Below are 57,671 nucleotides of genomic sequence, written 5' to 3'. Positions count from 1 at the left end.
ATGCCCGCAATTATCAAACTCGATGAGCTTGCAGCCGGGGATTTTTCGGGCCGTTTCGGGCCCTAATATTTTATACTGCCCATGTTTGGCTTTTTCTTCGTCGCTAAGCAAGGCCTTGCCTACTATGGTTTTATCCTCTTTGCCTGTAAACAACACGGTAGGCACTTTAATGAGCCCAAACTCGTAACAAACCGGTTGCTCGTAAATCATTTCAAAAGTGAGCGCGGCTACTTTGGCATAGCGGGGAAAATCGGAACTTTTGCTTACGCCGGCGCCAATCGCAACCAAATAATCGTATTCGGGTTTCCAGGTGGTGAAGTAAGATGTTTGATAATACTTCTTAACACTCTCGTAGCTGGTTTTCAATTCGGTTTTGTAATCGTCCTCGGCACTTGCATAGGGAACAAATGTGCGGTAATCTTCCAGGCCGATCGGATCTTCAAGCAGCAATTTTTCAACCCTGCCGGGATACATGAGCGTAAACCGGGTGGCCAGCATCCCGCCCATGGAGTGGCCCATTAAAGTAACCTTTTGAGCCCCTAAACTATCCAGCAGGTTTTTGTTAAACCTTGCCAGCTGATGAAAGCTATAATGAATAAACGCTTTTGATGATTTGCCAAAGCCAATCTGGTCTGGTACAATCACCCGGTAGCCTTTATCGGTTAACACCCGGATCACATCTGCCCAATAATAGCCGCCAAAATTTTTACCGTGAAAAAGCATTACCGTTTTGCCGTTAGGAGCAGCCGGTTTTATATCCATATAGGCCATGCGCAGATCCTGCCCTTCAACTTTTATGGGCATAAAATTTACCGGATACGGGTATTTTACATTTTCGAGCGTAATAGAAAGCGTATCGGTTTGGGCATTTGCCGCGATGATCGTGGATATCAGGAGTAAAAGCATTAGTATTTTACGCATACAGAAAAATACAGAAGACAGAACTAAATGTTTGCCCCCCGGCCTGCCAAAGGGCGAGTTTGACCTGGTGATGACCAGGAAGGCGCAAGCAATCCCAACATAGGCAGCCGCACAATACATGCACCAGTCAGGCGAGGGGCAGGAAAATAAAAAAGTCCCGCCGGATGGCAGGACTTTTTATCTGAGGCATCATTAATGATTAATTGATGGACAATGGCAAATAAATACCGAAGGTAATATTGCGCCCCATGTTATAAATACCAAATTCCGGATCTTCCGAGCTTATCCGGCCGGGCTTGAGGCGGCTAAGCGCATCGTAGTACTTGATGTTGGCCAGGTTATTCCCCGACACATATAGTTTAACAGGCTGTTTGCCAAAGTTAACCGTTGTGCCCAGGCCTGCATTTAACAGCGTGTAGCCTTTGGTGCCGGTTTCAAAGGCGGAATCATAACGATACTGGTTAAAGAAGTTATCAATCCCTACCGAAATGTATGATTGTTTCAACCCTTTAATAGTTGGCTCAAAACGCAGCGTGTTTTTCAGCGTACCGGCGGGGATGAACGCCAGCGGCCTGTCGAGCGTGTTGTTACGGGCATAAGTGTAGCCAAAGGTATTTTCAAAATGGATGAAGCTTAACGGGTGCAGGGTAAAGTTACCTTCAACACCATACAGGTTAGCATTAACCTGGTTGTAACGGTACACATCAAACTGGCTCAGGCTGCCGCTTTCGTTTTCGGCCTGTGCTACATCCCCCTGTTTGTGCGATGCATAAATATAGTTGTGGATGTAGTTTTCATAGATCCCTAAACTGGCACTTACAATTTTGTCGTCGTATTGCAGGGTAGCGTCAACCTGGTAACTTCTTTCGGGCGCCAGGTTAGGATTGCCTATTTCATAGCGGAAAGTACCTTCATGTACACCGTTGGAGCCAAGTTCGGCCGGGTTTGGCGCACGGAAAGCCGAGCCGGCGTTGGCCTTGAAATTCAAATTGTCATTAAACTCATGCGTATAACCCAACGCTCCGCTTATGTTCGAAAATTTGTTGGTAAAAGGGGTAAATTTGGTTTCGCCATCCTCAACCAGGCCTTTGCCCTTGTTTTTACGATAATCATACCTGATACCGGCATTAAAGGTGTTTTTATCCCAGGTTTTTTTGATGTATGCGAAAGCGCCCACGCCATAAGTATCATAAGCAGGGATCAAAAACTCCGAGCCTTTGTTTAAACTATGGCCGATGTCCGAACTCGCGCCAAAAACAGGCTGCCATCCATTTGTTTCGGTAACATAATATTTTACATCGCCCGAGTACGTATTCAGATCAAAGAACAGGGAAGGATCCGGTCCGTCGAGCTCGCGGCGCTGGTTTTTCTGGTAGCCGAGGTTCACTTTCAGGTTGCCCCCTTCGGTAATGAAGTTGTTATCCCAGTTTATTTTATAATGGCGGATATCCTGTTTAGGGTATTCAAGCGTACGGCTTTTATATTCATCCTGCGTAAATGGTGTGCCATCGTCATGCAAAAAGTTGAGGCCATTAGCAGGCTCCGGATCGTAAAAACCGATATTGTTTTTAAAGTAGCTAAGGTTGATGTGCGAGTAACCCCATGATTTGTTAAGACCGATCATACCGCTCAGATCGGTTTCATTAAAACCGGAGTTAGGGAAATAGTAGTCTGGCGTTTTAAAGGAGTATGCATTTTTGTAGCTGCCGCGGGCACGCCATACCAGTCCGTTTTCGTTACCGGTAAGCATCAGTGAAGTTCCGGTTAAGCCGTTGTTGGTGGAGTAGTTGGTTAAAAACTCACCTTTGATCTGCCCGTCGGGCGGGGTAAGTGGCTCAAGCAGGTTAATAACACCGCCCAACGCGTCCGATCCGTATAGCAGTGAAGCTGCCCCGCGAAGCACCTCTACTCTGTCCGAGCTGTATTGATCAATCTCGATACCATGCTCATCGCCCCATTGCTGCCCTTGTTGTTTAACCCCATCGCTCAAAGTAACTACACGATTATAGCTTAAGCCACGGATAACCGGTTTGGAAATAGAGGGGCCGGTAGTGATCTGCGACATGCCCGGCACCTGGTGTGCAAGCGCATCGATAAGGTTGGTTGACTGTCTTAACAAGCCATCGCGCCCCACAGCTGATACTGATGTGCTGTTCTGTTTATTATTAGCGCTGATAGCCGTACCGGTAATAACCACTTCGTGGGTTTCGATAATGCTCGACTGCAATTCAAAAATCAGCGGGGTGCCGGCCGAAAGATCTACTATTTTGGTAAGGGATTTATACCCCACATATTCTATCGAGAACAGGAACCTGCCCCTATTGGGTAATGATTTAAAAGAAAACTCGCCATTAGGATCGGTTATGGCAGATATTTTCAATTCGGGGATAGTGATCACAGCACCCGGTAACGTTTGTTTTGATTGCGCGTCGACCACACGGCCTTTAACAATAATAACATCTGCAAATGCAGAAACCTGCACCAACAGCAATATAATGAAGCTTATAAGCTTTAATTTCATGATAAAAGATTAAGAAAATCAATAAATACCGTTATAATCAACGGCTATGTTTTGAAGAAAGCGTAAGGTAACCTTAAGCAATAACCGGAGGGGCGCGGCCGGCGGCAAGGATAAGCGCAAGGCTTACAAAATTGTAATCGCCGGGTTTAAAAAAATGATCAGAAGTTACAAGAGGGATAAAAAATGAACTGTTGCTAACGGCCACAGCATCGGTATGGTGCATGGCATCGCACAGCAAACATTTTTCTTTAACAGTTTGCTGACCAACGGCCATATGGCTGTGTTTGGTAATTCCCTTGATCAGGGCGTGCTGGTGCGAATAAACCATATATTGCCCGGCCGCAAAGCAAACAAGCAGCAGCCACGCAAATACAATATGTAAGCGTTTTTTTTTCACAGTCAACATCCCTTTAACGGAATACGGCAAAAATAAGTATTAAAACGAGAATATTAATGCAACATTGTAACAATAATGATAGCCTGGTCATTGTTTCATTTGGTCATTAAGTCATTTTTTGCTCATCTGTTGTCAACCAGTGTGTATGTTATGCGATTAACCAATGACCTAATGACGCAATGACCCAATGAATAATCTATCTTTGCCAAATATGACACCTGCCGAGATCAATAAAAAATGGGATGCGCTTCAGCAGCGGATAGCTGAGGATTTTGATAACGAAAAGCCCGATATAAAGGTGATGCTTTTTTTGATCGGGGTACAGGAGCTGGGCCAGGGGCCGCGTAAGTTCAGCAAGCGCCAAAAGGAAGAGCTGATGCATATTGCCACCTGTCGCTTAATGAGCATGATGGGCTTTTACGAGCTGGAAGGCCTTGACCAGGATGGCTGGCCGCATTGGAAACGCGTAAAAGTAATCCCGAACTATACCCTGCTTGAACAGGAAATGATGATGAAATCGCTCATTGTAAATTACTTTGAGGAGATGGAGGGGGCTGAGTAGTGAGTGGTTTATTGGGTTGATAACAGGGCTTTATAATTCCCCTCTTGAGAGGGGGCGCGGAGGGAAGAGCGATAGCAGGGGTGTGTTTCTGCGATTGGCTTATCAAAGCATAAACACACCCCTCCGCCCCTCTCAAGAGGGGAATCGCACATTTCCCAGCTTTTTACCCCTTAAATTGATCCCGGGAAGGGAATTAGAACATTCGGAACAATTAATCTATCTTCATCAATAAAAACAATCAACGGTCTATGAAGAAACTTTTTACCTTAAGCATTCTTTTATTAACCCTTACAGCCGCGTTTGCCGGGCCGCCTAAAAATCAGTACGTGCGGATCCATACGGTTTATGGCGATTGTATCCTTCGCCTGTATAATGAAACGCCTTTGCACCGCGATAACTTTATCAAACTAACCAAAAAGGGATTCTTTAATGGCACGCTGTTTCATCGCGTGATCCAGAATTTCATGATCCAGGGTGGCGACCCGGATTCAAAAGATCCGGTAAAAGCAAAACCCGGCGCCGAGCTGGGCAATGGCGATGTGGGTTATACCCTCCCCGCCGAATTTCGCGACAGCTTGTTTCATAAACGCGGCGTACTTGCTGCCGCCCGTGATGATAATCCCCAAAAAGAGTCGAGCGGCTGCCAGTTTTATATCGTGGAAGGCAAACGCTTTACCGACGGCAAACTGGATACATTGGAAAACACCCGGCTTAAAGGCCGCAAAATCCCGGCATGGCAGCGCGAATGGTATAAATCTGTCGGCGGCTCGCCTCACCTTGATCAAAACTATACCGTTTTTGGCGAGGTTGTTTCGGGGATTGATATGGTCGACAGGATTGCTGCTGTAAAAAAAGATGGTAATGATCGCCCCAATGTCGATGTGCCTATGACCGTTGAGTTGCTAAGCAAAAAAGAATGTAAGCAGCTGGATGCCATTCTTTTTCCGGAGAAGAAATAAACCAAACTGCCGCGGGTTTAGCGATAGCATAACCTGTGGTTGGCACAATGTAAGCTTTCAGCTTACACAAATTCAGCTGAAAGCTGAAACCATGGTACACCACGGGTTAAAAACCCGCGGCAGAAGGAATGACAATTTTGTTGTAGTTTAGTAATTAAATCCGAAATCGAACATCCGAAATCCCAAATGAAAATACTTACATATAATGTTAACGGTATCCGTTCGGCAATAAACAAGGGTTGGCTTGCCTGGCTGCAGGCTACCGATGCAGATGTAGTTTGTTTGCAGGAAATTAAAGCAACGCCCGATGTGCTCACCGACCTTGGTTTGGTTGACCAGATGGGTTATCAGCATTACTGGTTCCCGGCAGAAAAGAAGGGCTATAGCGGCACAGCCATTTTTACTAAAATTTTGCCCAACCATATTGAATACGGCTGCGGCATTCCTGATTTTGACCGTGAGGGGCGCTGCATCCGGGTTGACTTTGATGAGGTTTCGGTGATGAGCGTTTATTTCCCATCGGGCTCAAGCGGTGATGACCGGCAGGTTTTTAAATACCGTTTTTTAGATGAGTTTGGCAAGTACCTTACCCTGCTTAAAGTGGAGCACCCTAACCTGGTGGTTTGCGGCGACTATAACATTTGTCACCGCCCTATTGATATTCACAACCCAAAATCAAACGCCAACTCATCGGGCTTTTTACCGGAGGAGCGTGAATGGATGGAGAACTTTATTGAAGGCGGATTTATAGATACCCTCCGCCACCTGAACAAAGAACCGCATAACTACACCTGGTGGAGTTTCCGTGCCGGATCACGCGGTAAAAACTTAGGCTGGCGTATCGATTACGCCATGGCCAGTACCCCGCTTGAAGATAAGATCCGCCGTGCGGCGATATTGCCGGAGGCTAAACACTCCGATCATTGCCCGGTGCTGCTGGAATTGGAGTTTTAACCCCTCTAAATCTCCCCTGAAGGGGAGATTTTAATAAAGTTTTTTAGCCCTCTCCTTTGGAGAGGGGGTGGGTGAGGTCTCTACTTAGGCCCGTAGGTAACCACCGGCACTATCATTTCTTCTAACGAGATCCCTCCATGCTGGAAAGTTTCATTATAGAAATTCACAAAGTGGTTGTAGTTGTTCGGGTACACGAAATAGCTGTCTTCCTTGGCAAAAACAAAGCTTGAGCTGATGTGCAGTCTCGGCAGCATGGCATCATGCGGATTACGGATATGAAAAACCTCCTTAGCATTATAGTTCAGGTTTTTGCCTTGTTTATAACGCAGGTTAGTGTTAGTGTTCCTGTCACCCACAATTTTGCTTGGATTTTTTACCCGGATGGTACCATGATCGGTAGTAATGATAACGCGTACCTGTTTTTGAGCCAGGTATTTCAACAGGTCATACAAGGGCGAGTGTTCAAACCACGACAGGGTTAATGAGCGGTAAGCGGCATCGTCACTTGCCAGCTCGCGGATCATCTGCATATCTGTACGGGCGTGCGAAAGCATATCCACAAAGTTGTATACCACTACATTAAGCTCGTTATTCATGAGGTTATTCACCGACTCGTTCAGCGCCCGGCCTTCGTCAATATTCAGGATCTTGTGGTAAGAGTGTTTGCAGTCTTTTCGCAACACGCGCTTCAGGTGATCGGCTAAAAAGTCTGCTTCGTACAAGTTCTTGCCGCCTTCGTCCTCGTCGTTTTGCCACATAGATGGATAGCGGCGTTCCATATCCAAAGGCATCAGGCCCGAAAAAATGGAGTTACGGGCATATTGCGTAGCTGTTGGCAGGATACTATAATAAGTGTCCTCTTCCTCCAGCCTGAAATATTCGGAAATAATAGGGTTAATGATCTTAAACTGATCATAACGCAGGTTATCTATCAAAATAAAAAACAGCGGGCCTTTACCATCCAGCTTTGGGAATACCTTCTTTTTAAATAACTGGGGCGATGAAGTTGGCGCCAAATCCGGGTTTTTGATCCAGTTAAGGTAGTTGCGCTCCACAAACTTGCAAAACTGCATGTTTGCTTCGGCTTTTTGCAGTGTCAGGATCTCGTGCATGCCTGCGTCTTCCAGCTTTTCCAGCTCAAGCTCCCAGTAGATCAGTTTTTTGTAAACATCAACCCATTCCTGGTGGCTCAGGTTTTCGTTAAGCGTCATGCCCAGTGTACGGAAATCCATCTGGTAGGCCATGGTCGTTTTCTCGGTAACAAGGCGTTTGTTTTCGGTCAGTTTTTTTATAGTAAGCAGGATTTGCTTAGGGTGTACCGGCTTAATCAGGTAGTCGTCTATTTTTGAACCGATGGCATCTTCCATCAGGTACTCTTCCTCATTTTTGGTGATCAGCACAATGGGCACATCATTGTTGATGTTCTTGATCTGCTGCAGGGTTTCCAGGCCGGTAAGGCCGGGCATGTTCTCATCCAGGAAAACCAGGTCGAAATAATTGTTTTTAAAAGAGTCGACGGCGTCGTAGCCATTGGTAACAGTGGTTACTTTATAGCCCTTTTCGCCCAGGAAAAGTATATGTGGTCTTAGCAGGTCAATTTCGTCATCGGCCCATAAAATGGTGGTGTCTTGCATAGTATGTATATTAAATTTCTGAATCAGAATTTTCAGAATTTAAAAATTTTCAGAATAATCCGGTATAAGGTTAAATGCTTTTCAAATATCAATTTTTTACCATTAAATTCTGTGAATCCTAAAATTCTATGAATTCTGATTCAGACAGTAAACCCCAAATAGATGCTTTTGTTGTTATTCAGTAAAGGTATTAACAAAATTTAACAAACCTGTCGCGCTTATTTTACCTTTGTTTTACATTTTTGCACTTACATAAGCAGCATTGAATAAAAAGAAAATAATTAACGACCCGGTTTACGGTTTTATCAGTATCCCAACCGAACTGATCTTTGACCTCATATCCCATCCGTACTTTCAGCGGTTACGCTATATCAAGCAACTGGGCATGACGCACCTGGTTTATCCCGGCGCACTGCACACCCGTTTTCATCATGCTTTGGGCTCCATGTACCTGATGGATACCGCGCTTGAAACATTGCGAAGCAAAGGCCACCAGATCTCTGCCGAAGAGGAAGAAGCGGTTACCATTGCCATATTATTGCATGATATTGGCCACGGCCCATTTTCTCACGCTTTGGAAAATACCATTATTGATGGCATTGCCCATGAAGATATTTCATCAATGCTGATGAATAAGCTTAATGCCCGGTTTGAGGGTAAGCTTACCATGGCCATTGATATTTTTAATGATACCTATCCGCGTAAGTTTTTACATCAACTGGTATCCAGTCAGCTGGATATGGACAGGCTGGATTATCTTAACCGCGACAGTTTCTTCACCGGTGTATCCGAAGGGGTGATCAGTTCCGAGCGCATCATTAAGATGCTCAATGTTAAAGACGATCATGTGGTTGTTGACGAAAAAGGCATTTACTCGATAGAGAAATTTTTGATTGCCCGCCGTCTGATGTACTGGCAGGTTTACCTGCATAAAACAGTGATAGCGGGCGAGGAGGTGCTAACCAAGATTTTCAGGCGCGGCCGCGAACTGATTTCGCAGGGTAAGGAATTGTTTGCTACCCCGGCCCTGCTGCATTTTTTAAAGAACCGCATCAGCAGGGATGCTTTCATGAACGAGGACCATCACCTGGAAACTTTTGCATGTTTGGATGATACCGATATTATGGCATCGGTAAAAGTGTGGGCCTATCACCCCGACCTGGTACTTTCTCATCTTTGCAAAAACCTGGTACAACGCAGCCTTTTCAGGGTTGATATTACCAATGAATGCCCCGATGAAGCTTTTGTTGAAAGCCTTCGTCAAAAGGCGATGGAAAAGTATGGCATTAGTTATGAAGAAGCTGCGGCTTACTTTGTATTTACTACATCTATCCGTAATAACGCTTACAACCAAAACGATGGCAACATTGGTATATTGATGAAGAACGGCGAGGTGAAAGATATTGCTGCCGCCAGCGACAATTCAAACCTTGTGGCTTTGGCCAAGACGGTGAAAAAATATATCCTTTGTTATAACAAGGAGTTGTTGAATTAACAGGCGGTTTTCACTGTAGAGACGCATAATTGCGTCTCCCGCATGCAGGTTACTGCAGTTTGGGATTGGCAAAGCGATCTGTCCTAAAGGAGACGCAATTATGCGTCTCTACATAAAAAGGCATTATGGATAAATGCCGGAAATGTGCACTGGCCGCGTTAGGGATTGTAGTGGAAAGCCCACAGCGCGGGTTGGAATTAGGGGTTGGGCAAGCGAGGACTTGGAACGGAAAGCCCGGCCGCAGGCAACGCCCCTATTTAAAAAGAACGATAAAACAATAGCGTTGTACTTTGGATTTTAACAAATAGCAAAACGAAACCGATTATCCATCTGCGACAAATGAAGAAATGGTGAAAAATAAAACGCGTTGACAGTCAAAACTTTTTAACGCGTGTTCATAACTCATTAATAATTTGTTGCTTCAATTTTAACATTTAAATTTGCCCGATGCAATTTACCGCTCATGATATAAGTGTACTGCTCAATGGAACTGTAGAAGGCGATCCTTCAGCAACTGTTAGCCAGCTTGCGAAGATAGAGGAAGCCGGGGCCGGCAGCCTTTCTTTTTTGGCCAACCCCAAGTATGAGCAGTTTCTGTATACTACCAACGCCTCCATTGTTATTGTTAATAATGATCAGCAGTTAACGGAGCCCGTAAAAGCTACATTGATCAGGGTTGAGAACGCTTACAGCGCGTTCACTGTCCTGCTTGATAAGTACAACACCTTCAGGCTGGATAAAAAAGGAATTGAACAGCCTAGCTTTATCCATCCCACAGCACAGGTGGGAGCGGGCGTTTATATCGGCGCGTTTGCCTATATCGGCCAAAATGTAAGCATCGGCGATAATTGTAAGATCTATCCAAACGTTAATATTGGCGATAATGTAACCCTTGGCAATAATGTAACGCTGTTTGCAGGGGCTACGGTTTACTTTGATTGCGTTATCGGCAACAATGTGATAGTGCATTCAGGAGCGGTTATCGGCAGCGATGGTTTCGGCTTTGCCCCTAACCCCGACGGCACTTACACTAAAATTGCGCAGATTGGTAACGTGATATTGGAGGATGATGTTGAAGTGGGGTCAAATACTACTATCGACAGGGCAACCATGGGTTCGACCATAGTGCGTAAAGGGGCTAAAATTGATAACCTGATCCAGATTGCCCACAATGTTGAAATTGGGGCACACACTGTAATTGCAGCGCAATCGGGTATCTCGGGCAGTACCAAAATTGGCGAAAAGGTTGTTATTGGCGGCCAGGTAGGTTTTGCCGGTCATCTTAATATAGCTAACGGATCGCAGTTTTCGGCCCAGACCGGTATAAACCGCTCTATTACAGAAGAAGGTAAGGTATGGGGTGGCTCTCCAAATATGCCATATAAAGATTACCTTCGTGCCCACGCGAAGCTGCGAATGCTACCCGAGCTTGACCGCAAGGTGTACGAGCTTGAAAAATTAATTGAAGAACTACGTAAAGGCAAGGTAAGCGAATAGCCTTAGCCTGTAAATTTAAATATGAACGTTAAACAAAGAACTATTAAAGCGCCGGTTTCGGTATCAGGAACAGGCTTACACACCGGACAAAGCGTTACAATGACCTTTAATCCCGCCCCTGAAAACCACGGTTATAAATTCAGGAGGATTGATATTCCCGGTGCGCCAATTATTGATGCCGATGTTGATAACGTGAGTGATACCTCGCGCGGAACATCTATAAGCCAGAACGGCGCTACAGTAAATACTGTTGAGCACGTGCTGGCCGCTTTGGTTGGGCTTGAAGTTGATAATCTGCTGATTGATCTTGATGGCCCCGAAACTCCCATTATGGATGGCAGCTCGATCCAGTTTGTTGACGTAATAACCGAAATCGGGCTGGTTGAACAGGATGCCGACCGCGAATATTACCATATTCCATACAATATTCATTACTCTGAACCTGAGCGAAAGGTTGAAATGGTTGCCATGCCTTTGGATGATTACCGTTTTACCTGTATGGTTGACTATAACTCGCAGGTGCTGGGCAGCCAGCATGCCAGTATCTCAACCATTGGCGAGTTTAAAAAAGAAATTGCTTCATGCCGTACCTTTTGCTTTTTGCATGAGTTGGAAATGCTTTTAAAGCATGACCTCATCAAAGGTGGCGATTTGAACAACGCTATTGTTGTTGTTGATAAAGATGTTGACCAGGAAGAACTTAACCACCTTGCCAAGCTGTTTAACCGCAAGGATATCAGCGTTGCGCCACAGGGTATTTTAAATAATATTGAGCTAAGGCACCAGAACGAACCTGCCCGTCACAAATTGCTGGATATGATTGGCGATTTGGCATTGGTAGGCGTGCCGTTGAAAGGCCATATCATGGCTGCAAGGCCTGGCCACGCAGCTAACGTTGCCTTCGCTAAAAAGATCAAAGCTTTAATCAAAAAGGAAAAAAGCCGCAAACAGGTAAAAACTTACGATCTGAATGCCAAGCCGCTTTTTGACACCGTTGATATCATGGGCATGCTGCCTCACCGTCAGCCATTCCTGATGATTGACAAGATCCTGGAGCTTACTAAAAGCCACGTTGTAGGGTGCAAAAACGTAACCATTAACGAGGAGTTTTTTAAAGGCCATTTCCCCGGCGCGCCAATCTTCCCCGGTGTATTACAAATTGAGGGTATGGTGCAAACAGGAGGGATCCTGGTTTTAAACACGGTTCCCGATCCGCAAAACTACCTTACCCTGTTCCTGAAAATCGAGAACGCCCGCTTTAAAAGTAAGGTAGTTCCCGGCGATACCATTATTTATATTTGCGACCTGATTGCCCCCATCCGCCGCGGCATAGCTACCATGAAAGGTATAGGCATGGTGGGCGACCGTGTTGTTGTTGAGGCCGAACTGATGGCTCAAATTGTAAAAGTAAAAGAATCTGAAGCATGATCCAGCCATTAGCATACATCCATCCACAGGCCAAAATTGCCGATAACGTGGTAATTGAACCATTCGTTACCATCCATAAGGATGTTGAAATTGGCGAAGGTACCTGGATCGGCTCCAACTCCGTAATTATGGATGGCGCCCGCATAGGTAAAAATTGCCGGATCTTTCCCGGCGCGGTTGTATCCGCCCCGCCGCAGGATTTAAAATATAAAGGCGAGCAAAGCACCGTAACCATTGGCGACAACACCACTATACGTGAGTGTGTTACCCTTAACCGTGGTACAGCCCTTGATAAAAATACCACCACCATTGGCAGCAACTGCCTGCTGATGGCTTATGTACACGTAGCGCATGATTGTGTTATCGGCGATAACGTAATTGTTGCCAACGCGGTGCAGCTGGCCGGTCACATTACAGTTTATGATTACGCTTTCATCGGCGGCTCATCTGCCGTGCACCAGTTTGTTGAAATCGGCGCGCATAGCATGATCTCGGGCGGTTCATTGGTACGTAAAGACGTTCCCCCGTTTACCAAGGCCGGTCGCGAACCGCTATCATATGTAGGTATCAACTCTGTAGGCTTGCGCCGCAGGGGATTTTCGGCTGCTACAATAGCCGAAATCCAGGAGATCTACCGGATCATATTCCTCAAAAAATATAACGTAACCAAAGCACTTGATATCATCGAGGCCGAGTTTACCCCAAGCGTGGAACGCGATGAGATCATCAACTTCCTCCAAAACTCACAACGCGGTATCATGAAAGGGTTTGGGAATACCTAAATGGTTGATGGGTTATAGTTCATGGTTCATAGCCGGACATCCGGCCGTTTTGCAAATCACTATGAACTATAACCCATAAGACCAGTATCAGCCATTAGCCAAAACAGGTTCTTTGGCTATGAACTATGAACCATCAACCATAAGCTCCCTATGATCATCACCCTCCAAAACATCGGCCGCCGCTTTAACCGCGACTGGATTTTCAGGGGAGTGGATTATACCTTTACTTCTGGCGAGTCATATGCTATCCTTGGCCCCAACGGTTCCGGGAAATCAACCTTACTGCAGGTTTTAAACGGGAGCCTTTCGCCTTCTACAGGTAAAATTGAATTTGCTAACGAAGGTAAGCCGGTTGAAATAGGCACCGTTTTTACTCATTTAAGCCTGGCTGCTCCCTATCTTGAGCTGATAGAAGAGTTTACCATGAGCGAGATGATCGATTTTCATTTCAAATTCAAAAGCTTTAAACCGGGTATAGATAAAGAAACGGTTATCGCGCTGCTCAACCTGCCTAAAAGTGCCAACAAGCTTATTAAATACTTTTCGTCGGGGATGAAACAGCGCCTTAAGCTTGCCCTTGCTTTTTGTGCCGATACCCACATGCTTATGCTGGATGAGCCAACTTCCAACCTGGATACCCAGGGCGTTGACTGGTACTTAAACCTCGTTCAGCAATTCGCCGCAGGCCGCCTTACCATCGTATGCTCCAACCAGGAACATGAGTACGGCTTCTGTAATCACAGGTTGAGTATTGTGGATTATAAGGTGTAGTGAGTGGTTGATTGCGTGAGTGGAGAATGGTTGAATAGTTAAATATTCAATGCTCATCGAAAATTTAATACCCTTTTACCAAGAGTAAACGATTCACCTAATCAACTCTATCAACCACTCACCAGCAAAGAAACCACTCACCTAATCAGCCCAATCAACCATTCACCAACATAACTACTTGTTTCTTTGCGCTTAAGTAACTAAGTTTGCGCCTCAATATTATTTTATGGCTAAGGCATCAGATGTTAAAAATGGAAATGTACTTCGCTTCAACGGCGAATTAGTTCAGGTTGAGGAGTTTTTACACCGTACCCCGGGCAACTTACGCGCGTTTTACCAGGCCCGTATGCGCAACGTTAAATCAGGTAAACTGGTTGAATACCGTTTCCGTACCGATGAAGAGGTTGACATAGCCCGCGTTGAAACCAATGATTATCAATACCTGTATGACGAAGGTGATTCATTAGTAGTAATGGACAACACCACATACGATCAGCATAACGTACCAAAGGCATTATTTGGCCCGGCAGTTAAATTTTTGAAAGAAGGCATGAACGTAATTGTTGCCTTCGAAAGCGATGAGCCCATCATGGGTTCTATCCCGGGTTCGGCCGAGTTGGAAATCACTTACACCGAGCCGGCCGTTAAAGGTGATACCTCAAGCGGTGCTTTGAAAAATGCCACCGTTGAAACCGGCGCGGAGATCCGTGTACCGTTGTTCATCAACATTGGCGATAAAGTTAAAGTTGATACCGCTACCGGCGCTTACGTTGAGCGTGTAAAAGGTTAATCCACCGGCCCTCAAAGGGCAGGAAACAGATATAAACCAGGAAGAGGTTTCGTTTTCACGAAACCTCTTCCTGGTTTTAGCCCCGCTCATTTCGTACTTGTTTCGGGATCCCAACAGAGAGATTAAAACTTATCATGTATGTACGTCATGATCCTGACCATCTCATCTCTTATTTCACGGGTTGGCCGGGTAAAATTATTGTTCATGAATGCAAAAGCCAGGCGTTTGCCTTTGCGGGTAACTATGTAGCCGCTTTGGTTATGATTGTTGCTTAACGATCCGGTTTTTGCCCAAACAAAAGGATGCCCGTTATCGGTTTTATAGGCGCTTTTAATTGTACCTGCTACGCCGCCTACCGGCATCATGCTATGTAACAGGTTTTCATCTTTCACCTCATCCTGAATTTTGAGTAGCAGGGCTACAAGGTCTCTGGGGGTAAACAAATTATACCGCGACAATCCCGAGCCATCAACCCATTGCGGCACATCGGGCAAGTCATTCAAAAAATGTGTTTTTGAGTAATTGATCACCGAATCGGTACTGAGGGTATTAAACTTTGCCGACGAGCACACCAGCAGCAATTGTTCGGCAATAAAATTATCGCTCGGCTGCAGCATCCGCCGGTAAACGGAATCGGCATTGGTGTTATAAATAACCCGCGCATCGGCAGCCATTGGTTCCTGCAATAAGGATACCTGCTTTTTAAGCGTATCCTGCAGCAGGGCCATGGTAAGCTGCAGGCTTGTTTTCCATGGGATTTCCTGTTTGTAGTTTTTGGGGATCTCCCCGGCAGGGTACACAAAATTATTGCTGATAAAATCGCGCTTAACTTTAAACTGAGCCGGGCGATAATTAATATCCGCGTTTAAAAACCGTTTTAGATATTGGGGCATTACCTGCATGTTACCGTCATTATCGGCATACAGCTGAGCAACATTATCCTCAATTGGCAGGGCGGTTATTTCGGCCTGGTAATAATCATTGTAATCGTCCCAGCCCCATCCTGCACCAAAAGGCTCACCGGTATAGTTGCCGGGCGAATAAAAAAGGTGTTTACTGCTGCTCTTCAAAAAGTTAAGCCCGTTTACCCCCTTCAAATCGCTGTGCAAAAAAGAAGGGTCGCCCGTACCCCAAAATATCAGCGAATCACCGCGGGTTTGATAACGCAATGCGGGGATAGAATCGCCAAGCATTTTCAAACAGGTATAAAAAGTAAAAAGCTTGGTATTGGATGCCGGTGTAAAGTATTTATCGGCATTTAATTCATATATCATTTTATGCTCGTCCAAATCATAAAGGGCGAACCCGGTAAAATGATCATTAACAATCTGCGAATGCTTAAACAGCTTTTTAACCTTTCGTTTTTTTATGGAACGGGCATAAACAATATCACAACAAAGGGATAAAACACAAACAATTAACAAAAATGAAATTGTTGACTTTCGCATAATAAAATAATTTTTTAACAAATAAATCTCGTAAATTTAATATACCAACTATAACCACTTTGTTACACAAGCTATATTATAAAATACGCCATCCGGGAGCATTGTGGCTGGCATTTGTGTTAACATTTTGCCTTATAACCACAGCCCGGGCCCAGTACTTTGATCTTGATGTACATAAAAAAAAGGTGAATATCCCGTTTAAGCTGGAACGAAACCTGATGATCATTCAACTTAAGATCAACCACAAAGGGCCCTTTAACTTTATATTGGATACCGGCGTAGGCCTCATGATCATAACCGATCCTAAATTAGTCGATTCTATCAGTATTCCTAATAAACGTACATTAAAAATCCCGGGGCTTGGCGAAGGGGAGGATTCTGAAGCTTATGTAACCTCAACCTTAGATGTTGCCATACCGGGGCTGGTTAGTTATGATGTTGCGGCTGCCATATTAAAAAAAGATCTTTTTAACCTTTCGGGTTACGCGGGCATGCCCATTCATGGCTTGCTGGGTTACGAGTTTTTTAACAACCTTGCCGTAAAGATCAGTTTCCAGGACAGCGTAGTTACCGTTTGCCGGCCTAAAGACCTTAAACCTTTCAGAAAAGCGAATAAGATCCCCATGTCTGTCGAAGACAGGAAAGCCTATGTGGATGCGCGGGTTATAATGCCAGGCATAGCACCTATTAAAACCAAGCTGGTTGTTGACCTTGGCGCAGGACACCCGGTATCAATTGAACGTTATATCAAAACCTATGGCCTCCCGCAAAAATTTATTGCTTCGGCCAACCTTGGCATCGGCCTAAACGGACCCATAAACGGCTTTATAAGCCGGATGGACGAATTTAGTTTAGGAAAATTCAGGATGAAAAGGGTAATAGCTTCATTTCCTGATGACAGCAATAACCAAACCAATCTGTCGGTGAAGCGCGATGGAAACCTCGGCGTCGGGATCTTAAAGCGATTTACCGTTATTCTTGATTATCCGGATAGTGCCATGTATTTAAAACCCGGTCCAACCTATAACGATCCGTTTGAGCATGACATGAGCGGCCTTGAGTATTATGCCGCGGGCGACCACCTCGACAGGATCGTTATCAGCCGCGTAGAACCGGGTTCGGCAGCCGATGAAATTGGCCTTGAACGCGACGACGAGATCGTATCGGTAAATTTTAAACCTGTTTCAAGAATGAACCTCCAGGATATTGATGAAATATTCAAATCAAAGGATGATAGAAGCCTGCTGCTTGAGGTGTACCATGACAAACGGGTTGATAAAGTTGTACTGACATTAAAACGCAGGATATAATTAATAATACCTGTAAAATTATTATTGATAAAACAATTTGTGGCTAAAAAAGCCCTGTTTTTTATATAAGTTTACGGTTTAAACTATTTTTAATAAATGAAAAAACATCCGTTGCCGGGTATTTATTTACGCGGCTCAGTATTGGCACTTGCGGTTTTGGCGGGCTCTTGCGCTGCCAGGAAGCAAGCTGCAAACCAAAGCCTTACCCTAAAAACCACTACCACACCCGGCGGAACCGTTGCGACAGCAACAACCGGAACCCCCAAAAAAGAAGGTATTAAAAAGTTTAGCGACCTTATCCCCGCTAAAACAAAGGCTGATAGCGGCCTTTTTAATACTTACAAAGTTGATGGCAAATATTACTACGAAATACCCGATTCATTAATTAACCGCGAGATGCTTGTGGTTACCCGTTTTGTAAAAACACCGGGCGGCCTCAAAACATTTGGCCAGCAATATGGCGGCGAAGAAATTAACAACCAGGTTTGGAAATGGGAAAAGCACGATAAGCAGGTATTTATTAGGGTGCCCAGCTATTCGTTGCGTGCCGATAGCACCAGCGATATGTACCAATCGGTTAAAAACTCAAACCTTGATGCTATACTGGCCTCCTTTGAGGTAAAAGCCTTTAATAAAGATACTACCGGGATTTTAATTGATGTTACCGATTTTTACAATGGCGATATTGCCGCTATTGGTTTGTCTGATGATATCAAAAAGGCTTATAAAACCATGGGGGTTGATAACTCACGTTCCTATATCGACACTATTAAAAGCTTCCCGATAAATATTGAGGCGCGCACACTAAAAACCTACCGGGCCGGCGAGTCGCCAACTGATAACAGTAATGCAGCCATTACATTTGAGTTGAACACCTCCATGCTTTTACTGCCCAAAGTCCCGATGAAAGCCCGGATCATGGACCCGCGCGTGGGCTTTTTTGGCCAGCGCCAAACAGATTATGGCACCAATGCGCAAAAAGCCCTGGTTACCGCCTATATTCACCGCTGGAAATTAGAGCCTAAAGACCCAATTGCTTATGCAAAAGGCGAACTGGTTGAACCTAAAAAGCAAATTGTGTTTTATATTGACCCGGCTACACCTAAAAAGTGGGTGCCATATTTAATTCAGGGCGTAAACGACTGGCAAAAAGCGTTTGAAGCTGCCGGTTTTAAAAATGCCATAACCGCTAAAGAAGCTCCAACAGCAAAACAGGACCCACAGTTTAGCACCGAAGATGCCCGCTACAGCGTGATCAGGTATTTTGCATCGGATGTAGAAAACGCCTATGGCCCCCACGTGGCCGATCCGCGCAGCGGCGAGATCCTGGAAAGCCATGTTGGCTGGTACCATAATGTGATGCAGCTATTGCGCGATTGGTACCTGATCCAAACAGCAGCGGTAAACCCCAAAGCCCGCCACGCACAGTTTGCTGACGATCAAATGGGCGAACTGATCCGTTTTGTATCATCGCATGAAGTTGGGCATACTTTAGGATTGCCACACAACTTTGGCTCAAGCTACGCTTACCCTGTTGATTCACTACGCTCAAAAACCTTCACCGATAAACATGGTACAGCACCTTCCATTATGGATTATGCCCGCTTTAACTACATAGCCCAACCCGGCGATGGCGTTACGCACCTGTACCCGCAAATTGGCGAGTACGATAACTGGGCAATAAAATGGGGTTATACCTGGTTCCCCGGCAATAAAACGCCGGAGCAGGAAAAGGAAACATTAGCCGTGTGGACCAACAAGAATGCCGGTAACCCGATTTATTATTTCGGTCGCCAGGGCACCACTATCGATCCGCGCCTGCAAAATGAAGATTTGGGTGATAATGCCATGAAGGCCAGCGCCTATGGTATTGCCAACCTGAAACGGATTTTGCCAAACCTCGAAAAATGGTCGTACAAAAAAGATGAGGACTATGCCGACCTTAATGAATTATATAATGAAGTTTTAGGTCAGTATTACCGTTACATGGGGCATGTTACCACCAACATTGGCGGCATGAACGAAAACTTTAAAACATATGATCAAAAAGGTGCGGTTTATGATTTTGTGAACAAAGAACGCCAGCGCGAAGCCGCTTTGTTTTTAAACCAGCAATTATACACAACCCCGTTATGGCTGATTAACAAAGCCGAATTGGCCAAGTTTGATAACGGTGTTATGATAAACCGTATTAAAGCCATGCAGGTTTCATTGCTGGGCAATGAGCTAAACCCTTCAAGGCTGGCGCGGATGTATGACAATGAGGCCAAAAACGGCGCTAATGCCTATACCGTTGCGCAGTTATTAACCGATTTACATACAGGCATATTCGGCACAACCAAACCCGACGGCTACCAGCGCAACCTGCAAAGGGGGTATATCGAAAACCTGAAAAACCTGTTAAATACAGATGCAAGCTTTGCATTCCCGGGTATATCAAGCGCGCAGCTGGCAAGCTGGGGCTTTACACCGATCAACATCGCTTTGTCTGATATCAGGCCTATGGTACGCGCCGAATTAAAGAAAATTGATACCGGCCTGCCAAAAGGCGGCGATGCAATAACAGCAGCTCATTATGCCGACCTTCACCTCAGGATAAAGGAAGCCCTTAATCCGACAAGGCCGGTTGTAAATATTGCAGGGGGAATGGTTAGGGGTATAAACACCACCAACCAGAATATACTGAATGAAAAAACAGGAAGTATGAACTGCTGGCCACGTACCAATGTTGAAAACTAATCTGGCACACCCCTTAAAAATCCTTCTTAAAATCCTGCCCTATTTGTAGGGTTGGGATTTTTATTTGATGGATTTGTTTTAACAAAATGCTGATGACTTAAAACAATTATGCGGCGGTGTAAAAAGCCCTTTGCCTATTTAAGCTGGCTTATATTTTCAAAAAAAGCAATCTGCAAATCAAGCAGCGACTTAACGTTTATTTTTTCGCCGTAAGCATCAAAGCATAAAAATTTTGTTAACTCGGGCCTGTTTTTCTTCGATTTTTCGAAAAAATTAAAGGTTTCAAAAAAATAATGATTGGTTGTAACCTGACTTTTGCTGTTTGTTTGTGATGTATTCAGCCTAAAACCGATCGTATCAATCCATTTGTGCACTTTTGAATGCAGCGAGTTTCTAATATTGTTCATAGGTTAATGTTTGGTTTAAGTATAACGAAATTTCATGCCACAATGTTACTATCATATAAATTCATTTTAAACAATAGTTTATTTCTTGTGTGGATTATTAACGCATCAATAGCATTATTTGGTATTTGCTGCAACAAATATTGAAACTAATTATTCACATATTCGTAATAAACCTTAAGACCTCCAAACGGAACTCACTTAGCACAACCCGCCGCTTATAATTGATTGACTGATCTTTATAACAACCACAAGGCCGGAGACCCCGGCCTTTTTTGCGTAATAATTTGTAACAATAATATGATTGATAAGCAATTACAGGCCTAATGTGTAACAATAATATATTGATAGGGCTTTTAGCAGATTTTAAGTTGAACATTTGCAGTTCAATTGCGTCTATATACACAAAAAAACAATAATTGCACGCTGAAAAAACGTTTATGAAACCCCTATTTCTTATTTTAAGTTTTACCCTTTTATTTGCCTTTGGTTCCTACGCTCAAACAGGGCGGGAGGTAAAGGGAACTGTCGTTGATTCCACTAAGCTTTCCTTACCCGGAAGTAGTGTTAAACTGGTTTCAAATGCCGGGGATAGCACCATAGCCATTGCCGATGCTGCAGGTAAATTTTCGTTCCCGGTAGTAAAGGGCAACAAACTAACCCTTACCATTTCATCAATCGGTTTCACCGCAATTAAAAAACATTACTCGCTTGATGCCGGGACCCAACCGGTTGATCTTGGCGCTATTGTTTTAAAAACCGAAACCAATATGCTTAGCCAGGTTACCATTGTAGGTGTTAACCCGGTGATATTAAAAGAGGATACTACCGAATATAAAGTAAGCGCATATCCTGTACGCGAAAATGCCCCCGTTGAAGACGTGTTAAAGAAACTGCCCGGCGTTGATGTGGATAAAGACGGCAACGTAACCGCACAGGGCAAATCGGTGACCAAAGTAAGGGTTAACGGAAAGGATTTTTTTGGCGGAGATGTTAAAACAGCAACCAAGAACCTGCCTGCCGATGTGGTTGAAAGTATCCAGGTAATTGATGACTACGGCGACCAGGCCAATCTTACCGGCATCAAAACCGGCGAACCGGATAAGATCCTGAACATCACCATCCGTAAGGATAAAAACCATGGCTATTTTGGACAAGCCACAGCAGGCGACGGCGAGGATTTTTTACCTAAAGCCCCGGGCATAACCAATGCCAATCGTTATATAGGCGATCTGAAATTTTTTAACTTCAACAACGAACAGCAGATAGCCGTATTGGGTACCATTAACAATACCAACGTAAATACATTTACCTATGGCAGCGCCACTGGTGGCGGCGGAGGTGGTTTCGGGGGAGGCGGTGGCGGCAGGGGTAATGCATTGCGTGGTTCAAGCAGCTCCACAACCAGCGCAAACGGTATCACCAACGCGCATGCCATCGGTGCCAACTTCCGCGACCAGTGGGGTAAAACACTTTCTGTGTATGGCAGCTATAGCTATACTGATAATACTACCAACACCATTAGCTCATCTATCCAAACCAACAACGTTCAGTCGCCCAGTATAAGTACACAAAAAAGCGATCAAACAGATAATCCTATTAACCATCGCTTTAATTTTAACCTCGAGTGGAAACCCGATACCATTAATTACCTAAAAGTTGTACCAAACTTCACCTACTCGAGCACTAATACTGATGCTAACGAATCCTTATCAACAACTATTGATGGAATAGCACATCCATCATATACTTCATTGTCGCACACTGATGGCACAACACCAAGCTATGGCATTAACGCCTTGTATAACCACCGCTTCAACGGGCATGGCCGCAACTTAAGCATTAACATCAGCGCTAATACATCAAAAACATCGCAGTTCGATAATCCGACTTATGATTATGCCGATGGAGCACCCCGCCAGGCGCCTGCCAATCAGCAAACCTATACCGATAGCCGCGTAACCAGCTTTGGTACAAACATTTCGTATCTGGAGCCAATAAGTAAAAGGGGGTATTTGGAGCTTAATTATGCATTTAACCGCTCAAACACCACCAGCGACAGGGAAACCGATACGCTGAGTACCGCCAATACTTACGACCATTACGACAGGTTGAGCAATAACTATAAATACAACTTTACCACCAACCGCGTTGGCCTGAACTACCGTTTTATCGAAAAGAAATACAACGTTACTTTAGGCATTGGCGTACAACCGGCCGCATTAAACGGCCTCAATCTTAAAAACGATTCGGCTACGCACGTAACCACGTTTAACGTGATCCCAACCGCTCGTTTCAGCTATAATTTTTCGAGGGGAAAAGCTTTAAACTTCCTGTATAACGGATCAAGCAACCAGCCTACATTTAACCAGCTGCAACCTGTTATTGACTTCACAAATGCGCTTTACCCGGTGCAGGGTAACCCTAACCTGAAGCCGGAACTTGCCAATAATTTTTCTTTGAGATATAACAATTTCAGTTTCCAAACCGGCAATATTTTCTTTACCAATTTCAACTTTACCGCAACGCAAAATAAAATAGTACAAAACACTATTTCTTATCCCCGCAAATTTAGTAAGGCGGTGTTAGCAGCAGATCCATCGCTAAAAAGCTTTGAGGGCACCAATCTTACCAACTATTTAAATGCGGATGGTTACTATTCGGGCACTGCCAATGTGGTATACGCCAAACCATGGGCCCAACGTAAATTTACCCTGCAATTTAATAGCGCTTTAACTTACACCAATGGTGTGGCATTCTCAAATAGCATCGATAGCAATAACGTTGCCGCATCAGCCGCTCCATTAAAAAATATAGCCAAAAATCTCAACTTTACCCCGGGTTTAAAATTCAGGGTAAATATTGTTGATGTTATTGATGCGGAGGCAAGCAGCAGCTATGGCATCAATAAAACAACCAACTCTATCCATAGTACGCTTATTGATGGCAGCTCAAACTTCCGCACGTTAAATTTAGGGCTGGCCGGCAAAAATTATTTCTGGAAAGACTGGACCCTGAGCTATGACTTTACCCGTACTGTAAATTATGGTTATGATCCAAGTCTTGGTATTAAAAACCCTAACATTCTGAATACTTACGTTGAACGCCGCTTTTTGAAAGATCACCGCGCAACTATCCGCTTAGCAGCATATGATCTTTTCAACCAAAACACAGGTTATACATCGGTTGTAAATGGCAATATAACTACGCAATCTACCGTAAACAGGCTTGGGCGTTACTACTTGCTAACATTCACACTTCGTTTACAAAAGTTTGCAGGCAAGGCCCCGGATCAGCAACCCGGCCAGCGCAGGTTTAATCGCGATGGCGGTGGACCTGGTGGACCGGGCGGTGGTCCAGGAGGAGGTGGCCCGGGCGGTCCGGGTTCTTTCTAAGGGATAATATTTTTTTAGAGACGCATAATTGCGTCTTCCGCAGGACAAGCGATTTTCAAAAGCGTCTTAGCTACCGTAAATTGCAGGCGGGAGACGCAATTATGCGTCTCTACATTCAAAAACTGTTGTTTTTAAATAGCCTCTACGGTAAGTAACCTATCTGGGCCCATACTGCAATGCGTAGGGAATTGGCGAGATCTTCTTTTTAGCGATATTATCGGGGGTTACGTACACAAAATCAAGCTTACGGCCACCTTCTTTTTGAAAGTATTCTATCCGAAGGGGATAAAATCCCTTTTTTAGAGGAGCAATGTATGACCGTTGTATATCGGCATCGTGCAAACCATCAAGGTCAATGATCAGCTTGTCATTCAGGTATACTTTGCAGCCATCATCTGATCCCAATCCAAAAATATAATAACCGTCCTGTTTAGCTTCAAATTGCCCAACCATCACTACGCCGAAATTGTTTTGCCGGGGAAGTTTATTGATATCAAAAGTACTGTCGGCTGTACCTTCTTTAACCGGTTTTAACGCCTTAAAGTCGGGCAGTTTATCCCACTGGCCTTCATAATAGGCGTAATGAAAACCGCCGGGCTTGTAGTTGTTCCTGAGTGGTTTTGCGGGCAGGTAAGTGCCCTCCCTAAAATCACCGCTGGTGCTCTTGTCAAATTTAGGACGGCTGGCAATCTGCCTCAAGGTAACTTTTGCAGGGCCGAATAGTTCTATTTCGGGTTTTGCAAACGGCGATGTAACCAATGGCTGCGAGCCATCGAATGTATAATGCACTTTTGTGGTATCATTAAAATACCAGATTTTTATGGGCTTATTCTTTAGCACAATGCCGCCGGAGGGGTGAAACTCCAGTGGCTTACCGCCATAGTCGTTATAAGCAAACCTTAAACCATCATACATATTTTTCAACCTCACGGTCCCGTGCGACTCCTTTGGATACGCTTTAACCACCCACTCAAAACCCGTCGGGGCATCTTTTTTCAGCAGGCTGTCCATGGCATTAATCTTCATTTCCTTCATGCCCTTCCCGGCCGCCTATGTAAAGCGCTTTCTCCTTACCTGCAAGCGAAGGCAACTTCTCTTTAACCTGCTTAAGCATCACACCATTATCCCACCAATAACTTGGGTCGCCGGCAATATAATTGCTGAAAAGCTGCGGTTCGTTCAGTAAAGCATAAGTAACAAACACACCGCCGAAAGAGTGGCCGAAAAGGGTATTATCACCATCAGAGGGGTAGCTTTTATCGATATAAGGGATCAGCTCCTCTTTAAAAAACTTTAGAAATTTGTCCGCCCCGCCTGATGTTTTATTTCCGTTATTATGGGTTGGCAAAAAATCTCTATCACGGTCAACATTTAATAACCCGACAATTATCATTGGCGGCATGGTGTGCTCATCAAAAATAAAATGCTGGATATCGCGCCCTAATTTTATATTCCAATCGTCAATGATGTACAATACATCATATTTAGTTGCCGAACCGGCTTTATAACCATCGGGCAATATTACCTGGATAACGCGTTTCTCATTTAATATGACCGAATTGATGGAATCGCGTTTACCGGGCAGGTCCTGCGCCGCAGCCCGTCCTGACAAGCTAACTATTACTGCAATAGTAATGGATAGAAAAAGGAAGGTCCTGGTCTTCATAATGGGAGAGGGTTTGATTACAGGTAAGACTATGCCTTGATAAAGATAGTTACAACAAGCAGGCAAAAAACAGCGGTTGGCTCTTTTTACATAGCTAAAAGCAGAACGCACAAAGCCTAAAGCTTAATTCACTGATTATTAGGATTATTTAATTACTTGAATTATTAGACGCTAAATAGCTTAATACAGCATCTTTATTTTTTTCCGACATTTATTTAGTGCTTAACTTATTAAACTTAACACTATAGGTAACCAAAAAATAGCGTTTCAAGGTATTGTTTTGCACATCGCTTACCGAGTTGGTATTGATGTAACGATAAACACTTACATTTTGATTAAAAATATCATAAACAGAAAGCTTGAGTTCGCCGCGATCTTTCTTAAGCATTTGCAAAGCAAGGGACGAGCTCACTACATTCACTCCCTTTTTAAAGCCGGCCGCCACCTGGCTATTGTAATTAAAATCCTGTTTTGTTTCCCAGATTATTTTTTTAGGGAACCTTACCATAAGGCTATTGCTTATGTTATAAGTACCGGTCCGTATATTTCTGAAATCATCATATTGATATTTGGAATTCGACCGGTTAAAGCCAACACCCGTATTCAAGTCAACCACATCTTTCCAATTAATACCAATGTATTCATGCAACCCGTATGAAACGGTATTTTGCCAGCCTTCCACATTATTCAACAGGTTAAGGTTCTGATTATAGTTACCGTAAAAGCTGGCTGAGGTGTTAAACTGCCAGTCATTCATTTTTTTGAACCGCTTAGAGACTCCTACCGAAAAGTTATAATTTGGCCGGCCATCGCGATTAACGGTTGTACTATTCTGCGCTCCATCCGAGCGGATGGTTCGCTGTGCCACTGTCATGTTTTTTTGTAAATAAACACCTCCGTTAGCATAGATCCCCATCTGGCTGCGGTCCCAATAATTAAAAAAGTTAAAGTTATAATTGTTACTTATACCCGGCACAAGGTTAGGATTACCCGTATAGCTATACAAGGGGCTGTAAACTATAGTGATAGGCTGCAGGCTTGATATACCCGGCTGATTAACACGTCGCTCATAGCTAAGAAACACGCCATACGCTTCCATACGTACGGTTGGAAGCAGAAAAAAATAATTCTGAACAAGCCGGCTTGTTACAAAGTTATTATTGATCTGTTGCCATTGGGTATTAAGCCCTGCTATGATTTTTACTTTTTTATTAAACTGATACGTTATGCCCGGCTTGATGTTTTCTGTCCACTGATCGCGCTTCAAATCAGAGCTTTGATTGTTGAGCAGCGAATCAAGGTCGCCGGTTTTACGGTCGTAGGTAAAAACCTGGTCGCTGGTTTTGTTGTAAATACCCGATGTTGTTACGTCAACAATCAGGCTTTGCGTTACCGGGTACCTGTAACTGAAATCAAGGTTGCCCGACGCATTTTTTGATGTGCGTACAGACAAGCGGTGCAAACTGTCGGATAATTCTGGACGCTGGTAATTAACCACATCATTAGTGTTGAAATCGCTATTGTGGTTAGGGTTGATGCTTAGGTTATGCGATATCGTGAACGACTCTTTGCTTTTACTTTTCGAGCGTTTATGAAAATAAAAGTTCTGGTTAAACTGTGTTGAATGCCCATTGCCCAATGAATTGGATACTGATTGGTTCACCGGTATATCAAAATTGTTTGATGTGTTACCACTTGATGCTGAGGTGTTACTGGTTGAATTATAATTTAATGATGGATTATAACGGAGGTTTCGGATAGTATCCGGCTTCCACTCAACAAGGCCGCTTACCGTGTGGGTATAACTATCAGTATACCTGCTGTTTGACGAGCGGGTAAGCAATGTGGTGTCTTTCAAAAACTGCTGCTGAAAATAAGCTGATTCATTCACGTTATTGCGCTGGGTATAAAAATACTGCAGGTTAAATTTTAGCCTTTCGCCATAGTTTTGATTAACGTTAAATCCTCCGGAGGTGATCTTTTCAATACCGCCGCCCCTGTTTTGGCCACCGTTAAAAGAGGTATTACCCCCGCTACGGTCAAAACCGCCTTCTGAATTAAGCTCCTCGCGCGAAAAACCGGTATGATTAAGGTTATTGCTTAAACCGATCATGCTTACCTGCAGCGTATCACGAAACATATTGAACAAACCTCCGGCCTCGTACCTGTCGCGCGAGCCCCCTCCGCCGAATACCCTACCGAAAATGCTTTTTTTAATAGCCTTTTTAAGTTTGATATTGATGATCTTTTGTACCTGGGTTTCGCTCACCAGGTGGTCGGGGTCGTTTTCATGATCATCATAAACCTGCACCTGCGCAACAATCGCCGCATCGAGGTTTTTGGTAGCTATTTTGGGATCGGAGCCAAAAAACTGCTTACCATCTATTAATAATTTACTTACCTGCTTGCCGTTAACGGTAATGGTGCCATCGCCATCAACCTGTACCCCCGGAAGCTTTTTTAGCAATTCTTCAATAGCTGCATTTGGCCGGGTTTTAAAGGCTGCCGCATCAAACTCAATAGTGTCCTTTTTAATTTTGATAGGAACCCGCTCGGCACGTACAATAACTTCGTCAAGCATTTTACTGCTGAGGGCGATATTCCCCAAATCAATTACTTCGCCTTTTTTAAAGTCGAAGCGGCGGATATAACTTTTGTAACCAGCATACGAAATAACCAGGCGCACCTGTTTATCGGGCGGGAGACGCTGTAATTCAAATTCGCCCGTTTTTTTGCTGAGGGTATAAGCGATGAGTGAGGTATCTTTCAGATCAACAGCGGCAACTGTACTCAACTCGAGCGGTTGCCGGCTTATCGAATCAATTACTTTGCCTTTAATATTTACGCGGTTTTGGGCAAAGGAGGTGAAAGACAGACATAACAGAATTAATGAAAGAAAAATTGTTTTCATCAAGGTTTAGGTGCAGACAGGTAAGGTTAAATAAATTGTGTTATAGGTGATGTAGGGCCGTGGCAATTAGGAAACTTAAATCATGAGGTAGCTATAGGGTTTAGATGTTAGCGCGTTGGTTAATTTTTTGTTGATAACTGCGTGTTTGACAAATATCAACCTTAATGTTTAAAGCATAAAAGGGTCCCTCTGCTTAACCACTACACCCATAACCCCGCACGGCAGCATTATATGCTATAAATGTGCTCTAATAACATGGAATCAGCATTAATATTGCCTGATATGCTCCAAAAAAGGGGGGAATATTGGGTATTGTAACATTGATTTTACCAAAGCGCCCTTTGTCCCGGGCTATGGAGAATAAAATTATTTCTTTCTTCCCAATGTTTTTTTGCGATATAAACATCAAACCAAATAGATGAATATAAATGCGATAAAAATCAAGCACGGCCGCAATAAAATTTTGTCAATTCCGTTTTTAAACTAATATTGTGTAAGTAATATTATTTTGTACCGAATTAATTACCTAAAACCATAACATTATGAAAGCAGCAGAAACGTACAAGTCCATTTATGTAACGTTTTACAGGTGGAACGTTAAAAATTTTGGTCACGGCGGATTGCCAAAAGCCAACGCCCTTTTTGGAGCAAGCTTTTTGATGATCATTTTGCTGGCCATTTTAGTAAGTGTTGCACAGTTATTTTTAACCGCCGGCTGGTTTCAGTTAAGCCCGGTATCCGGCTTAATGATATTACTGGGCGCCACAGGCGCGTTTGTGCTTAATTATTTTGTATTGCTGAACAGCCGCTACTTTAAAAAGGTTAATGCCGCTTTTGCACGCATCAGCAAACACAATCCCAATACGTGGTCAATAATGCTGATGGTTTGTGTGATTGTTTCCTGCACTATGCTCCTGGTTGTTTGCCAGGCCGGAACATTTTTAAGATGAGATTAAACAATGTGATTATAAGAAGGCCCGCCGGTACCGGCGGGTTTTTTGTTTTATATAGTCCCGCTTTATCACTTCATCAAAATTCTATATCTTTCGCTTCAATTAAACTTTTATCACAGTGTTGGTTAAAACTATTGGAAGCGCGGTTTATGGGATACAAGCTATTACCATAACAGTTGAGGTGAATATTGCATCGGGCACAAAATATTTCATTGTGGGCCTGCCCGATGTGGCTGTAAAAGAAAGTTATTTCAGGATAGAGTCGGCGCTAAAAAACTGCGGTTTCAGGATGCCCCGCCAGCAGGTAGTGGTTAATATGGCCCCGGCCGATATTAAAAAGGAAGGCTCATCCTATGATCTTACTATCGCCACAGGCGTATTGGCCGCTTCCGGGCAGATAGAACCCGAAACACTTGATAAATTTATAATCATGGGCGAGCTTTCGCTTGACGGAAGCCTTCAGCCTATAAAAGGCGCTTTGCCTATCGCCATACAAGCCCGCAAGGATGGATTTAAAGGCTTTATCCTCCCTAAACAAAATGCCCGCGAAGCAGCTATTGTAAACGATCTGGAAGTTTACGGGGTTGAAAGCATTAAAGACGTCGTTGGCTTTTTTAACGGCACTTCCGAGCTTAAGCCCGAAATAGTAAACACCCGCGAAGAATTTTACGACAGCCTCTGCAATTACGACAGCGATTTCAGCGAAGTAAAAGGCCAGGAAAATATTAAGCGCGCCTTAGAGATTGCCGCGGCCGGCGGCCATAATGTGATCCTGATCGGTCCGCCCGGAGCGGGTAAAACCATGCTGGCCCGGAGGCTGCCCTCTATTTTGCCGCCCCTCAGCTTATATGAATCGTTAGAAACCACCAAGATCCATTCGGTGGCAGGTAAGCTTGCCGCTGCCGATGCACTGGTAACCATTCGCCCGTTCAGGAGCCCTCACCATACCATTAGCGATGTTGCTTTGGTAGGAGGGGGAAGCAACCCAGCCCCCGGCGAAATTTCTTTGGCCCATAACGGCGTTTTATTTTTAGATGAATTGCCGGAGTTTAAACGCAGCGCTTTGGAAGTAATGCGCCAGCCCTTGGAAGAGCGCCGGGTAACCATATCACGCGCCAAGTTTACTGTTGATTACCCAAGCAGCTTTATGCTGGTAGCGAGCATGAACCCATGTCCATGCGGTTACTATAACCATCCCGAAAAAGAATGTATCTGCCCGCCGGGTATGGTGCAAAAATACCTGAGCAAAATTTCCGGCCCGCTACTGGACAGGATAGACCTGCATGTGGAAGTAACTCCCGTTAACTTCAGCGAACTATCATCCGACCGCGCTGCCGAAAAAAGTGAGCTCATCCGCGAACGGGTGATCAGGGCAAGGGAAATCCAGGTAGAGCGTTTCGGTAACCGGCAGGACCTCCACGCCAATGCACAAATGAGCCCTCAAATGGTACGCGACCTGTGCAAGATCAACGCAGCCGGCCAAACCCTGCTCAAAAAAGCGATGGAAAAACTCGGCCTCTCGGCACGGGCGTACGACCGCATACTGAAAGTATCCCGCACTATTGCCGATCTTTCCGGAAGCGAGGAAATTAAACTGGAACATTTAGCCGAGGCTATTCATTTCAGGAGTTTGGATAGAGAGGGTTGGGCTGGGTAAGGTACAACGAGACAGCGTCTCCGGAAAGAGTAATCCGAACCGGAAACTTCGGACAGCAAGGGTAGCGTTTTTTGGTTTTATTCTTGTTCGGAGAATAAGTACAAGTATAAAGGCAAAAATAAATGATTAGCAACAAATCCATTTCAAGTGTAACAAATAAGAACGATAATCGCATGGCTTATTGGATATCCGTTTCCTGCGTGATCATTATCGGATTTTTTTGTCGAGATTTTATTGAATTGATTTGGGGTCTATTGGGATTTGTAATACTTTTTACAGCAATCTCATACATTTCAAAGACTATAATTTTAACTGAAAATTCTATAATTATTCAGAGCATTTTCGGGAAAGACATTACAAAAGATGTAAATCAATGCATGCATTTAACAACCTCTTGGCTCCTGATAAACAGAATGAAATTGGAGTTTATTGATGGTAGCCGGTATTTATTTAACGGAAACTCCTCTGACAAAGTTGTGAAAGAACTAACCAGAATTATTGCTCAACGCACTCCGGCACAAGTATGAAAATCTGGCGATTTGTACCTTTACCATATATCCCGCACTATCGCTGATCTTTCAGTGAGTGAGGAGAATAAACCGGAGCATTTAACTGAGGCTATTCATTTCAGGAGTTTGGATAGAGAGGGTTGGGCTGGGTAAAGATGAGATACTTATGGGGACTTTTAATATTTTAAAAAAAGAAATAAAATGTGGAAACTGCGATCAGGTACGCCCGGTTGTTATTCAATTTCGTTTTGGCGATACCTGGCAACTCGTATATCAGCTGGGTGAAAAACTGATTTGGGGAGGTAATGATATCGGCAAAGCTAATTTGAATGTTGTTAATGTTTATGGGTATAGTGGAGATAACCTCTGCCCTCATTGCAATAAGTTTTTTGAAGAAGAAGAGTTTGATATAAGAATAGAACGCGACTTTATAACGGCTGTATCTGCAATGAAAAACTATAAAAAATATCGGGAGAACGAAGATGATGAGTATTACGAAGTGAATGATTAGATCAGCCCCCGCCCCACTGGCGCAAGTATGAAGGGATGGCAATGTGTGAAAAGGCTACTTGTGCTAAATATTCGAAAATATGAGTACCAAATACAAATTTCACGATCAGGATAAATTATACTTTGTAAGCTTTTCTGTTGTGTATTGGATAGACCTTTTCATAAGAAATGAATACAAACAGGTATTGCTTGACAGTTGGAGGCATTGTCAAAAGCATAAGGGTCTTGAAATATATGGATGGTGTGTTATGACCAGTCATGTTCACATGATTATTGGAAGCAACAGCAATAAATTGGAGGACATATTGCGTGATATGAAAAAACACACCGCAGCCATATTACGAAGTACAATTGAAAACAATCCTATTGAAAGCCGAAAGGAATGGCTTTTATGGCTGATGAAACGCGCCGGAACGAAAAACAGTAATAACGAAAAGTTTCAATTATGGCAACAGGACAATCATCCCATTATGCTTTTTAACCATAAAGTATTGCATCAAAAATTAGATTACATTCATAACAACCCAGTAGAGGCCGGATTTGTAGAAAAACCTGAAGATTACTTATACAGCAGCGCACGGGATTACTATGATTTACCGGGCTTGGTTGATATTTTATTAGTCGATCCGTTACTGGCTTAAATTATAGAAAAACTAAGAAGGCACAAGTAACTGCCCGCCAGCCACCCTTCATACTTGCGCCAGTAAAGTGAAGGATGTTATTACGAAGTAACTGATTAAAACTCTCAAATAAAAAAACTTAAATATGTACACCGACTTCGACCAGCAAGCCTTTGATATTGATTGGTATTTAACCAACGGAAAAGAAGTCGCCTTTATGATATCTGCTGGTACTTGTTTACCGCGGTCTGTTGCGGAATCTGCTCGAAACAATATGGTATTGCAGGAATACTTTGAGGGCTTGCCATATACAACCAAGTTTGTTATTAACCCTGATCTGGAGAACATCATAAATTCAGAGGCAGACGAGCAGTATCTATCGTCTTTTATAAACATGGCAATGAAAGGACTTTATGCTTTCGACAAAACAAACTTAGGTCTTTTTAACGATCCGAATTATCATTTAGTGGCAACGCCGGTTACTCCGCTAAATGTAAATTTATTGCCGGCTGAGATCGCAAACATCATCATGAAAACGCGGTTAAATGGCCCAATGGGTTTAAAGTTTGATATTTCTATTTTAAAATGACAACCAAACCTTTACTCCTTATCACTATAGCAGCACTAACAATTTTTTCAAGCTCCTGCAAAACCTATTACATGCCTGTTGGTACTTTCCTGGAGCAGGTGCCAACCCTGGAAACGGTGAATTTAAGACAGGTTACCGCCCAGGACCCTCTTGGGCATAAGCATACCTATAGTGTTTATCCTATTGATTCGATTAAATGTTTCGACAAAGACGGAACTCCTTACAAGTTAAAGAACGGGCCATCTATTGAAATACGTTTTACAGATATCAATGGCAAGCGATCAACCTTTTACTTCGACCGCACCTGGGTTATCCAGGACTCTGTTATCGGTGTTCAGTCAAAGATTCTTTCACTGAAAAAAGCAATACCGGTAAGCACTATTAAAACAATTGAAGTACAGGATGGGCGAAAAAAATACAAATACATTAACCAGTAGGCCAATATAAAGCTGGCCCACACAACAGTCGATTCGGGATTTAGTCAAAACAATTCATTTGCCGGCGAGGCCGGGGTTGATACCCGGCGCGGGCAAATTGGGTTATGCAGCTTAGCAGGTTACCTGCAAAACTTTAAGCCATACGGCCAACTGTACTATTATTATAAATAGCGCTGTTGACTTAAAAGAAGCATGGCCCGCGGTTGCTGCCAATCGGAAATTTGTTAACCCTGCCATGCACATGATCGCAATGTGTATGATCGCGATACATTTTTTGATGAGATGGCGGGCAATTTACCTGTAGTGGTTGGGTAGTTTCAGTCTTATCAGGCTGACAAACTATCGTAGCTTGTTTTTTCATAACGACTTCTCCCTATGTTAGGTGACATTGATAATTGATATAATAAATTTAACTATAAAAACAGTTATTTACAATACCTTTTTATCAGAAAATAATATTAAAAAATTACGGGTTAAACCCGAAGGTGCAAGTAGCTTTTGCCCGCAGGCAAGCCCTGCATATTTGCGCCGGTAAAGGAAAAAATCATTTTTGGCATCTTAGATAAATAAACAGCCGGAGCAAATAATATATACTCCGGCTGTTTAAATAAGTATAGCGTACCTGTATTTACTTCCCTTTCCAAAACTGCAGGTAATGCAGGTTGTACCCTCCGTTGTTAGCTAATACCTTTATTTTGTTGCTCCCAGCTTTTAAAACAATGTTTTTTACAGCAATAACCTGCCATTTTTTTGGCCCGCCGGTGTTGGGGACTGCCACTTCTTTTGCCTGGGTTATATTATTAACTAAAACAGATAGTTTGGCATCGTCGGTGGCGGATGCCACTTTGAGGCTTAGGGAGTATATGCCCGGTGTTTTAACCTGTATTGTGTACTGGGTCCATTCTTTGGTTTCAATATGATCTACATAGTAACTGTCATACTTCGTAGAATCTTTGCTGATATCAACGCCGTCGTTCCGGTAAACATGGCCTTTGTTGCCTACGCCGGGTTTGCCTGAAGTATGATAGTCGGCGGTATCGGTGTCAAAATAAGCATAACCGTTGCGGCCCAAGTCATAATCAACAGCATTGATCACGGTGCCGTTGCCAATTCTGTTGGCTTTAAAGTGCTTAGTAACGGTTGTGTGCGGCTGCCTGAAAATAGCATCGATGACGTCATGGTGGATAATGGTATTTTCTAATTTAGCATACGTAGCCAACTCAAGGGTGCCGCTATACGTATTGCTCTCGTTAGGTTTATTCCTGCCCGTGTTCAGGTACCTTGCCACATCATCATAGTTCAGATTTGAACGGATCTCCATCGGGTTATTATTGCCCAGCTTTTTTAATGGCCATAATGACCAGCCAATGTTATTTTTTTCTAATAGGCCGATAGCTTCGGTAAGCCAGGTATTTGAGTTTTCGCCGGTTTCGCCCAGCCATACCGGTATATTATACTGGTCGCGTGTTTTTACGATATGATCAACAGACTTCTGATCGTTAAAATTCCAGTATTTATGAAAGCTCAGCACCATGTTTTTATCCCATGGGGGTAAAATACCATTATAGTTATTGCCCCAGCCGTTGCCTTCAATAATAATGATGTGTTTTTTATCTACCTCGCGAATGGCAGCAGTAATATCAACCATCAGTTTTCTTAGCGGACCGTTTGTTTTTTCCTTCAGTCCGTTTTTATCATTTTGAGGATCGTCAAAACCCCAGTTTGGCTCGTTGATAATATCATAAGCGCCTATGTAAGGTTCGTTTTTATACCGTTCGGCCAGTTTACGCCAAAGAGCTATGGTTTTTTGCTTATTAGCCTCGCTGTCCCAAAGCGATGGTTTGTCCGGGTCGCGGTCGGAGATGTTCAGGTCGTTGCCTTGTCCGCCGGGCGCGGCATGCAGGTCAAGGATCAGGTACATGTGGTTCGCTTTACACCAGGCCAATAAGTCATCGGTCATTTTAAACCCTTTATCCAGCCAGGTGTTTTTACCGGCAACGGGCTCCTTATCGACTGGCAAGGTGTAAAGGTTATAGTGCATTGGCAGGCGAATAGAATTAAATCCCCAGCGTTTCATCGAATCTACATCAATTTTGCGGGTATTATTGGCCAGCCAGGTATCATAAAACTCCTTGGTTTCAGCCGGGCCCATTAGCTCTTCCAGCCTTTCACGAATGCGGTACTGCCGGCTGTCTTTGTTAATGTGCAGCATATAGCCTTCCTGCAGCATCCATCCACCTAAACCCATACCCCGCAGCAATACATTCTGCCCCTTTTCATCAACTATTTTTTTTCCTTCGGCTTTTAAAAAGCCGGTTTGCGCATTTCCTTGTAACGAGACAAATAATGCAGGAGCCGCGGCAAGCAAAGCTTTAATCCCAGACCTTACCTTTATGTTTTTTATTAACGATGTTAACATGTTGTTGTGCATTTAAATTTTCTGAACCGGTTTATATTACCAGATATACGTTCCAACCGAACCTTTATCAAGTTTAACAGCTAATACTTTTCCCTGGTACTGGATGTTAAAATCCTGCGCGCCATCGCTGGTGTTCGCTACGATAAGTACTTTTTTGCCATCGGGGGTTTTGAAAGCCACATTAGGTAAAGTATCCATATTGTTTGATGCAATACGTACTGAACCCGGACGTACAAATTTGGAAGCGTGAGCAATTGAATAATAAGCGATGTTCTTCTTTACTTGGTTTTTATCAATGGTAACGGCGCCCTGGCACATTGGGCAGCCACCCCTGTCGGTGTAGGGCTTATATTCAGGGTCGGCGGCAAGGTTCCATTCCAGTACATTGCGGCTCCAGTTACGGGTTGCGCCAATAATAAGGCTTTTTACCGGCCAGGCAATGTTGATAGTACTTTGATTTTCGGGCTCAACGGTCATCTGCTCGGTAAAGTAAATGTTTTTATCAGGATGGGCGTTGTGCACATCGGTAAGGGCCGAGATATCGCCGCCATACAGGTGAAAGCCCGAACCATCCACATATTTACGGGCAGCCGGGTCGTTCAATATCGAAATAGGGTAGTCGGGCCTGTCAGCATTATGATCGTAAACAATGATCTTTGTTTTGATGCCTGCAGCCTTAAACGCCGGACCAAGATTGTTTTTGATAAAGTCGGCTTCGTCGGGCGCAACCATCAGCAAGCTGGGATTATTGCCTGGGTGCAATGGCTCATTTTGAATAGTGATGGCATCAATATTAATTCCATTGGCCTTCATCGCCTGGATATATTTAACCAGGTATTTTGCATACACCGGGTAACAATCGGGTTTTAATCTGCCGCCGCGGGTATCATTATTGGTTTTCATCCAGGCCGGCGGCGACCATGGCGAACCCCACACCTTGATTGTCGGATTAATGGCCAGGATCTGCTTCATTACCGGGATCACATCGGTTTTATCCGGGCCAAGGTTAAAATGTTTTAACGTTGGATCTGTCTGGCCTTTGGGCATATCATCATAGGAGAATACTTTCTCGTTGAGATCGGATGCACCAATACTCAGCCTTAAATAACTGATACCAATATCATTCCCCGTAACCGCGAAAAGGTTTTTAAGCAGCGCGGACCGGCTTCCGGCACTCATACGGATGATGTGCATGGCGCTGCCCCCGGTTAATGCAAATCCAAACCCGTCTATCGACTGGTAATGTTGCTTATCATTAACCGTAATAGTGGTGCCGCCGGCCTCCCCGGTTTTAAAAATAAGCGGCTCCTTTTGCTGCTCAAAAAGTGCCGATCTGTCGGCCCTGGTAAGCCATAAGCTTGCCTTTGTTTGCGCGTTTATTGCAGCGGCCAGGCCAAGCAGCATGGCACCCAATAAAATCGATTTGATTTGCGTATTCATGAAACAGGATTTACAGGTTTATTTGTTGGATAACAGGAATTAATACGGCTGTTAAAATTGGATAGGTAAAAATATTACTGTTTTTAATAAAACGTAGTAATTAATCGGTTACAAAGTCAATAATTAGATTTTGTAGTAGTTAAGAAGTAGTTTGCCCATGGGGTTAATTTAAAGCAGGGCGACATAAAGTCTTGTTTAAACGGGCAAATTTAATTTGCAATTTAAAACATTTGTTTTTATGAAAAGATTTCTATAAATTCACATACAACTATCCAATGAATACTCCATCTAAAAAAATTGTCATATTTGATGACGACGAGGACATACTTTCTATTTGCAGCTATATTTTGGAGGAACAAGGGTGGGAAGTGCACACATTTAGCGACTGCAATAACATTGTTGAGAAAGTTTCGGGCATTTTACCTGACGTAATCATGATGGATAACTGGATCCCCGATTCGGGCGGGATCATTGCCACGCAAACCCTCAAAAAAACCGAGGGGCTTAAAGAAATACCGGTAATTTATTTTTCTGCAAACAGCGATATCCAGATCCTGGCCAATCATGCCGGCGCCCAAAGCTATTTAGCCAAACCATTTGACCTGGAAGACCTGGAAAAGGTGATCAACAGGGTGATAGCGGCGTAGCTGGGATAGCTATTATGCCATAAATTTATCTCGTGGATAGTGCAACGGGCTGCGTTAGTGATAGGAGCGGATACCGGCCTTGTAGCTAATGCCTGTGCAGTATGAGCGTATAGCACGGGCCGCAGGCAACGCCCATATATTTCATACCGATCAAAATATATATTTAATTTATAACTATCCGTAACAAAAAAGAGGGTCAAACAATGACAGCCCTCTTTAAAACGCTTCTATCTTTTTTCCTCAAACGATGCCAGCAGGTTTATATTCGGGTCCACCTTAACATCTGCCGGTTTGGCTTTTACCCGGAAACGGGCTGTTGTCGATTTCTCTTTTACCGGCACTGTTAACAGTTGCCCGTCAACAGACACCTCCAGCGGCAAATTGTAAACATAGGCCTGGTTTTGGGTTACATTTATGGTAATGTAACCATCCTTTTCATTATACTTCCAGCTAACCGCCAAATTTGGGTGCCCGGCGTTGCGCAGCCATTGCGTAAAAAACTGTTTCAGGTCCTTGCCGCTGGTTTGTTCCATTACCCGCCTCAAATCATCGGTATTGGCATTGCTGCCCTGGTATTTTGAATAATAGTTTCTTACCCCTTTCCAAAAAACATCGTCGCCCAGTTTGCGCCGCAGCATGTGCAGTACCCAACCGCCTTTTTCGTAACTATTGGCATTAAGCAGCTGCATAAATTTTGTTTTCACAGCGGTATCAACCACGGGGGTTAAACGCTCTTTTTCAAAATCCAGCACTTTTTTACGCTGGCCAATGAGGCGTGTTTTTAAGGTATCGGCCCCGTATTTATTTTCGAGATAAAGATTAGTCATATAGGTAGCAAAGCCTTCGCTTAACCAAAGGTGGCCAAAGCTTTTCTCGCTGGCGCCATCGCCAAACCACTGGTGGGCAATTTCATGCGCCATTAGTTCTTCTATATCCGGACTTTTAACCGATTCTTCAAAGTAGAATATGGCACTGGCATTTTCCATGCCGCCAAAAATGGTTTTCGACTGCACGTTGGCCAGTTTTTCGTAGCTGTAAGGGCCAACATTTTTTATAAAGTAGGGGAGAATGTTTTTAGCTACAGCATAGCTTTTAAACCCAACCTCTTTACTTTCCGGAAAAACATAGGTAAAAACCGGGATTCCGTTAACATCACCGGGGCGGTCAACTGCAAACTCGGCTACGCCAATAACCATTACTTTGGTAGGCAACGCAACGGCTTCAACCCAATGGGTTAGTTTGAGCTTTCCGTCGAGTTGCTTTTCTTCGGTTTGCAGCCCGTTTGATACTACCTGGTAATGATCAGGCGCGGTCACAATAAAATCAACCGTGGCTTTGTCGGCAATATTATCAACGCAGGGCAGCCAGTTGTGAGCCCGGTTAGGCCAGTTATCACCAAAAAAAGTACGGTGCCCGAATGCGTTGGTCGAGATAATCAACCCATCGGCCGGGGTGCCGCTGTAACTTATCGTATAATCGCGGGTGTTTCCTTTGTAGGCGCGGGTATTGACCTTTAGCTGTTCATCATCCTGGGTAAACTTTACCGGCTTCCCGTTTTCGGTTACTGCCGATACCAGCATGCCTTTGCCTGCAGCATTCTTTTTCACCAGGTCGAGGCTAAACCCTTCCGCGCCGTTCAAAAACTTTATCGAAACCGTGGCCTTTCCTTCAATATTGTTATCGGCATCATTAAGTTTAATATCAAACGTATAATGTTTAACATCAATCTGAGCCCCGGGAACCTGGGCAAATGCCGGCACAAAAAACAGGGCCGGTAACAATAAAAGAACAAAAAATATCCTGCGCATAGCCGTGGTTCAGTTTGTTATGTACTGCAACAAAGCTAATAAAAACAAGCTGTTATACACCTTTCCCGGCCATATGGCTTATCACATTTTTTAACATTGCTAAAACGTTACATTAACCCCTGTGGTGAACAAAAAGTAAAGCCCGTTCATTTTGGTGTTTTTTACATAATCAACTTGGTTAAATGGCTTGATGAGGTAGGGCGTAAAGAGGATTTGCCACTTGTTAATAGCATAGGTTAAAGGCAACGATCCGCTGAAAGCAAGCAGCTTATATTGCCTTACCTCGCGCTGGTTTTGCTGCGTTACCGTTTGCGTTATAATAGTTTGCTTTGGCTGACTGGGAAACAGGATATTAATAGGTGTTTGCTGCTGGGGCTGCTCTATCGAGCGGGTAACCTGCGATTCGGTATAATAAGTTTGGTAGAAAGATTGTGTACCGGCATAAAGCGTGGCGGTAGGAGTAACTTTTAGCCCGCTTTTTTTATCCACTCCTGTTTTCAGGGCAAAAATTTCTTTTGATAATTCGGCCGTATTAACAACGTCATTACTGTTATTTTTATTAAACCTATAGCTGATGCCCGCGGTAAATTTTACAATATCATCCGGATTAGCATACAACTGCCCGTCGAGCGTGGCATTAAATGAAGAAAGTATAATGGGACTGCTTTTGGTGATAAAATATTTGGTGGCCGATACATTGCCTCCATAATACCGTTTTGCATCAAACGCGAAAACATAGCCCGGCGTAACGCTAAGGCCTTCGGTGCCTGATTTGGAGCCATTAAGATCAAAATAGCCGATAGCGCTTACAAAAAAGCCCTGCTTGCTAACTAATGTAACCGAGGGAAGAAGCACCGGAACACTGCTTTCATCGCGCCGGCCGGCATAGGTAAGGTTTGAAAGATATTGCAAACCCGCATTTACAAACAACTCTTTTGTTTTTGCCGCGGTATCAGGTTTTTGCTGGGCATAAACCGCAGGGCCGGTCAAAGCCAGCAGCAGGATAAGTTTAAGTTTTTTCATAACTAATGTTGAATAAAAAAGTGCGGATAATCAAAAAGGCCGGTACCGGCCTTTTTGATTTAATGTATGTAAATACTATTACTGTTTGGCAGCGCTCAGCTTGGCTGAACTTTTGCCCGAAGTTTTAACAGTAACGCTTTTCTTTCCCGCCTTTACAGCAGTACTGGAAGCGCTGCTATTTGAGAACCCGGTATTTAGCTTTTTAGAGCCCGCTGCCACGTTACCTGTGCTGTTCAGGTTACCGGACGAGGTAACACTCACATTTTTGCTAACAGCATCGGCGCTATTACCTGCGGCCACCGCTGTTTTACCTGTAGTTGTTGTAGCGCTAGCCCTTAAAGCGGCAGCATTGCTGCTTACTTTTTCGGTAGTGTTAGTAGCAACACCTTCGGTTGTGGTTAATGCTTTTTCGCCTGTTGCTGTTACTCCTGTTGCATTCACAGTACCTGCGGCTGAGGTATTGCTGCTAACGCCGGCTTGTGCAGCTGTTGTACCTGCCGTAGCATTTACGGTTGAGGCAACGTTGCTGTTAACATTAGCGGCCTCACTGGCGGCAACGCCTGTTACGGCCTGGTTAGTGGTAGCCTGGGTTTGAGCGGCTGTCCGCGCTGCTACACTTTGAGCCTGTGTTGCAGCCTGGTTGGTTACGGTTGAGGTTGTGTTAACCGCTTTTTGCGCTATAGATGCAGCATTCACAGTTGGTGTAGCTACCCGCGTAGCTATTTTAGTTGCGGTAGTTGCTCCAAGATTAACCTGGGCCGAACCAACTTTAAATGCAAATAACGCGGCGGTCAATAAAACGGGTTTAATTAACTTTTTCATGATTAGTTTTTTAGTTCATTAATATATGAGGGGTGGGGTAAATTTGGGGCCCTCATCTGTTCGCTGCAGTAAAACAAAGCAAGTGCCATTGCACAGTAAATGACATTTTAATGACTTCCGGCATCTAAAAGTGTGAAATTGTGTATAATAAATTATACATATGTTCATTTTGTTCATCAGCAATGGGGCAAAAAAAAACGCCCCTTGCTTTTGGCAAGAGACGTTCTTTTTATAGGATATACCTACTTTACATTTTAGGCATCCTGCGCATCATGTTGGCCATGGCTGCCGGGTTGCTCATTTGCTTCATTACTTTTTTCATATCATCAAACTGCTTCATGAGGCGGTTAACTTCCTGTAAATCGGTGCCCGAACCTTTGGCTATACGGTTACGGCGGCTTTGATTAATGGTTTCGGGGTTAGCTTTTTCAAACGGAGTCATCGATTGGATAATAGCCTCTATCGCTTTAAACGCGTTATCATCAACCTCAACGTCCTTCATCATTTTACCCACGCCAGGTATCATGCCCATCAGATCTTTCATGTTACCCATTTTTTTGATCTGCTGGATCTGGCCGTAAAAGTCGTTAAAGTCGAACTTGTTCTTGCGGATCTTCTTCTGTAGCTCGGCTGCTTCTTTCTCGTCAAACTGCTGCTGAGCGCGTTCAACCAACGACACCACGTCGCCCATACCCAGGATCCTCGATGCCATACGATCGGGGTGGAAAACATCAAGCGCTTCCATCTTTTCGCCTGTACCAATAAATTTGATAGGTTTATTAACAACCGATTTGATTGATAACGCAGCACCACCGCGGGTATCACCATCAAGCTTGGTTAATACCACACCGGTAAAGTCCAGGCGGTCATTAAACACTTTAGCAGTATTCACAGCATCCTGACCGGTCATGGAGTCAACCACAAACAGGATCTCGTGTGGTTTTACGGCATCTTTTACCTGCTCAATCTCCACCATCATGGCCTCGTCAATAGCCAAACGGCCGGCGGTGTCAATAATCACCACGTTATTACCGTTCTGCTTAGCCTGGGCTATACCTTCGCGGGCAATAGCAACCGGGTCTTTCGAGTCGCGATTGGCATACACCGGGATACCTATTTGCTGGCCTAAAACCTCCAGCTGATCAATAGCCGCCGGACGGTAAATATCATCAGCAACCAGTAATGGTTTTTTATTGCGTTGTGTTTTTAAATAATTGGCAAGCTTACCGGTAAAGGTTGTTTTACCAGCACCATTCAAGCCGGCAATAAGGATGATGGTAGGAGTAGCCGGAAAATTCAGATCGGCTGTGGTACCGCCCATCAACGCGGTAAGCTCATCGTTCATGAGCTTGGTAAGCAGCTGGCCTGGCGAAATAGATGTTAATACATTATTACCAAGCGCTTTTTGCCTTACATCATCAGTAAATGCTTTGGCGGTTTTATAGTTAACGTCGGCATCAAGAAGGGCCTTGCGGATCTCCTTCATAGTTTCGGCCACGTTTATTTCAGTAATAGTTCCCTGACCCTTCAGGACCTTGAACGCCCTGTCGAGTTTATCCGAAAGATTTTCAAACATTATATTAAAAAACTTTAATCTTTTTTATAAGAATGCAAAGGTATGATTTTGAACTATATTAACTCAATTACTTAGTAGATTAACTTGCAGCTCATTTACACTTCACTAAAACAAAACAGGCTTCATTTTTATGAAGCCTGTTTTGTTTACATATTTTACAAATAGGTTACGGAAACCGGTACAGCATCCCCAACCCAATACCTTCATAGCCCTGGGCTTCGGCGGCGGTGTGTTTATCGTAAAGCAGAGTGCCGTTAACTGTTGCACTGATGAGCCTGTTAACCTTTGCCGATAATACCAAATCCACACGGTGTGTGATGAACTTAGGCGATTGCGCATAGGGGATAAACAGCGCGTAACGCGTATTAAGGTGGATGTTTTTGGCGATATCTTTATCAAATAGGGCCACAACCTGGAACGCAAGGTCATTTTTAACGGTCTTTAATGTATCCACGCCGTAGTTATCGGGCTTCTTGATGTGAATCTTATCATCAAGTACAAAAGTTTGCCTTGCAGTACCGGTACCTAAACGCAGATCGAACCAGCCTGTTGGTTTATACTCAAAACCGACAGACTCGGTAAGATAACCCGGTGACATAAAGTTTGAAATATACTGCTGATCGAACTTGCCATTGCCTTGATCGACATAATTAAAGCCTTTATCAAACTGCGACTCGAAGGTCAACGCACCGAAAAAATACCAGCTTTTTGATAATTGCGAAGCTACTTTATTATCAAAATAAATACGGTCCTGGGTTTTACGCTTGCCCTGACCTTTGTTTTTTGATACCCCGTAAGTAAGGTTAAGCTCCGACACATAACTGAACGGCGCTTTGTTATATTCGGTATGATAAATAAAATTTGAACCCAATGCCACCGCGCTTACGCCACCTGCCGCATAATTGCTGCTAAAAGCCGACTGGCTAAAGTTCAGCCCGAATGTGATTACCTTTTTCCAGTAGTTTACTTTATAATCGAGCATGGTAACAGGTACCATTTCGCGCTGGATCTGTATGGGGCGAACCCGCGTGGGGATGGCATTTTTGCGGGAATTTATCCGGTATTTATTAAGTACGGCAGTGTCTATTTTAACACTATCTTTTTTCAGGGTATCGGTTTGTGCTTTTGCTGATAAAACGCACGTGACTGATAATGCGAGTATTAGTAATCCCGGTTTTGTTTTTAACATAGTAAACAAATTAAAGCAAAAATCTCCTTTTTTACCCACAATAAACAAAAATGTTGCTTCAGGGTTTAGTCTGGAAAACGACTTTTGGGCAAAAATATTGGAATTTCCGGATATTAAAATGAACGTTGTATTAAGGTTAATCAACCTTATTCGCGGCCAAGATCCTTCTTACTGTCTTCGGGCGTAACAAGCGGGGTGAGGGAATACGGGCGTTTCTTATACTTTAAAAAACGATTGAGGTTGGTTTTGATGGAGGCTATAAACTCATAGTCGCTGGCGGTTTTTACCAGATAATAACCGGGGCGGTACCGCAACATGAAGTCGGTAAGCTGCTGATCTTTTAAATTGGTTATGGCGCCAACATAAGTTCGGTTAAAACGATAGTCAATAACACTTTGCTGATAGTCTTTCTCAATAGTTTCGCGCAGATGGGCAGCATTGCGGCCGCTGCGGCTTAACGCATTGTAAATAGCATCAATACTTAAACCAGCGCCACCAGGACCAAAGCTCAATAAATCTTTATTGTTAAGCGGGCCGAAGATTTTGGTATAATCGTTTTTGGTTGCAGCCAGCCGTTTTTGCGGGTTAAGCAGGGTATCACGCACGATAACTTCTTTAAGCTGGATAGCAGTGCGCTTCATATAAACGGCCAGTGATTCGCCGCCTTGCACTTTCAAAGTATCAGGATGATGATCGGATTTTGTAAAAACAAGCACATCGCCCGGCTGGGCCTCTATTTTAAATTCGCCTTTAAAGGTATTGTAAATTGATTTGCCGGTGGTGATGTTCTGTACATTAACTTTGGCAATGCGGTCTTTACTGTCTTTATCAAACACAACCCCGTCAACGGTTTTTTGCTGGGCAAAAACTTTAGTTGCGGTCAGGGCCAAACATATTAAAAGCGTCCACAGTTTCATTGAGGATGCAAAAATACGTGTTGCACAGCGGGTGATCATACAATTTAACAACAATTAACCTTTCGAAGACAGAGCCAAGATATCAGGAGTAAAGAATCAAGATAAATATTCGGTGATAACTAATCTCAAATTCTCTTGACTCTTGATTCTTGTTGTCTTGACTCTCTATTTTACGACAACAAGCTTCTGGCCAATTTTAATGCCATTGTCGCTCATACTGTTTAACGCTTTCAGGTCATCAACAGTTATTCCAAAACGTTTGGATATGTTGTATAGTGTATCGCCCTGTTTTACGGTGTAGATCTTATCGTCGGGCGGGGTTTTAGAAAGGGTATCCTGAACGGGTTTACCAATGCTATCGTTGATCTGCGATAATACACGGTCTTCCCGTTTAATTTTAGCAATCTCGCCTTCGGGGCGGTCGTACTGATTGAGGTTATATTTTACAATAATATTGATCAGCAACTGCGGATATTTAGGATTAGTGGCATAACCTGCCTTTTTCAACCCATAAGCCCAGCCTTCATAATCGTTCTTGTCCAGTTCAAAAAGTTTAGCATAGTTTTTACGTTTTAAAAACGCCGAGTGGTCACGGAAGGAGTCTTCCGGGTTATCATAAACGCGAAAGCAATCATTCACGTTGTCGTCATCCTTATAATAACTTTTGCCGGTCCAATCGCTGGTACATTTTATGCCGAAGTGGTTGTTGGCATATTTGGCCAGGTCACTATTGCCCGCGCCCGATTCAAACAGGCCCTGCGCCAGGGTGATACTGGCCGGGATACCATACTGGTTCATTTCCTGAATGGCGATGGCCTTAAAGCGGTCAATATATTCTAACGAGTTGTATGACCGGTAATTGGCAATAGCATCCTTGTTGGCTTTTTGGATATTGCTGTTATTGCGTTTGGCATCGCGGTTTGATACTGTAGTGGTTTTTTTGCGGGCAGAGCATGAACTAAGGCAAACTACAGCAATGAACAGGTATATGGTTTTTCGCATGAGGCTTAAATCTTATTATGTGGCATATAACCAGGGCCAAATTAAGATTTTATAAACGTAATTATTGCTGTTTAGTTGTTGCGTCGGCCAATTGCGTTTGGTTTGCCGGATTTTCATCCAGGTCATTGAGGTTATACCTGTTAATGATACCTAAAACCTGCGATGCCCATCTGCGGCTACCGGCATAACCGGCACGTTGAATACCTTTTGCCCATCCTTTATAATCATAATGGGTAAGCGCGTCGGCCAGGTGGCTAAACTGCTTGCGCTCGGTCATGATACGTGCAAAGTCCTGGAACGAATCAAAAACCGACTCGTATCTTTTATAAGAGGTACGGACTTTTTTGTTGTGTTTGGTATAAACTACGGTATTGTACCCTTTTACTCCAAACTGGTTATTAAGGTTTTGTGCTATGGTGCTGTTGCCGCAACCCGATTCATGCATTGCTACACCTAAAACGATGCTTGCCGGGATCCCGGTTTCGTGCATGATCTTAATGGCATCATCTTTGAACTTTTCAATGTAAGATTGTGAGGTATTTTTCTGTGCTGAAGCAGCTAATGTTGAAATCAACAGTGTTGTAATCAGTAAGATTTTCTTCATAATTTATTTTTTTCTGATAACCAGCAGCCCATCGCGTACCGGCAGGATCAATTTTTCTATCCTGCTATCAACAGCTATCTGGTCATTTAGTTTGCGGATTCCTTCAGTATCGGCATCTTTTTCGGTGCCGTACACCTTTCCTTTCCACAAAACGTTATCAATTATTATTAATCCTCCGGATCTGACTTTGTCAAAAACTAATTGAAAGTAAGTATAATTATTCTTTTTATCGGCATCTATAAACACCAAATCAAAAACATCCTCCTGTAAATCAGCAATAACGGCCTCTGCCGGCCCAAAATGCAGCTTTATTTTGTTTTCAACATTTGTTAGTTTAAGATGTGAAGTGATGATCTCCTCCATTTCGCGGTTAACTTCGATGGTGTGGAGGATGCCGTCGTCGGCCAAACCTTCGGCCAGGCAAATAGCCGAGTAGCCTGTATAGGTACCTATCTCCAGGATGCGCTTAGGCTGCACCATTTTGCTTAAAAAACTAAGCAGCCTGCCCTGATAATGCCCCGATAGCATGTTAGGTTTTAACACCTTGATATGCGTTTCGCGGTTGAGCTTTTTAAGCACCTCCGGCTCCGGGTCGCAATGGTCATCTAAGTAAGCCAGTAAGGCATTAGGGAGAATATCCATAGGGCAAAGATACACAAAAACCTTGATTTTCTTGATTGAAGGATTTCCCGATGCTATATGTCCCTTCCTTTTGAACCTTGATTCACTTGATTAAAGGACTTTTGATGATGGTTTTGTATTTGTTTTTAATACGATATCTTTAGCTGGATTTAAACCTTAACATGAAATATAAAGAGCTTACTGAAAAGATAATAGGATGTGCAATGCGTGTACATAATACTCTCGGAAATGGTTTTCAGGAATTAATTTACCAGCGCGCGTTGGCTTTGGAATTAGCAAAAGGAGATCTGAAGTTTGCCCAGGAATTGGAAATGATTATCTATTATGATGGCGTTGACATAGGAAAACGACGCGTTGACTTCTTCGTTGAAGGATCAATCATGGTTGAAATAAAAGCCATCATATCCCTTGAAGATGTACATTTGGCACAAGCCATGAACTATCTTGAAGCCTATAAGATGGAAATAGGACTACTAATAAATTTCGGATCAAAAAGCTTACAATTTAAACGCGTTCATAATAACAATCTATTAGTTTGAAGCAGATATCAGGCTATCATCTAATCAGGAAAATCAAGGTTCAACCCTCTATCATGAAATCCTCTAATCAAGCAAATCATGGTTCAGAATCAGCTTAAAATCTCGTCCCCATCCAACTCTGCAGTAAAATCACCGCCGATATGGTATCCACCAATTCCTTATTCTGACGGTTCTTCTTGTTCATGCCACTCTGAGCGATAGTTGCCGATGCCATTTTTGAGGTAAAACGCTCATCAACCATTTCGATAGGGATTTCGGGGAATGTTTTCTTTAACAGGTTCACAAAACCTTTTACATGAATGGCCGATTGCGAAGGGGTATTATCCATCTGCTTTGGTTCGCCTACGATGAACCGCTCCACTTGTTCTGCTTGCAGATATTTTTTTAAAAACTCAATAATGTTATTGGGGTGGATGTTATCGAGGCCCGTCGCGATGATCTGCAAAGGGTCGGTAACCGCTATGCCGATGCGCTTGGTTCCATAATCAAAAGCCATTACTCTCATGTTGTAAAGATATGAGATGTGAGATATGAGATATGAGATTTTTTGAATATGATGATAGTCACTCTTTACTTTCCATCAAATAAGGATACTCCGCTATGCCATTCCTGTCTCAAATCTCACATCTCATATCTCACATCTAAAATCAAATTACTATTTTGCACCAAATGCAGTTTAAAGAAATAGTAGGACAGGAAGCAACAAAGCAACGATTGCTTAACACGGTGAGCGAGAACCGGGTAAGCCACGCGCAACTATTTTTAGGCCCCGAAGGTTCGGGCAGCCTGGCGCTTGCTGTTGCCTATGCCCAGTACCTTTCCTGCGAGGATAAACAGCCCGGCGACTCATGCGGGGTATGCTCTTCCTGCCGGAAATACCAGAAACTGATGCACCCGGACCTGCATTTTTCTTACCCTTTCTTTGCAAAACATAAAGATGATACAGCGCTTACTTTTATTGAGCAATGGCGCGGCGCTTTAACGGCTAACCCATATTTGAGCCTGGATATTTGGCGCGGATACCTGGATGCCGAAAATAAACAGGCCAATATCAATATTGCCGAATGTCACCAGATCATTAAAAAACTAAGCTTTAAGCCTTTTGAATCGGAGTATAAGATCCTGATCCTCTGGTTGCCCGAATACCTGGACAAAGAAGGTAACGCCCTGCTTAAAATTATTGAAGAACCGCAGCCTAATACACTGTTTTTATTAGTAGCCCAAAACCAGGATCAAATCCTGAACACCATATTATCCCGTACGCAGCTGGTTAAAATACCCGCTTTGGAGTACGACGAAATTAAGGAACATTTAATAAGTGCCCATCACCAAACCGAGGAAGCCGCTGCCGAAATAGCTTATTTGAGCAATGGCAACATGACCGAAGCTTTGGCCATGCTGCAGCAGGACAACAAAAGCTACCACGAGCTGTTTGTACAATGGCTGCGCTATTGCTTTGGCAATAAAGGCATAGAGGTGATGGCTTTTGTGGAGCAGTTTGCCAAAATGGGGCGCGAAAACCAAAAAAACTTTTTGCGTTACGGTACCAGCTTTATCCGCGAGTGCTGTTTACTCATTGCCGGGGCGGGTAGCCTGGTACATTTACCGGCAAAGGAACTGGACACGGCTCAAAAAATGAGCGGTGTATTAAGTATAGGTAAATCGCAAATGATTATTGATGAGCTGGAAAAAGCACATTATCATGTGGAGCGCAACGCTAATCCCAAAATCTTATTTTTAGATGTATCTTTACAAATTATTAAAATACTAATAAATAAAAATGTCCCTGCGGGGAATCAATATATGCCAAGTTAATTATGGGATGTGGAAGTTGCTCAACAGGTGGCGGATGTTCGCCTGCGGGCTGCAAAAGTAACGGCAGTTGCCTTACTAATGGTTGCAGCAAATTAGATGTTTACGATTGGCTGTCGCATATGGACATGCCAACTAACTATAAGCCGTTCCAGGTTATTGAAGTTAAGTTTAAAGGCTCGCGCAAGGAGTTTTATTTAAACAACGATAATATTTACCTCGAAGCCGGCGAGCTGGTTGCTGTTGAAGCAACTACAGGTGGCTATGATATTGGCCATGTTTCGCTTACCGGCGAACTGGTGCGTATGCAAATGGTAAAACGCCATGTAAAGGAAGCCGACGTGGTAAAAAAGATCTACCGCAAAGCTACCGTCGCTGATGTTGAGAAATGGAAAGCCGCCAAGGATATGGAATGGGAAACCATGCACAAATCGCGCAAGCTGGCGCTCGACCTTAACCTGAGCATGAAGCTCAGCGATGTGGATTACCAGGGCGATAAAACCAAGGCTACATTTTATTATACGGCCGAAGGCCGCGTTGATTTCAGGGAACTGATTAAAAAAATGGCCGAAACCTTCCGCATCCGTATCGAGATGAGGCAGATAGGCATGAGGCAGGAAGCAAGCCGCTTAGGAGGTATTGGTTCATGTGGCCGGGAGCTTTGCTGCTCAACATGGCTTACCGATTTTAAAACGGTATCTACCTCTGCAGCCCGCTATCAAAACCTTTCGTTAAATACGCTGAAACTGGCCGGCCAGTGCGGCAAGTTGAAATGCTGCCTTAACTACGAGCTGGATACTTACATGGATGCCTTAAAATACATCCCTGATAATGTAAACACCCTTAAAACCCAAAAAGGGGATGCCCGCCTGCAAAAAACCGACATCTTTAAAAAAATAATGTGGTTTAGCTACCCGGGAGAAGAATCATGGGTTCCGTTGCCAATAAAAAAGGTTAAAGAGATTCAGCAGCAGAATAAAGATGGTGTGATCCCTGAAGACCTTGGCGAAATTGTTGAAGTTGAAACACCTGCGGCAAAAGCGCTCGATTACGAAAACGTGGTTGGCCAGGATAGTCTTACCCGCCTCGACGAACGACGCAACAACAATAAAAAGAAGAACAAAAACCGCAATAAAAACCAGAAACCCGGGGGCCAGGCGCAAGCCGAGGGCAAACCGGCCAATCAGCAGCCTCAGCAGGGACCGGGTAATCAGCAGGAAAAACCGGCACAGCAGCCACGTCCTGAAGGAAACCGCCAGCCGCAAAACAATAACAGGCCCCAGGGTAACAGGCCTCCGCAGCAAAACAGACCGCAGGGAGAGGGCCGGCCTCAGGGCGAAGCCAAACCTCAAAGAGAACCGAGACCACAGGGTGAACCGAGGCCACAAGGCGAAGGAAAACCACAGGGTGAAGGAAGCGGTAATAACAACAGGCGCCGCAGGCCAAACCGCCCAAACCGGAATAATAATAACAACAATAATCAACAGGCAAAACCTGAATGAAACGGGCTTTAAATATCATTTACCCGGCAGTATTGTTATTGGTAACCATGTTTGCCGGTTCCTGTACCGATCCTAACAGGATCATTGATACCAACACCGAAATTGCCGATCATAACTGGTCGTACGTTAACCGCGTAAACTTTGATGTTAAAGTTGATGATGAAAAAGTTGCCTATAACCAATACCTTAATTTACGGGTTACGGGCAACTATAAATACTCCAACATATTTGTATTGGTTAGTCAAATCTCGCCCGATAAAAAAACGCATACTACGCGTTTTGAAGTAAAGCTGGCCAATCCCGATGGCGAATGGCTGGGCAAGGGATCAGGCAATCTTTACAGCTACCAGGTGCTTTTACGTAAAGATTATCATTTCCCCACAAAAGGCGTTTACCGTTTTCAGATAGAACAAAACATGCGCGATAACCCGCTTCATGAGATCAGCGATGTGGGGTTAAGAATAGAGAAAGCCCAATAATTTATACTAAGGGATATTATAGGTAATGGTAACCGAGCCATGCGTCAACACTTCCCTGTCGGTATCCTGTACAACTATTTTATCATTGTCGTAAATTCTGTAGGTTACGGTATTGCTAACGTCTGATGCAAGAACCAGGGTTACCTGGTCGTTTTGATTCAATGTAGCAGTATAATTGTATGATGATCCTTTTGCAACAGCTTTCGCATCAACTATTTTAGGGCTGCTATCCGTTGTCTTATATTCGGATAATGAAACATTAAAGGCGTCTGCTCCGCTTACCGTAACTTTTATAGTCTGGGGCTGCGGTGGTTGATCTGTACTCTTTTTTGAGCACGAGGCAAACAGCAAGCTTATCAATATCCCATAAATCAGTTGCTTCATCATTGTTTTTTATTTGTGAATATGCTTAATTTATACCACCGAACAAAATCTTAATAATAAAACTGAAACGTATAACTACCCGTTAAGCCTTAAACATCACCCATGAAAAAATTAACCTTCCTTACATTTGTAGCTGCTTCAATAGCTTTTGCATCCTGTCATAGCGCCGATAAAAATAACCGTCAAAACGATACCAGCGCGACCCAAGGCAGCGGTGCTTCTGCCGATTCGACAAAAATTTCGGCCTCGGGCAATGGCGCTGTTGCACCAAATTCGTCGGATACAACCAGTCTTCATGGTGATACCGATTCGGCTGTGCATCCGGTGCATTAATACCGGCTGATCACTATTTCTTTTGTTCATGATTAAACTAAGAATTAGCTGATCAGTCTATCTTCAGGAGCTTGCTTTTTTGTTGCCTTTAACTTTTTTATTAAATGAAATACCTAAACCTATCTTTTCTTATCATCTTTTTTCCCTTAGTGTTATCAGCTCAAACTAATAATACTATAGCAACGCCCCGGATTGATAAACGTGTAGAATTGCTGAGCATTGTTTTCCGTTTAGCGGGTAACGTAGAATACAATGCACCTGACAATGTTAAATACGTTGCGGATATTCACGAGCATTTTGATAAATTTATTGACCATCCGCTCATTAAATACGCCCAGGAACTGAGGGACAGCAGCGGCGTTAGCTACGATGCTGTTATGTCAATGGCCGTTCACTTAAATGAACCACCGGCATTCGAACCATTAGTACCTTTTTCAGTCTCTTTACCAGACAAAAGGTGGACCCTGGAAAGCGCTGTAAAATTCACTGTCCTATTAAAGCAATTTTATAAAGACGCCGACTTCGATGGGTTTTTCCATGCCCATTTACCTGATTATGCTATAGCCGAAAGTCGCTTTAATGCCCTGTTTAAAAAGCTGGATGTATCCTGGTATTATAAATTTTATGGTAAAGCGCCGGCCGAAAATTTCAATATCATCATAGGATTTGGAAATGGCGGAGGAAACTACGGGCCACATGTTTATTTAAACGATCATACCAAAAAAGTATATGCAATTATTGGTTCTGGTACTTTTGATGAGCAAGGCTTACCTACTTATGACGCGGCATCTTATCTGCCTACATTGATCCACGAGTTTAACCATTCATTTATCAATTATCTTACCGATAATTATGAAAGCCAATTAAGAGATGCGGGTGCGCTTATTTACGAAAAGGAGCGCACAAAAATGCGGAAACAAGCTTATGGCGAGTGGAAAACAATGATAAACGAAGCCTTAGTAAGGGCATCGGTAATCAGTTACCTGAAAACTCATAATACCGATACATTGGTGGCCGAACAAGAGCTTAAGCAGCAATTGGCCAGAGGTTTTGTTTGGATGCGGCCATTGGTTAATTTACTTGGTCAATATCAATCAAACAGAAAAACTTATCCTACACTTGAAAGCTTTATGCCTGCTATTGTCGTCTTTTACAATAAATTGGCGCCAAATATCAGTTTTTACGATGACGACTATCAGCAACATTGTGCCCGGGTAATAGCAGTAAGGCCTTTCAAAAACGGCGATACTACAATAAGAGCCAACACAACTGAAATTATATTTGATTTTGATAAAAAATTGGATGGCATAAAGTACTTTTTTGGCCCGGGAGCCAAGGGTATAGATCATTATCCTAAGTCGGCAAAATTTACCTTTGCCAATGATAACAAAAGCATTATTATGAACGTTAGCCTGAAGCCCAATACCGAATACCAGATAAATATTGCCGGCGGTATGATGCGGGCAAGCGATGGCTATGCAGTGCAAAACTATATCCTGAGTTTTAAAACAGAAAATAATCCCATTCCTTAATTCACTTGCCTTTCCTGATTAACTTTATTAGTATTTATAAAATTTAATTCTTTACTTTACTAATATTTTTATCAATAAATGACTGGTATTATATTAATATTTGTATCCCTGATCATCCTACTGATTGCAGTTTTTCTATTCCTGAAAAAACCAAAAGCAGTTGAGCTGATCTCCGCTGATGAGTTGAGCAAACTCCGGTATGAGCATGATCAGCTTAAAATTTTATTAGCCAAAGCCGAAGAAAAATCTAACGGCTTAGCTGCTGAAAAAGAAAGCATTACCAACTTTTTAAAGGAGGAAAAGAACCGTCTTATTGACGAGCTTTTATACGAGCGCACCCAGCTGGCCCAAGCCAATCAATCGTTAGAAAGTGCCAGGGCCTACTATAAATCGCAGCAGGAAAAACTGCAGGAGCAAAAGGCCGAAATAGAACAGATACGCACACAGTTTCAGCGCGAATTTGAAAATGTGGCCGAAAAACTGCTCAAAGAAAAATCGAAGGAATTTACCGATATCAACCGTAGTAATTTAGATGTTATCCTTAACCCGCTAAAAGAAAACCTGAAGGCTTTTGAAGACAAGGTAGAGAAAGTTTATAACATGGAAGCGGCCGAGCGGAACACCCTGAAAGGGGTGATCACGCAGCTGATGGATCTCAACAAACAGATTAGCGATGAGGCCCAAAATCTTACCAAAGCACTTAAAGGCGATAACAAAAAACAAGGTAACTGGGGCGAGGTAATTTTGGAGCGGGTACTGGAACGCTCAGGCCTCGTTAGAGACCAGGAATACCGCATCCAGGCTGCCATGCAGGCCACCGACGGCACAAGATATCAACCCGATGTGATCATCGACCTACCCGATGAAAAGCACCTGATCATCGACTCCAAAGTATCTCTCATTGCGTACGAAAAGTTGGTTAATGCCGATACTGAGGACGACCGAAAACTATTTGCCAAAGCCCATGTGGAATCTATCCGCGGGCATGTTGCCGGTCTCTCAGCCAAAAAATATCACGATTTATATAAGATCAATTCGCCCGATTTTGTGCTGCTTTTTGTGCCGATAGAATCCTCATTCAGTATTGCCGTACAACTGGATGGCGAACTGTTTAATTATGCCTGGGACAGGAAAGTGGTAATTGTTAGTCCGTCGACTTTGCTGGCTACTCTGCGTACCATTGCCAGCATGTGGAAACAGGAACGCCAAAACCGTAACGTATTAGAGATAGCCCGTTTAAGCGGCGATATGTATGATAAGTTTGTTGGTTTTCTGAGTGATATGGATAGCATTGGCAAAAATATCAACCAAACGCAATCGGCTTATAATAATGCTATCAATAAACTATCGGAGGGTAGGGGCAACCTTACTACTACCGCCGAAAAGATCAAAAAGTTGGGAGCAAAAGCGGACAAGCAAATAGATCAAAAATATATAGGGGATGAGTAAGTAGTTAAAAAATCATGTCATTGCGAGGAGCAGCAAAGGGTTTTAGTTGAGGAGCGACGCGGCAATCTCGTCGCCATACAGGGCGGATTTGCATTCCGGACAGCACAGCTACGAGATTGTCACGCTATCGCACGCAATGACATTTTTTAATTATGTCTTTCCGCCGCCGCTCGGCTCCAGCCGAGTGGCTATTTTTTCCAGGCCACTGGCCTGTATACACCATGCTTATTCACGGCGGCCAGAGGCCGTTAGATAGTTACCACTCGGCTGGAGCCGAGCGGTGGCTACGAGAATCTTATAAATGATTAACTATTTTTTCTGTTAAACCACCAATCGGCCTGTTTGGTAAACATCAGCGCCCATCCCCATAGTTCAACAATGATCTCGGCGAGGGTTAAAATGATGAGGTAAACCGGCATTTCTATAGCTTTTTTGGGAGCCGAACTATCATGCAAAATTCCAAAACTGTATAACAATGATGATCCCAGGAAAAACACATTCAGCAGTATCAAAACCGAAAGGATGATCCGGGCCCATTTCTTTCCTTCGCCGGTAACAAAGATCAAAAAGCCGACAGCGACGAATACAAACAGGATGGCCGAAAAATTGAAACCGTCCAGGTAATTATTCAACGTTTGGATCAGCAAGCCCAGGTAAAGCAATAAAATTCCTTTCACAAAAGCCCCGGGCGGCTTGCCATCGGGATGATTGTTAAGGTAAAATTTATCGAAAATATTTTGCAGCATTACTCGGCTTTTTTAAACGCGTTCCAGCCCTGGGCCTTCAATTCGTGTACAGTGCCGCTTTTGGTGATCAGGTTACAACCCGCCGATGGTTCGGTGATATAACCGATGATGCTGATATCCATTTTAAACTTGATCTTATCATAATCGGCCTGCTTCACGGTGAACAACAATTCATAATCTTCACCACCACTCAAAGCGCAAATAGTAGGGTCGAGGTTAAATTCGCGGGCAGTTTCAAAAGTCATCGGGTCGAGCGGGATCTTCTCTTCGTACAGGTTACACCCCTTGTTGCTTTGCTTACAGATGTGTAAAAGTTCTGAAGCCAAACCGTCAGATACATCGATCATAGCGGTTGGTTTTACCTCTATACTTTTCAACAGTTCAACCACATCACGACGGGCTTCGGGCTTCAACTGACGCTCAACAATGTAATCTTTTCCTTCCAGATCCGGCTGAATATTAGGATTTTCCAAATAAATCAATTTTTCGCGCTCCAAAAGCTGCAACCCGGTATAAGCACCGCCCAAATCTCCGGATACACAAATCAAATCACCTTCTTCGGCACCATTGCGGTATACAATGTCATCTTCATCTGCGTAGCCAATAGAAGTTACGCTGATCACCAGTCCCTGTTTTGACGATGTTGTATCTCCGCCAATCAAATCCACATTATATTTTTCACAGGCGATATAAATCCCCTGGTAAAGCTCCTCAATGGCTTCGAGCGGAAATTTGCTCGACATGCCGATAGACACCGTAACCTGCGACGCTATTCCATTCATCGCATAAATGTCGCTCAGGTTTACCTGTATCGCTTTGTAACCCAAATGCTTAAGCGGCGTGTACGCCAAATCAAAATGGATCCCTTCCAACAGCATATCCGTGCTTATCAGCACTTTTTTGCCGGCAAAATCAAGTACGGCGGCATCATCGCCAACGCCCTTTTT

50 protein-coding genes and 1 pseudogene (2 of these 51 cut by a window edge) are annotated in these 57,671 nt (G+C 43.6%); 27 read left to right on the top strand and 24 right to left on the bottom strand.

Features of this window, described 5'->3' with window-relative positions; translation table 11 throughout:
* From ABIC84_RS11230 to ABIC84_RS11220, 3 genes are all read right to left on the bottom strand, one after another.
* Window positions 1–921, bottom strand: partial view of an alpha/beta fold hydrolase gene (locus ABIC84_RS11230; RefSeq protein ID WP_429263618.1) — the 5' portion only. It extends 57 nt beyond the left edge of the window; 921 of the gene's 978 nt are visible here — the first part of the coding sequence; its start codon is at window positions 919–921; the stop codon falls past the left edge of the window.
* A 199-nt stretch (window positions 922–1,120) separates the two neighbouring features.
* On the bottom strand, window positions 1,121–3,442 hold the full coding sequence (locus ABIC84_RS11225; protein ID WP_429263617.1) for a TonB-dependent receptor: 2,322 nt from the start codon (window positions 3,440–3,442) through the stop codon (window positions 1,121–1,123).
* Window positions 3,443–3,515: 73 nt separating this feature from the next.
* Window positions 3,516–3,839 carry a hypothetical protein gene (locus ABIC84_RS11220; RefSeq protein WP_413321069.1) on the bottom strand — a complete coding sequence of 108 codons (324 nt, stop codon included), beginning with the start codon at window positions 3,837–3,839 and terminating at the stop codon, window positions 3,516–3,518.
* 211 nt (window positions 3,840–4,050) lie between these two features.
* Here ABIC84_RS11220 and ABIC84_RS11215 point away from each other — a divergent pair, with 211 nt between their 5' ends.
* From ABIC84_RS11215 to ABIC84_RS11205, 3 genes are all read left to right on the top strand, one after another.
* The gene (locus ABIC84_RS11215; RefSeq protein ID WP_090532643.1) at window positions 4,051–4,401 is read left to right on the top strand and encodes a hypothetical protein; all 351 of its coding nucleotides are present in this window, start codon (window positions 4,051–4,053) and stop codon (window positions 4,399–4,401) included.
* Window positions 4,402–4,649: 248 nt separating this feature from the next.
* Window positions 4,650–5,360, top strand: coding sequence for a peptidylprolyl isomerase (locus ABIC84_RS11210; RefSeq protein ID WP_429263616.1), 711 nt, complete (start codon window positions 4,650–4,652; stop codon window positions 5,358–5,360).
* A gap of 186 nt (window positions 5,361–5,546) precedes the next feature.
* Window positions 5,547–6,314 (top strand): exodeoxyribonuclease III, encoded by a 768-nt coding sequence (locus tag ABIC84_RS11205; RefSeq protein WP_429263615.1) that lies wholly within the window; start codon window positions 5,547–5,549, stop codon window positions 6,312–6,314.
* Between the two features lie 80 nt (window positions 6,315–6,394).
* Here ABIC84_RS11205 and ABIC84_RS11200 read toward each other — a convergent pair whose 3' ends face one another.
* On the bottom strand, window positions 6,395–7,948 hold the full coding sequence (locus ABIC84_RS11200) for a bifunctional response regulator/alkaline phosphatase family protein (RefSeq protein WP_176626215.1): 1,554 nt from the start codon (window positions 7,946–7,948) through the stop codon (window positions 6,395–6,397).
* Window positions 7,949–8,210: 262 nt separating this feature from the next.
* On the opposite strand from ABIC84_RS11200, the gene ABIC84_RS11195 reads away from it, so the two are divergent.
* The 6 genes from ABIC84_RS11195 to efp all read left to right on the top strand — a co-directional run bounded on the left by ABIC84_RS11195 (window position 8,211) and on the right by efp (window position 14,711).
* Window positions 8,211–9,443, top strand: a complete 1,233-nt coding sequence (locus tag ABIC84_RS11195; protein WP_426583337.1) for an HD domain-containing protein — start codon at window positions 8,211–8,213, stop codon at window positions 9,441–9,443.
* Between the two features lie 447 nt (window positions 9,444–9,890).
* Window positions 9,891–10,940: a UDP-3-O-(3-hydroxymyristoyl)glucosamine N-acyltransferase gene (lpxD, locus tag ABIC84_RS11190; protein WP_429263614.1), complete on the top strand. Its 1,050-nt coding sequence runs from the start codon at window positions 9,891–9,893 to the stop codon at window positions 10,938–10,940.
* 21 nt (window positions 10,941–10,961) lie between these two features.
* On the top strand, window positions 10,962–12,368 hold the full coding sequence (locus tag ABIC84_RS11185) for a bifunctional UDP-3-O-[3-hydroxymyristoyl] N-acetylglucosamine deacetylase/3-hydroxyacyl-ACP dehydratase (RefSeq protein ID WP_429263613.1): 1,407 nt from the start codon (window positions 10,962–10,964) through the stop codon (window positions 12,366–12,368).
* Window positions 12,365–13,150, top strand: coding sequence for an acyl-ACP--UDP-N-acetylglucosamine O-acyltransferase (gene lpxA / locus ABIC84_RS11180; RefSeq protein WP_090532656.1), 786 nt, complete (start codon window positions 12,365–12,367; stop codon window positions 13,148–13,150). The genes ABIC84_RS11185 and lpxA overlap by 4 nt, the downstream gene beginning before the upstream one ends.
* A 150-nt stretch (window positions 13,151–13,300) precedes the next feature.
* A complete protein-coding gene (locus ABIC84_RS11175) occupies window positions 13,301–13,921 on the top strand; it encodes an ABC transporter ATP-binding protein (protein WP_426583332.1) in 621 nt (206 codons plus the stop codon).
* 226 nt (window positions 13,922–14,147) lie between these two features.
* Window positions 14,148–14,711: an elongation factor P gene (gene efp / locus ABIC84_RS11170; RefSeq protein ID WP_090532660.1), complete on the top strand. Its 564-nt coding sequence runs from the start codon at window positions 14,148–14,150 to the stop codon at window positions 14,709–14,711.
* A 122-nt stretch (window positions 14,712–14,833) separates the two neighbouring features.
* Here the strand turns inward: efp and ABIC84_RS11165 are convergent, their stop codons facing one another.
* Window positions 14,834–16,159 carry a D-alanyl-D-alanine carboxypeptidase/D-alanyl-D-alanine-endopeptidase gene (locus ABIC84_RS11165; RefSeq protein WP_426583329.1) on the bottom strand — a complete coding sequence of 442 codons (1,326 nt, stop codon included), beginning with the start codon at window positions 16,157–16,159 and terminating at the stop codon, window positions 14,834–14,836.
* 59 nt (window positions 16,160–16,218) lie between these two features.
* Between ABIC84_RS11165 and ABIC84_RS11160 the strand changes: the two genes are divergently transcribed.
* Entirely contained in the window at window positions 16,219–17,469 is a 1,251-nt protein-coding gene (locus ABIC84_RS11160; protein WP_354485218.1) for an aspartyl protease family protein, read from the top strand.
* A gap of 96 nt (window positions 17,470–17,565) precedes the next feature.
* Window positions 17,566–20,208 carry a zinc-dependent metalloprotease gene (locus tag ABIC84_RS11155; RefSeq protein ID WP_429263612.1) on the top strand — a complete coding sequence of 881 codons (2,643 nt, stop codon included), beginning with the start codon at window positions 17,566–17,568 and terminating at the stop codon, window positions 20,206–20,208.
* A 134-nt stretch (window positions 20,209–20,342) separates the two neighbouring features.
* Here ABIC84_RS11155 and ABIC84_RS11150 read toward each other — a convergent pair whose 3' ends face one another.
* A complete protein-coding gene (locus ABIC84_RS11150; protein ID WP_090532667.1) occupies window positions 20,343–20,615 on the bottom strand; it encodes a hypothetical protein in 273 nt (90 codons plus the stop codon).
* A 437-nt stretch (window positions 20,616–21,052) separates the two neighbouring features.
* On the opposite strand from ABIC84_RS11150, the gene ABIC84_RS11145 reads away from it, so the two are divergent.
* Window positions 21,053–24,007 (top strand): outer membrane beta-barrel protein, encoded by a 2,955-nt coding sequence (locus ABIC84_RS11145; RefSeq protein WP_429263611.1) that lies wholly within the window; start codon window positions 21,053–21,055, stop codon window positions 24,005–24,007.
* A 156-nt stretch (window positions 24,008–24,163) separates the two neighbouring features.
* Here ABIC84_RS11145 and ABIC84_RS11140 read toward each other — a convergent pair whose 3' ends face one another.
* The 3 genes from ABIC84_RS11140 to ABIC84_RS11130 form a co-directional block, all read right to left on the bottom strand.
* Window positions 24,164–25,033: a PA14 domain-containing protein gene (locus ABIC84_RS11140; protein ID WP_429263610.1), complete on the bottom strand. Its 870-nt coding sequence runs from the start codon at window positions 25,031–25,033 to the stop codon at window positions 24,164–24,166.
* Window positions 25,023–25,673: an alpha/beta hydrolase gene (locus ABIC84_RS11135; protein ID WP_429263609.1), complete on the bottom strand. Its 651-nt coding sequence runs from the start codon at window positions 25,671–25,673 to the stop codon at window positions 25,023–25,025. The genes ABIC84_RS11140 and ABIC84_RS11135 overlap by 11 nt, the downstream gene beginning before the upstream one ends.
* Window positions 25,674–25,884: 211 nt before the next feature.
* Window positions 25,885–28,584 carry an outer membrane beta-barrel protein gene (locus ABIC84_RS11130; protein WP_429263608.1) on the bottom strand — a complete coding sequence of 900 codons (2,700 nt, stop codon included), beginning with the start codon at window positions 28,582–28,584 and terminating at the stop codon, window positions 25,885–25,887.
* Between the two features lie 542 nt (window positions 28,585–29,126).
* Between ABIC84_RS11130 and ABIC84_RS11125 the strand changes: the two genes are divergently transcribed.
* The 7 genes and pseudogenes from ABIC84_RS11125 to ABIC84_RS11095 all read left to right on the top strand — a co-directional run bounded on the left by ABIC84_RS11125 (window position 29,127) and on the right by ABIC84_RS11095 (window position 33,859).
* A complete protein-coding gene (locus ABIC84_RS11125; protein ID WP_176626232.1) occupies window positions 29,127–29,534 on the top strand; it encodes a hypothetical protein in 408 nt (135 codons plus the stop codon).
* Between the two features lie 121 nt (window positions 29,535–29,655).
* The gene (locus ABIC84_RS11120; RefSeq protein WP_429263607.1) at window positions 29,656–31,194 is read left to right on the top strand and encodes a YifB family Mg chelatase-like AAA ATPase; all 1,539 of its coding nucleotides are present in this window, start codon (window positions 29,656–29,658) and stop codon (window positions 31,192–31,194) included.
* Window positions 31,195–31,748: 554 nt separating this feature from the next.
* Window positions 31,749–31,856: pseudogene (locus ABIC84_RS11115) on the top strand (ATP-binding protein); the annotation flags it as partial.
* Between the two features lie 13 nt (window positions 31,857–31,869).
* Complete coding sequence (locus tag ABIC84_RS11110; RefSeq protein ID WP_426583318.1) at window positions 31,870–32,214, top strand: hypothetical protein; 345 nt, start codon at window positions 31,870–31,872, stop codon at window positions 32,212–32,214.
* Window positions 32,215–32,293: 79 nt separating this feature from the next.
* Complete coding sequence (locus ABIC84_RS11105; RefSeq protein ID WP_426583316.1) at window positions 32,294–32,854, top strand: REP-associated tyrosine transposase; 561 nt, start codon at window positions 32,294–32,296, stop codon at window positions 32,852–32,854.
* 124 nt (window positions 32,855–32,978) lie between these two features.
* Window positions 32,979–33,422, top strand: a complete 444-nt coding sequence (locus ABIC84_RS11100) for a hypothetical protein (RefSeq protein WP_426583314.1) — start codon at window positions 32,979–32,981, stop codon at window positions 33,420–33,422.
* A complete protein-coding gene (locus tag ABIC84_RS11095) occupies window positions 33,419–33,859 on the top strand; it encodes a hypothetical protein (RefSeq protein WP_429263606.1) in 441 nt (146 codons plus the stop codon). Before ABIC84_RS11100 ends, ABIC84_RS11095 begins: the two co-directional genes overlap by 4 nt.
* Window positions 33,860–34,487: 628 nt before the next feature.
* On the opposite strand, the gene ABIC84_RS11090 is transcribed toward ABIC84_RS11095, so the two are convergent.
* Both ABIC84_RS11090 and ABIC84_RS11085 read right to left on the bottom strand, forming a co-directional pair.
* Window positions 34,488–36,278 carry a cellulase family glycosylhydrolase gene (locus tag ABIC84_RS11090; RefSeq protein WP_429263605.1) on the bottom strand — a complete coding sequence of 597 codons (1,791 nt, stop codon included), beginning with the start codon at window positions 36,276–36,278 and terminating at the stop codon, window positions 34,488–34,490.
* Between the two features lie 36 nt (window positions 36,279–36,314).
* The gene (locus ABIC84_RS11085) at window positions 36,315–37,718 is read right to left on the bottom strand and encodes a glycoside hydrolase family 30 protein (RefSeq protein ID WP_429263604.1); all 1,404 of its coding nucleotides are present in this window, start codon (window positions 37,716–37,718) and stop codon (window positions 36,315–36,317) included.
* A 275-nt stretch (window positions 37,719–37,993) separates the two neighbouring features.
* On the opposite strand from ABIC84_RS11085, the gene ABIC84_RS11080 reads away from it, so the two are divergent.
* Window positions 37,994–38,365: a response regulator gene (locus ABIC84_RS11080; protein WP_090532688.1), complete on the top strand. Its 372-nt coding sequence runs from the start codon at window positions 37,994–37,996 to the stop codon at window positions 38,363–38,365.
* Between the two features lie 227 nt (window positions 38,366–38,592).
* Here ABIC84_RS11080 and ABIC84_RS11075 read toward each other — a convergent pair whose 3' ends face one another.
* The 9 genes from ABIC84_RS11075 to ABIC84_RS11035 form a co-directional block, all read right to left on the bottom strand.
* Window positions 38,593–40,173, bottom strand: a complete 1,581-nt coding sequence (locus ABIC84_RS11075) for a M1 family metallopeptidase (protein ID WP_429263603.1) — start codon at window positions 40,171–40,173, stop codon at window positions 38,593–38,595.
* Between the two features lie 99 nt (window positions 40,174–40,272).
* Complete coding sequence (locus tag ABIC84_RS11070) at window positions 40,273–41,196, bottom strand: hypothetical protein (protein WP_429263602.1); 924 nt, start codon at window positions 41,194–41,196, stop codon at window positions 40,273–40,275.
* A gap of 78 nt (window positions 41,197–41,274) precedes the next feature.
* Window positions 41,275–42,018: a hypothetical protein gene (locus ABIC84_RS11065; RefSeq protein WP_429263601.1), complete on the bottom strand. Its 744-nt coding sequence runs from the start codon at window positions 42,016–42,018 to the stop codon at window positions 41,275–41,277.
* Window positions 42,019–42,265: 247 nt separating this feature from the next.
* Complete coding sequence (gene ffh / locus ABIC84_RS11060; protein ID WP_090532696.1) at window positions 42,266–43,594, bottom strand: signal recognition particle protein; 1,329 nt, start codon at window positions 43,592–43,594, stop codon at window positions 42,266–42,268.
* 166 nt (window positions 43,595–43,760) lie between these two features.
* Entirely contained in the window at window positions 43,761–44,783 is a 1,023-nt protein-coding gene (locus tag ABIC84_RS11055; RefSeq protein WP_426583293.1) for a DUF3078 domain-containing protein, read from the bottom strand.
* A 146-nt stretch (window positions 44,784–44,929) separates the two neighbouring features.
* Window positions 44,930–45,739 carry a hypothetical protein gene (locus ABIC84_RS11050; RefSeq protein ID WP_429263600.1) on the bottom strand — a complete coding sequence of 270 codons (810 nt, stop codon included), beginning with the start codon at window positions 45,737–45,739 and terminating at the stop codon, window positions 44,930–44,932.
* Between the two features lie 126 nt (window positions 45,740–45,865).
* The gene (locus ABIC84_RS11045; protein WP_429263599.1) at window positions 45,866–46,702 is read right to left on the bottom strand and encodes a glucosaminidase domain-containing protein; all 837 of its coding nucleotides are present in this window, start codon (window positions 46,700–46,702) and stop codon (window positions 45,866–45,868) included.
* Window positions 46,703–46,763: 61 nt separating this feature from the next.
* On the bottom strand, window positions 46,764–47,306 hold the full coding sequence (locus ABIC84_RS11040) for a glycoside hydrolase family 73 protein (protein ID WP_426583287.1): 543 nt from the start codon (window positions 47,304–47,306) through the stop codon (window positions 46,764–46,766).
* Between the two features lie 3 nt (window positions 47,307–47,309).
* Window positions 47,310–47,948 carry an O-methyltransferase gene (locus tag ABIC84_RS11035; protein ID WP_429263598.1) on the bottom strand — a complete coding sequence of 213 codons (639 nt, stop codon included), beginning with the start codon at window positions 47,946–47,948 and terminating at the stop codon, window positions 47,310–47,312.
* A 161-nt stretch (window positions 47,949–48,109) separates the two neighbouring features.
* On the opposite strand from ABIC84_RS11035, the gene ABIC84_RS11030 reads away from it, so the two are divergent.
* Complete coding sequence (locus ABIC84_RS11030) at window positions 48,110–48,487, top strand: GxxExxY protein (RefSeq protein WP_429263597.1); 378 nt, start codon at window positions 48,110–48,112, stop codon at window positions 48,485–48,487.
* Window positions 48,488–48,581: 94 nt separating this feature from the next.
* Here the strand turns inward: ABIC84_RS11030 and ruvX are convergent, their stop codons facing one another.
* Complete coding sequence (gene ruvX / locus ABIC84_RS11025) at window positions 48,582–48,992, bottom strand: Holliday junction resolvase RuvX (protein ID WP_377026233.1); 411 nt, start codon at window positions 48,990–48,992, stop codon at window positions 48,582–48,584.
* A gap of 164 nt (window positions 48,993–49,156) precedes the next feature.
* Here ruvX and ABIC84_RS11020 point away from each other — a divergent pair, with 164 nt between their 5' ends.
* The 3 genes from ABIC84_RS11020 to ABIC84_RS11010 are packed head-to-tail and all read left to right on the top strand — an operon-like array spanning window position 49,157 to window position 52,280.
* A complete protein-coding gene (locus ABIC84_RS11020) occupies window positions 49,157–50,302 on the top strand; it encodes an ATP-binding protein (protein WP_429263596.1) in 1,146 nt (381 codons plus the stop codon).
* A gap of 2 nt (window positions 50,303–50,304) precedes the next feature.
* Window positions 50,305–51,801, top strand: coding sequence for a regulatory iron-sulfur-containing complex subunit RicT (ricT, locus tag ABIC84_RS11015; RefSeq protein WP_429263595.1), 1,497 nt, complete (start codon window positions 50,305–50,307; stop codon window positions 51,799–51,801).
* A complete protein-coding gene (locus ABIC84_RS11010; protein WP_429263594.1) occupies window positions 51,798–52,280 on the top strand; it encodes a gliding motility lipoprotein GldH in 483 nt (160 codons plus the stop codon). The genes ricT and ABIC84_RS11010 overlap by 4 nt, the downstream gene beginning before the upstream one ends.
* Before the next feature lie 6 nt (window positions 52,281–52,286).
* Here the strand turns inward: ABIC84_RS11010 and ABIC84_RS11005 are convergent, their stop codons facing one another.
* On the bottom strand, window positions 52,287–52,667 hold the full coding sequence (locus tag ABIC84_RS11005) for a hypothetical protein (RefSeq protein ID WP_429263593.1): 381 nt from the start codon (window positions 52,665–52,667) through the stop codon (window positions 52,287–52,289).
* A gap of 99 nt (window positions 52,668–52,766) precedes the next feature.
* Here ABIC84_RS11005 and ABIC84_RS11000 point away from each other — a divergent pair, with 99 nt between their 5' ends.
* From ABIC84_RS11000 to rmuC, 3 genes are all read left to right on the top strand, one after another.
* Window positions 52,767–52,997 carry a hypothetical protein gene (locus tag ABIC84_RS11000; protein ID WP_429263592.1) on the top strand — a complete coding sequence of 77 codons (231 nt, stop codon included), beginning with the start codon at window positions 52,767–52,769 and terminating at the stop codon, window positions 52,995–52,997.
* A 104-nt stretch (window positions 52,998–53,101) separates the two neighbouring features.
* Complete coding sequence (locus ABIC84_RS10995) at window positions 53,102–54,529, top strand: DUF4932 domain-containing protein (protein WP_429263591.1); 1,428 nt, start codon at window positions 53,102–53,104, stop codon at window positions 54,527–54,529.
* 78 nt (window positions 54,530–54,607) lie between these two features.
* Window positions 54,608–55,978: a DNA recombination protein RmuC gene (rmuC, locus tag ABIC84_RS10990; protein WP_429263590.1), complete on the top strand. Its 1,371-nt coding sequence runs from the start codon at window positions 54,608–54,610 to the stop codon at window positions 55,976–55,978.
* A gap of 305 nt (window positions 55,979–56,283) precedes the next feature.
* Here the strand turns inward: rmuC and ABIC84_RS10985 are convergent, their stop codons facing one another.
* Both ABIC84_RS10985 and thiL read right to left on the bottom strand, forming a co-directional pair.
* A complete protein-coding gene (locus ABIC84_RS10985; RefSeq protein ID WP_429263589.1) occupies window positions 56,284–56,724 on the bottom strand; it encodes a hypothetical protein in 441 nt (146 codons plus the stop codon).
* A protein-coding gene (thiL, locus tag ABIC84_RS10980; protein WP_429263588.1) for a thiamine-phosphate kinase crosses the window boundary here: on the bottom strand, window positions 56,724–57,671 show its 3' portion. Its footprint extends 99 nt past the window's final position; only the last 948 of its 1,047 coding nucleotides appear in the window; the start codon falls outside the window, past its right edge; its stop codon occupies window positions 56,724–56,726. Before thiL ends, ABIC84_RS10985 begins: the two co-directional genes overlap by 1 nt.

Source organism: Mucilaginibacter sp. 3215, from assembly GCF_050433785.1.
Taxonomy (GTDB): domain Bacteria; phylum Bacteroidota; class Bacteroidia; order Sphingobacteriales; family Sphingobacteriaceae; genus Mucilaginibacter.
Note: the sequence above shows the minus strand (reverse complement) of the source record. Positions and strands in the feature narration are given on the sequence as shown.

Bases quoted from the DNA above. Each gene is read 5' to 3' on its own strand.
- ABIC84_RS11150 (WP_090532667.1), bottom strand. From the start codon at position 20,615: ATGAACAATATTAGAAACTCGCTGCATTCAAAAGTGCACAAATGGATT.
- ABIC84_RS11000 (WP_429263592.1), top strand. From the start codon at position 52,767: ATGAAAAAATTAACCTTCCTTACATTTGTAGCTGCTTCAATAGCTTTT.
- ABIC84_RS11020 (WP_429263596.1), top strand. From the start codon at position 49,157: ATGCAGTTTAAAGAAATAGTAGGACAGGAAGCAACAAAGCAACGATTG.
- ABIC84_RS11155 (WP_429263612.1), top strand. From the start codon at position 17,566: ATGAAAAAACATCCGTTGCCGGGTATTTATTTACGCGGCTCAGTATTG.
- ABIC84_RS11080 (WP_090532688.1), top strand. From the start codon at position 37,994: ATGAATACTCCATCTAAAAAAATTGTCATATTTGATGACGACGAGGAC.
- ABIC84_RS11105 (WP_426583316.1), top strand. From the start codon at position 32,294: ATGAGTACCAAATACAAATTTCACGATCAGGATAAATTATACTTTGTA.
- ABIC84_RS11175 (WP_426583332.1), top strand. From the start codon at position 13,301: ATGATCATCACCCTCCAAAACATCGGCCGCCGCTTTAACCGCGACTGG.
- ABIC84_RS11070 (WP_429263602.1), bottom strand. From the start codon at position 41,196: ATGAAAAAACTTAAACTTATCCTGCTGCTGGCTTTGACCGGCCCTGCG.
- ABIC84_RS11165 (WP_426583329.1), bottom strand. From the start codon at position 16,159: ATGCGAAAGTCAACAATTTCATTTTTGTTAATTGTTTGTGTTTTATCC.
- ABIC84_RS11040 (WP_426583287.1), bottom strand. From the start codon at position 47,306: ATGAAGAAAATCTTACTGATTACAACACTGTTGATTTCAACATTAGCT.
- ABIC84_RS11135 (WP_429263609.1), bottom strand. From the start codon at position 25,673: ATGAAGACCAGGACCTTCCTTTTTCTATCCATTACTATTGCAGTAATA.
- ABIC84_RS11225 (WP_429263617.1), bottom strand. From the start codon at position 3,442: ATGAAATTAAAGCTTATAAGCTTCATTATATTGCTGTTGGTGCAGGTT.
- ABIC84_RS11130 (WP_429263608.1), bottom strand. From the start codon at position 28,584: ATGAAAACAATTTTTCTTTCATTAATTCTGTTATGTCTGTCTTTCACC.
- ABIC84_RS11075 (WP_429263603.1), bottom strand. From the start codon at position 40,173: ATGCGCAGGATATTTTTTGTTCTTTTATTGTTACCGGCCCTGTTTTTT.
- ABIC84_RS11085 (WP_429263604.1), bottom strand. From the start codon at position 37,718: ATGAATACGCAAATCAAATCGATTTTATTGGGTGCCATGCTGCTTGGC.
- ruvX (WP_377026233.1), bottom strand. From the start codon at position 48,992: ATGAGAGTAATGGCTTTTGATTATGGAACCAAGCGCATCGGCATAGCG.
- rmuC (WP_429263590.1), top strand. From the start codon at position 54,608: ATGACTGGTATTATATTAATATTTGTATCCCTGATCATCCTACTGATT.
- ABIC84_RS11050 (WP_429263600.1), bottom strand. From the start codon at position 45,739: ATGATCACCCGCTGTGCAACACGTATTTTTGCATCCTCAATGAAACTG.
- lpxA (WP_090532656.1), top strand. From the start codon at position 12,365: ATGATCCAGCCATTAGCATACATCCATCCACAGGCCAAAATTGCCGAT.
- ABIC84_RS11095 (WP_429263606.1), top strand. From the start codon at position 33,419: ATGACAACCAAACCTTTACTCCTTATCACTATAGCAGCACTAACAATT.
- ABIC84_RS11045 (WP_429263599.1), bottom strand. From the start codon at position 46,702: ATGCGAAAAACCATATACCTGTTCATTGCTGTAGTTTGCCTTAGTTCA.
- ABIC84_RS11215 (WP_090532643.1), top strand. From the start codon at position 4,051: ATGACACCTGCCGAGATCAATAAAAAATGGGATGCGCTTCAGCAGCGG.
- ricT (WP_429263595.1), top strand. From the start codon at position 50,305: ATGGGATGTGGAAGTTGCTCAACAGGTGGCGGATGTTCGCCTGCGGGC.
- ABIC84_RS11090 (WP_429263605.1), bottom strand. From the start codon at position 36,278: ATGTTAACATCGTTAATAAAAAACATAAAGGTAAGGTCTGGGATTAAA.
- ABIC84_RS11010 (WP_429263594.1), top strand. From the start codon at position 51,798: ATGAAACGGGCTTTAAATATCATTTACCCGGCAGTATTGTTATTGGTA.
- ABIC84_RS11205 (WP_429263615.1), top strand. From the start codon at position 5,547: ATGAAAATACTTACATATAATGTTAACGGTATCCGTTCGGCAATAAAC.
- ABIC84_RS11140 (WP_429263610.1), bottom strand. From the start codon at position 25,033: ATGAAGATTAATGCCATGGACAGCCTGCTGAAAAAAGATGCCCCGACG.
- ABIC84_RS11200 (WP_176626215.1), bottom strand. From the start codon at position 7,948: ATGCAAGACACCACCATTTTATGGGCCGATGACGAAATTGACCTGCTA.
- lpxD (WP_429263614.1), top strand. From the start codon at position 9,891: ATGCAATTTACCGCTCATGATATAAGTGTACTGCTCAATGGAACTGTA.
- ABIC84_RS11125 (WP_176626232.1), top strand. From the start codon at position 29,127: ATGAAAGCAGCAGAAACGTACAAGTCCATTTATGTAACGTTTTACAGG.
- ABIC84_RS11210 (WP_429263616.1), top strand. From the start codon at position 4,650: ATGAAGAAACTTTTTACCTTAAGCATTCTTTTATTAACCCTTACAGCC.
- ffh (WP_090532696.1), bottom strand. From the start codon at position 43,594: ATGTTTGAAAATCTTTCGGATAAACTCGACAGGGCGTTCAAGGTCCTG.
- ABIC84_RS10995 (WP_429263591.1), top strand. From the start codon at position 53,102: ATGAAATACCTAAACCTATCTTTTCTTATCATCTTTTTTCCCTTAGTG.
- ABIC84_RS11055 (WP_426583293.1), bottom strand. From the start codon at position 44,783: ATGTTAAAAACAAAACCGGGATTACTAATACTCGCATTATCAGTCACG.
- ABIC84_RS11065 (WP_429263601.1), bottom strand. From the start codon at position 42,018: ATGAAAAAGTTAATTAAACCCGTTTTATTGACCGCCGCGTTATTTGCA.
- ABIC84_RS11185 (WP_429263613.1), top strand. From the start codon at position 10,962: ATGAACGTTAAACAAAGAACTATTAAAGCGCCGGTTTCGGTATCAGGA.
- ABIC84_RS10985 (WP_429263589.1), bottom strand. From the start codon at position 56,724: ATGCTGCAAAATATTTTCGATAAATTTTACCTTAACAATCATCCCGAT.
- ABIC84_RS11030 (WP_429263597.1), top strand. From the start codon at position 48,110: ATGAAATATAAAGAGCTTACTGAAAAGATAATAGGATGTGCAATGCGT.
- efp (WP_090532660.1), top strand. From the start codon at position 14,148: ATGGCTAAGGCATCAGATGTTAAAAATGGAAATGTACTTCGCTTCAAC.
- ABIC84_RS11005 (WP_429263593.1), bottom strand. From the start codon at position 52,667: ATGATGAAGCAACTGATTTATGGGATATTGATAAGCTTGCTGTTTGCC.
- ABIC84_RS11110 (WP_426583318.1), top strand. From the start codon at position 31,870: ATGGGGACTTTTAATATTTTAAAAAAAGAAATAAAATGTGGAAACTGC.
- ABIC84_RS11145 (WP_429263611.1), top strand. From the start codon at position 21,053: ATGAAACCCCTATTTCTTATTTTAAGTTTTACCCTTTTATTTGCCTTT.
- ABIC84_RS11100 (WP_426583314.1), top strand. From the start codon at position 32,979: ATGTACACCGACTTCGACCAGCAAGCCTTTGATATTGATTGGTATTTA.
- ABIC84_RS11035 (WP_429263598.1), bottom strand. From the start codon at position 47,948: ATGGATATTCTCCCTAATGCCTTACTGGCTTACTTAGATGACCATTGC.